Raw genomic sequence first — 57671 nt, forward strand, 5'->3', positions numbered from 1 at the left:
CGCCCCCACCGCCCCGCCCCCCCGCCCCGGCCCGGCCGGTCGGGCCGGTCGGGCCGGGTCGGCTCCGTCGGCGGGGGCACCTGCGGCACGTTCCGCCGCGTCGGGGTGTGGCGTGGCGTCGAGGACGACGGCCGCGACGGCTCCGGCGTGCGTCCCGTCTCCAGGAAGGCCCGCAGCATGCGCTCCGCCTCGGCCGCCCCCAGCCGCCGGTCCGGGTCCCGCTCCAGCAGTCCGCGTACGACGGGCAGGATCGGCCCGGCCTGGGCGGGCGGCCGGATCTCGTCCATGACGACGGCGTGCAGAATGCCGCCCAACGAGTCGCGCCGGAACGGCGACGCGCCGCTCAGCGCGGTGCAGAGCAGGGCGCCCAGCGACCACAGGTCGGCCTGCGGGCCCGTCCCGCTGCCGGCCATCCGCTCGGGCGCGGTGTACTCCGGCGAGCCGACGAAGGAGCCGGTCTCGGTGAGTGTGGTGGCGCCCGCCACCTGGGCGATGCCGAAGTCGGTGAGGACGACCCGGTCGGTGCCGGACTCCACCAGGACGTTCGCGGGCTTGATGTCCCGGTGCAGCACCCCGGCGGCGTGCGCGGCGCGCAGCGCGCTCAGCAGGGCGATGCCGATCCGGGCGGCCTCTGCGGCGTCCACCGGGCCGTGCGCGGCGATCCGGTCGGCGAGCGAGCCGCCCTCGATCAGCTCCATCACGATGTACGGGCGTTCGTCCTGCTCCGCGATGTCATGGACGACGATGACGTGCGGATGACGTAACTGGGCGACCGCGCGTGCCTCCCGCAGCGTACGGTCCCGCTGCTGCCGGGCCTCCTCGGCGGACAGTGTCTCGTCGAACGGAAGTTCCTTGACCGCGACCCGCCGGCCGAGCAGTTGGTCGGTCGCCCGCCACACGACGCCCATGCCGCCGCGCCCGATCCGCGCCTCCAGACGGTAACGGCCCGCGATCACACGGAGGTCGGCCCCCTCGGTCCCCATGCGCCCCATCATGCCGCATCGGCCGCCCGCGTCCTGGGCGTCGACCGGCCAAGCGTGCCGGCTCGCGGGTCGTCAGTCCGAACCGGGCCGCCAGCTCTGGAGGACCGTCCTGAACTGCTTCTGCATGGTCGGCCAGTCGTCGGCGGGACCGGACATGTAGACCGCGTACTCGACGCCGTCACGCGAGAAGTACGTCTCCTCGACGGCATGGCGGGGTCCGGGGAAGGAGGTGTCCTTGCCCAGCGCGGTCCATGTGTACTCCCACCGGGAGCCGGCGCGGTCGCGGAACGTGTCGGCCTGGAGGCTCACCCGCTTGTAGTCGACCAGCCGGTGCAACTGCTGCTCCAGATCCAGCTGATGATCGTGCGCCGTGGGGAAGTCCGGCGAGTCGTCGACGGCGATGCGGATGAGGTGTCTGCCGCCGTCGGGCGTGTAATCGACCTGGTGGAGTGCCTCGTTGGCGTTCGTCCGCCGCCAGCTCGCGTCGGGCACGGCGACGCTGAAGCCGTAGGGGTCGCTCTTGCGCACCCAGCCGGCCGGAAGGTTGCTCGCCGTACCGGCGTTGCCGGTCCCGGTCGGACTCGGGCTCGGGGAGGTGACGGACGGTGTGGTCACGGACGGACCGGCGTCGTGCCGTCGGCGGCCGGAGTCCCACTTCTGGAGCACCACCGCGGTGCCGCCGCCGATGAGCGCCGCGAGGACCGCCACCAGGACGACATTGCGCAGCCGGCGCCTGGGCTGCCCCGCCCCGCTCGCTCCACCGTGCACGGGCCCTACGGTCGTCGGCACCGGCACCGGGTGGTACGGGGTCGTGGCGCCCGCGCCGGCCGGGCCGGGGACGGGGGCGCCCAGGCCGGAGTGCGGGCCCGGCTGCGCGCCGGGATACGCGCCGGTGGCGGACCGCATGCCCGGATGGGCGCCGACACCGGTCTGCGCGCCGGGACTCGCACTCCCGGACCGCGTCCCCGGGTCCATGTGATGACCGACCTGCTGCGTGGGCACATACGCCTGCGCGTCGCGCGGCCGACGCCCCTCGGCGGCCTCGGCGAGCATCTGTTCGATCGTCGTGACGTCCGGTCGTGCGGCCGGATCCTTGCGCAGGAGTGCGGTGATGACGGGTGCGAGCGCACCGGCGTGCGCCGGCTCGCGCGGCTCCTCGTCGACGACCGCCTGCATGGTGCTCAGCGGCGAGGTGCGGCGGAACGGCGAAAGGCCCTCCACCGCCGTGTACAGCGTGGCACCGAGCGCCCACTGGTCGGAGGCCGGGCCGGGGTCGTGGCCGCGGACCCGCTCGGGCGCCAGGTAGTCGACCGAGCCGACGACCTCTCCGGTGCGGGTGATGGTGGTGTCGCCCTCGATCTGGGCGATGCCGAAGTCGGTGAGCAGGACGCGGCCGTCCCGGCCGAGCAGGACGTTGCCGGGCTTGACGTCGCGGTGCAGCACCCCGGCGGCGTGCGCGGCCCGCAGGGCGCGCAGCACCCACAGCCCGATCCGGGCCGCCTCCTGCGGTTCCAGGCGGCCCCGCTCCTTGACCGCGTCCGCCAGCGACTGGCCCTCGACCAACTCCATCACGATCCACGGGCGGCCGTCGTGCTCCAGCACGTCGTGCACGGTGACGACGGCGGAATGGTTGATCCGCGCGGCCGCGCGGGCCTCGGCCCTGGTACGTGCGAGGAGGACCGCCCGGTCGCTGTCGGACACGTAGAGGGCGGCGGTCAACTCCTTTATGGCGACCGTCCGGTGCAGCACCTCGTCGTGCGCGCGCCACACCCGGCCCATGCCGCCGCTGCCGATGGAGTCGGCGAGCCGGTAGCGGCCCGCGAGGAGCAGGCCCTGCATCTGATTCACGTTGCCCCGCAATGTTCTTGACAGGGTCAGAGTAGGGACCGGCCCTCCGACAGGGAACGGGCGGGGTCCCATGGAGACAGCACTGTGACGGTTGCCGCCTCCGGGCGCCTGCGAGGAACCTCCGTGAACTCCCGGCGGATTCGGGACGCGAGAGAAGTTCAGCCGGTGAACCGGTACGTCGCCGACGCCTGTTCGTACAGCCGGCTCACCTCGTCCCGCTGGGACTCCGGGCCGCGCACCTGCACCACGTGGTAACGGCCACCGAGGAGGATGGCGACGTTGCGCACGAACAACTGCCGCCCGCCCGCGTCGCTCCAGGTGAACTGCCCCTCGGCCATGGTTCTTCCGCCCACCTGAATGGTCCGCAGGCCGGAGGAGGTGGCCCAGCTGGAGTCGCGGTAGCCCGCGAGCTCGCTCTCCTTCTCCCGCTGATACGCCATCGGGTCGCCGCCCAACTCGGCCGCGCCGTCCCGGCCCGGCACCACGATCAGCTCGAAGTCGCCGTGGGAGTAGACGACCTGGCCCCGTTCGTTCTTCGGCGTACGGCTCCAGCCCTCGGGTACGGCGATCCGGAACCCGGCGGAGTCCTTGCGCAGGGTGAAGCCGTCGGCGACGTCCGCACCGGTGGTCTGCGTCTCGGTCGACCCGGACGAACCGGTCGAGCCGGAGGGGCCCGCCGTGCCGGTGGAGCCGGAGGGTTCGCCGGAACCGCTTTGCCGGCCGGCGCCGTCCTCCGCTGCCGAACCGGACGGGGCCGGGCTCACCTCGCCGGCGGCCCCTGTGCGGTCACCGCCCGTGGCGCCACTGTGCCCGGCCTTCGGCATGAACAGCATCGCGTACGCGATCGCGGCGGCCAGCACGAGCAGTATCAGCAGGAGCAGGGTGCGCCCCAGGCTGCGCGGCGAACGGGCCCGCTCCCGAGCCCGCTCCCGGGCCCGCTTGTGCCGCCCGTGGTGGGCGGGTAGCCCGGTGCGCCCCCTGCGGACCAGCTCGCCGCGACGGCGGACGACCGGCAGCCGGCTGGTGTCGGGGGGCGGCGCGGCCACGACGTGGGCCCCGGCCTCCGGTTCCGGCGCTGACCGCACGAGCGAACGCAACCAGCCGCCGAGCTCCTCGGCGTCCGGTCGCTCGGTGGGGTCCTGGCGCAGCAGCGACTCGACGACCGGGCGGAGCGGTCCGCACTCCTCGGCGAAGGCGGGCGGCTCCGCGCACACCATCTGCACCAGTTCGGCGGTCGACTCCTCCGGATAGGGCGCGTGTCCCTGTACGGCGCGGAAGAGCAGCGCGCCCAGTGCCCACAGGTCGGTGGCGGGACCGATGGGGGCGGCCAGCTGCCAGTTCTCGTGCACGGGCCCGGCCTGCTCCGGCGCCCAGCGCTCGGTCACCGGCCCCACCACGGTCATCCGGGCCTGCCGGGCCCGCTCGGCGGCCAGCGCCGTGGCGGGTCCGCGCCGTACGGGCGCACCGGCGGCGAGCTCGTCCCAGCGGGCGGGGGGCGCACTCGCCACGGACCGCCCGGGCAGCGCCGAGGCGGCAGCGCCGGCCCCCGTGACACCACGGGAGGCGTCGGGCAGGGCCCCGGCTCGAAGGGCGGGCACGTCCCGCCCCGAGCCCGGAGCCGGCCCGCCGATCCCTGACGGGGGTACGGGTCCGGCGGGTGTGTGGCCTGGTGCCATGGCGTTGCGCCAGGAGGGCGGGCGGACGCCGTACGGGTCGGCGATCTGCCCAGGGGGGCCGGTGCGGCCCTCACCGTCGGCGGGCGGCCGGGCGCCGGGCAGGGCGGCGCGGGCGCTCTGCTGCGCCTCCTGCACCCGGGCCGCCGCGCGCGCGCCCGCGCGATACGCGGCGATCGCCCCGGCGCGCGCGGCCCGTACGTCGTCGGCGCGCTGGGGCGAGCGCGGGGCGAGCGCGCCGGGCGCTCCCGCCGCGTTCGCCGGGCCGGCTCCGGGGAGCGGCGACGCGCCGGCGGTCCGCGCCTCGATCGCGGCCCGCCGCGCGGCCTCGGGATCCGTGGCGGGCGTACCCGAACCGCTCGGTGGGCCACCGGCACTCCCGCCGCCCAGATCGTCCTGGTCGCGCTCGCCGTCCTGGGACGGCACCGGGTCGTACCCGCACAGCGCCTCCTCCGCCGCGCCGACCGCGAGGCCGGTCAGCATGACCCGGCCGTCGTCGCAGATCAGGACGGTGCGGGCGGTGATGTTGCGATGCACCCAGCCGTGGCCGTGCAGCACCCGCAGCGCCATGAGGATGTCGGAGGCGACCTCGGCCGCCCGGTACGGCGTCAGCGTTCTGTCGGCCAGCAGTGCGGCCAACGGCCGCGCGGCGACCAGCTCACTGGCGATCCACAGCGAGCCGCCCTCCACGAACACGTCGAACACCTGGTCGAGCCGTGGGTGGTCGGGGATGCCCGCCGCGGCCTGTGCCGCCTCGACCGCCCGCCGTACGGCCGGATCGGTGGGCCGCCGCGTCGCCGGCCGGGCCGTTCGCGCCGACCCCGTGCGGCCCGCTCCCTCCGCCCTCCCCCGGCGCGCCGCGGGTCCGCGCAGGGCGCCGTCCCGCGCCGTGAAGCCCTCGGGCAGCCCGTCCGCGTCGAGCACCTCCGCCTCGACGACCTCCGGCAACGGCACCTGCCGGAGCAGGACCTCCTGACCGCTGTAGGTGTCGAAGGCCCGGGTCTCGGTGAGTTCGTACTCGTCGGACGGAGGCAGCGGCAGGCGGTAGCGGTCGGCGAGAACCCGGCCCGCATAGTCGTCCACGTTGCCTCCCCCGGCCGCACGGTCGGTCAAATCCGTTCGCCACGCGTCCCGTTCCCGATGCTTACGGTCCGCAACCACTCACGATACGTGCCGGAGCCAACCCGCAAAGTGCGGATCCCTTATCTCACTTGGGTTCGAAAGTCTTCGTCAGCGTCCGCCAGGTGTCCTTGCGCAGGTCGGTGCCCCAGTCGGCCGCCCTCGCGGTGTACATCAGGGCGTACCCGTGCGTGTCGTCGACGACGAACCCACGGTCGATCACGCGGTACTTGGTCCCGCCGTCGACGTAGGTGAACTCCCAGTCGGCCGTGTTCCAGCCGCGGTAGCCCACCTTCTCGATCCGGACGCGCTTGTACTCCGGCCGCACCATGCCGCCCTCCTGGCGCTTCCAGTCGGCCACGGGGTCGTCCTTGGGCTCCGAGGTCCAGGCGACCAGCAGCCTCTGCCCGTCCGGGCCGGTGAAACGGACCCCGTATCTGTCCGCGCTCAGGTACCTCCATCCCTTGGGCAGCCTGATCGAGAACTTCTGGCTGCCGTCGTACGCCGAGACCGGTGGCGCCGAACCGTAGTCGTCGGAGTCCGGGCCGGAACCGGAGCCGGAGTGGTCGTCGTCCGACGTGCCCGTGTCGGTGTTCGCGGCGGACGAACCGTTCGCGTCGCCCGAACCGGCCGCACCCGTGGCGGAGTCGGCCTGCTCGCCCTTCGCCGCGTCGTCGCCGCCCGTCTTGCCGGTGTCCTCCTTGACCGAGGCCTTCGCGTCCGCACTGGCCGACGCGTGGGAGCCGGTGCCCTTGCCGCCGTCCTCGGCTCCCTTGTCGTCGCCGCCTCCGAGCGTGAGGGCCAGCACGGTGCCGAGCACGGCGAGCACCACGACCACCGCGATGATCACCAGGGTGCGCTTGGGCACCACGTCGGTGAGCGGCGCCCGAGGCACCGGCCGCGGCGCCAGATCCAGGTCCGGCGGCGGCACGACAGGCCATCCGGAACCACCGCGACCGGCCTGCGCGCCGTTCCCCTTCCCGGTACCGCTCCCGGCTCGTGCTCCGATGCCGGTGCCTGCGCTCCCGGTGCCGGTCCCAGGGCCCGGACCCGACTTCGGGCCCGGAGCCGAAGGCGTCCCGGAACCCGGGGCCGCCTTCGAGGCGACGGCCGCCGGCCGATCCGCGGCCTTGCCGGCCGCCGCCGGCTTGGCGCGGGCCGTTGCCGCCACGGCGGCCTTGCGCACGGAACGCAGCGCGCCGCGCAGCCGGTCGGCCGCCTCCTCGCCCCGCTTGCCCGTGCCGCCGGAACCAGAATCGGAGCCGGACCGGTTGCCGGAGCCGGACCGGTTGCCGGGGCCGGAGGCCGCCGGGCCGTCGCCTCTGCCCGACCGCCGGTCCGGCTGCGCCGGCAGCGGCACGACCCTCGTGGCGTCTGCGGGCGGTTCCGGCTCGGACGCCTTCGGCTCGGGCGCGTTGACGACGGCGTCGAGCATCGCGCGGGCGCCCGCGTCGTCCAGGCGCTTGTCCGGGTCCTTGCTGAGCAGGCCGTAGATGACGTCCCGGAGCGGACCGGCGTTCTTGGGCTCCTCCAGCGGCTCGGTCATCACCGCGGTCAGCGTGGCGATCGCCGAGCCCTTGTCGTACGGCGGGGCGCCCTCGACCGAGGCGTAGAGCAGGCCGCCGAGCGACCACAGGTCGGCCGCGGGACCGGGCTTGTGGCCACGGGCCCTTTCGGGGGAGATGTAGGAGGGAGCGCCGACCAGCATGCCGGTCGAGGTGATGGACGGGTCCCCCTCGACCTGGGCGATGCCGAAGTCGGTGAGCACGACCCGGCCGTCCTCGGCGATGAGCACGTTGGACGGCTTCACGTCGCGGTGCAGGATGCCCTGACGGTGCGCGGAGCGCAGCACGTCGAGGACCGCGAGGCCGACCTCCGCGGCCCGCCGGGGCTCCAGCACGCCGTCCTCGCGGATGACCTCGGCCAGAGACTTGCCCTCGACCAGCTCCATCACGATCCACGGCCGGTCGTCCTCGTCGACCACGTCGAAGACGGTCACCGCGCTGGTGTTGCGGATCCGCGCGATCGCCTTGGCCTCCCGCAGCGTGCGCGTGATCAGCCGCCGCTTCTCGTCCTCGTCGATGTTCGACGGGAACCTCAGTTCCTTGACCGCGACCGTGCGGCCCAGGGTCTCGTCCTGGGCCCGCCACACCGTGCCCATGCCACCACGGCCGAGCACGTCCCCCAGCCGGTACCGCCCGGCGAGAAGACGCTCGCTGTTGTCCTGACGAGTGTCCTGACGGGATGCCCCCGCCCGCTCCGCCTCCGACATGCGTCCCCTCATGCAACCCGCCCTGACAGAGCCTCCATTGTCCCCTACCCGACAAGTGCCTGGCGCCCAGGGTGCCCCTGAAGACACCCGGACAGACCGCTGAACAGCGCTGCCGTGGCGACGGGATGACGGGCCGTGACAGAAGCGGGGCCAGGCGTGCGGGCGCTCCGGGACACTTCCGCTCTTATGGGGTCTCCCCCGGGCCGACGTGAGACCGGACACGGGTCGGACACGGACCGGCCGGATGCCGGGCCCCGCACCGGAATCGGGCCCTCCGCGGTCCCTACAGGGGCACGATGTCCGGCGCCCCCAGCCGAGCCGCGTCGGCCGTCAGGTCGTCGGGCTGGCGCTGCGACTCCCGTTCGGCCTCCACCCGCTTCTCGTAGTGCTCGACCTCTCGTTCGATCTGGTCCTTGTCCCAGCCCAGCACCGGTGCCATCAGTTCGGCGGCCTCCCGGGCGCTGCGGGTACCCCGGTCGAAGGTCTCTATGGATATCCGGGTGCGCCGGGTGAGCGCGTCGTCCAGGTGCCGTGCCCCCTCGTGCGACGCGGCGTAGACGATCTCGGCCCGCAGGTAGTCGTCGGCGGCCTGGAGCGGCGCGCCGAGCGCCGGGTCCTCGGCGATCAGGGCGAGGATCTCCTGTGCGGCCGAGCCGTAGCGGTGCAGCAGGTGTTCGACCCTCACCACATGGATGCCGGTCGCGGCGGCGATGCGCGCCCGTGCGTTCCACAGCGCGCGGTAGCCCTCGGCGCCGTACAGCGGGATCTCCTCGGTGACACAGTCGGCGACCCGCATGTCCAGGCCGTGCACCGCCTCGTCGACGGCGTCCTTGGCCATCACCCGGTACGTGGTGTACTTGCCGCCCGCGACGACGACCAGGCCCGGCACCGGATGGGCCACCGTGTGCTCGCGCGAGAGCTTGCTGGTGGCGTCGGACTCACCGGCCAGCAGGGGCCGCAGCCCCGCGTACACGCCTTCCACGTCGTCCCGGGTGAGCGGCACCGCCAGCACCGAGTTCACATGCTCCAGCAGGTAGTCGATGTCGGCGCTGGAGGCGGCCGGGTGCGCCTTGTCCAGGTCCCAGTCGGTGTCGGTGGTGCCGATGATCCAGTGCCGGCCCCAGGGGATGACGAAGAGCACGGACTTCTCGGTGCGCAGGATCAGCCCGGTGGTGGAGTTGACGCGGTCCCTGGGCACGACGAGGTGGATGCCCTTGGACGCCCGGACGTGGAACTGGCCGCGGGAGCCCACCATGGCCTGGGTGTCGTCGGTCCACACCCCGGTGGCGTTGACGACCTGCTGGGCGCGGACCTCGTACTCACCGCCGCCCTCCACGTCCTGCACCCGTGCGCCGACCACACGCTCGCCCTCGCGCAGGAACCCGGTGACCCGGGCGCGGTTGGCGGCCCGTGCGCCGTAGGACACGGCGGTGCGCACCAGGGTGGCCACGAAGCGGGCGTCGTCCACCTGGGCGTCGTAGTACTGCAACGCGCCGACCAGCGCGTCCTTCTTCAGACAGGGAGCCACGCGCAGGGCGTGACGACGGCTCAGATGGCGATGCACGGGCAGGCCCCGGCCGTGGCTTCGGGCCATCGACATGCCGTCGTAGAGCGCGACGCCCGTCCCGGCGTACCAGCGCTCCCAGCCCTTGTGCTGGAGCGGGTACAGGAACGGCACGGGCCTGACCAGATGCGGAGCGAGGCGTTCCAGCAGCAGGCCGCGCTCCTTGAGCGCCTCACGGACCAGGGCGAAGTCGAGCATCTCCAGGTAGCGCAGTCCGCCGTGTATCAGCTTGCTGGAGCGGCTGGAGGTGCCGGAGGCCCAGTCGCGGGCCTCGACCAGGCCGGTGGACAGGCCTCGGGTGACGGCGTCCAGGGCCGTGCCCGCGCCGACCACTCCGCCGCCCACGACCAGGATGTCCAGCTCGCGCTCGGCCATCTCGGCCAGTGACTCGGCGCGCTGCGCCGGCCCCAGTGTCGCTGTCCTCACTGTGCCTCCCGCTGTCCGTCGCGCCGGCCGCACCCGTCGGGCGAGCCCGTGTCCCGTCCGCCCCGCGTTCCCCGTCATCTCCCCTTGCCCAAATTCTGACCGGCTTGCCCCTCTTCAGCCACCAGTCACCCCCAGCCTGTGGACAACTTCCGGCGGTTCACCCAGAAACACGCTGGTCAATCCCGCAAAACGGTCATATTTACTCCTAGTCTGACATTGCACTCGCTCGTCCTGTCCACAGGACTTGCGTGCCCGCCACGCCTCGGTTATTGGGAAGGACGGCCCACGCCATGCCCGCAGATCTCGCCGTCATCGGACTCGGCCCTCTCGGCCTGCCCCTGGCCCAGGCAGCCGTGGCCGCCGGTATCCCCACCCTCGGATACCGCACCGGGGACGAGTCCAGCCCCCTCAGCGCCGCCGAACTGCGCCGGATGCTCTCGGGGGGCTTCCGGCCGGCCACCGACCCGGCGGAACTGGGCCGGGTCCGCACCGCGGTGATCTGCGCGCCCACCCCACGCGGCGCCGACGGCGGAATCGACCTGAGCCAGGTGGAGACCGCGGCCCACGCCCTCGCCGGGCACCTGCGCCCGCACACCACCGTCATCCTGGAGTCGCCCGTGCCGCCGGGGACGACGGAGGGGCTCCTGCGGTCGCTCCTGGAACAGGGGTCCGGGCTGCACGCGGGACGCGACTTCCACCTCGCCCACTCCCCCAGCCGAGTGGACCCCGGCAACCGCGCCTTCACCCCGGCCAACACGCCCAAGGTGATCGGTGGCCTCACCCCGGCCTGCACCGAGTCGGCCGCCACGTTCTACGGCCGTCTCACCGACAAGGTGGTCCGCGCACGCGGGCTGCGCGAGGCCGAGACGGTCCACCTCCTGGAGACCAACTACCGGCAGGTGAACATCGCCCTCGTCAACGAGATGGCGGTGCTCTGCCACGAACTGGGCGTCGACCTGTGGGATGTCGTGCGCTGCGCGGAGACCAAGCCGTTCGGCTTCCAGGCCTTCCGCCCCGGCCCCGGCGTCGGCGGCCACGGCGTCCCCCAGGACCTGGCCGGTCCTTCGGGCCGCGGCCTGCGCATGGTGGAACTCGCCCAGCAGGTCAACAGCCGCATGCCCCGCTACGTCATCCAGCGCGCCGCCACACTCCTGAACGAGCACGGCAAGTCGGCTCGAGGCGCCCGCGTACTCCTTCTGGGTGTCACCTACAAGCCCGACCTCGCCGACCTCCAGGGCACTCCGGCCGAGGAGATCGCCGTCCGCCTGACGGGCCTGGGCGCCTCGGTCAGCTACCACGACCCGTATGTGCCCGCCTGGAGCGTCCTGGACCGTCCGGTCCCGCGCGCGGACGCGCTGTACGAGGCGGTCGCGGAGGCGGACCTGACGATCCTGCTCCAGCACCACCGGACGTACGACCTTCAGGGGCTGTCGGTGAAGGCGCAACTGCTGCTGGACACGCGGGGGGCGGCGCCGCTGGGGGCGGCGCATCGGTTGTGAAGGGGGGCGCGTGGGTGCTTGGGGACTGGGGCTGGTGGCATGCGCGGCGCTGCGCGGGTAGCTTACGGAAACAGGTGGGGTCGGCCGCGGCGGCCACTGCGGTCGGCTCGTGGATGGATCAGGGAGCGTCTGCCCCTAGTTGTCATAGGGACAGCCGTTCACCATCACGCCGAGAAGGTGGAGCCCACCGCAGGGGGCACTGCAGCGGGCTCCTGGATGATTCACGGGTGTCCGCCCCTATTGTCCTTAGGGGCGGCCGCTCACCATCCGAAAAGCCGCAAGATCCACCTCCTCCGGAACTGAGCCAGCCGAAGCCGAATGCGGTCCCAGCGAGTGGGCTTGCGGTGACGGCCCATGGGCGCGCCCCCTTCCACGATGCCGCCCAGTAGCCCGGTGGACGGTCCGCTTGGAATTCGGGCCGGGCCCCGAGGGGCGGGGTCCGGTCCGTGTCCTTGGAAGGGGGCGCCCCGGACAACCGGGTCGCCGATCACGGACACTACCGCCCCACAACGCCCGTTCAGCCCGCATTCACCCCGAACGCAACCACGTGCCCCCTTCGCGCAACGCGCCCCCGACCAGGAGCATTTGGGCATGCGAAAGGGCCGGTCGCCCCACCCGGGGCGACCGGCCCTTCCCGGTCTCGCTCGGTCTCGCCAGATCTCGGCGCTTACCGCTTGTGCTGCGAGTCCGCCACCGTCACCTCGACGCGCTGGAACTCCTTCAGCTCGCTGTAGCCGGTGGTGGCCATGGCGCGGCGCAGCGCGCCGAAGAAGTTCATGGAGCCGTCCGGGGTGTGGGACGGACCCGTGAGGACCTCCTCGATCGTGCCGACCGTGCCCAGGTCGACCTTCTGGCCGCGCGGCAGCTCGGCGTTCACGGCCTCCATGCCCCAGTGGTGGCCCTTGCCCGGCGCGTCCGTGGCGCGCGCGAGCGGGGAGCCCATCATCACCGCGTCCGCGCCGCAGGCGATCGCCTTGGGCAGATCGCCGGACCAGCCGACGCCGCCGTCCGCGATCACGTGCACGTACCGGCCGCCGGACTCGTCCATGTAGTCGCGGCGGGCCGCCGCCACGTCCGCCACCGCCGTCGCCATCGGGACCTGGATGCCCAGCACGTTGCGCGTGGTGTGGGCGGCGCCGCCGCCGAAGCCGACGAGCACGCCGGCGGCACCGGTGCGCATCAGGTGCAGGGCCGCGGTGTAGGTGGCGCAGCCGCCGACGATCACCGGGACGTCGAGCTCGTAGATGAACTGCTTCAGGTTCAGCGGCTCGTGCGAGGACGACACGTGTTCGGCGGAGACCGTCGTGCCGCGGATGACGAAGATGTCCACGCCCGCGTCCACCACCGCCTTGGAGAACTGGGCGGTGCGCTGCGGGGAGAGCGCCGCGGCGGTGACCACGCCGGAGTCGCGCACCTCCTTGATGCGCGCGCCGATCAGCTCCTCCTTGATCGGCGCGGCGTAGATCTCCTGGAGGCGGCGGGTCGCGGCCTCGGCGGGCAGCTCGGCGATCTCGTCGAGGAGCGGCTGCGGGTTTTCGTGGCGCGTCCACAGGCCCTCGAGGTTCAGCACGCCCAGTCCGCCCAGCTCGCCGATGCGGATGGCGGTGGCCGGGGAGACGACCGAGTCCATGGGGGCGGCCAGGAAGGGCAGCTCGAAGCGGTAGGCGTCGATCTGCCAGGCGATCGAGACCTCCTTCGGGTCCCGCGTACGGCGGCTGGGGACGACGGCGATGTCGTCGAAGGCGTACGCCCGGCGGCCGCGCTTGCCGCGCCCGATCTCGATCTCAGTCACGTTGGTGGCCTTTCCCTGATGCGTTTCAGCGTCTTCCAGTATCGCCGACGCCCATGACGAAGGCGGCCCCGGAGGACTCCGGGACCGCCCACCCGAGGCCGGCCGCCTACTTGCTGCTGTAGTTCGGCGCCTCGACCGTCATCTGGATGTCGTGCGGGTGGCTCTCCTTGAGACCCGCCGAGGTGATGCGGACGAAGCGGCCCTTGGACTCCATCTCGGCGATGGTGGCGGCGCCCACGTAGCCCATGGTCTGCCGCAGACCGCCGACGAGCTGGTGCAGCACGTTGGCCAGCGGGCCGCGGTAGGGCACCTGGCCCTCGACGCCCTCGGGCACGAGCTTGTCGTCGGAGGCGACGTCCGCCTGGAAGTAGCGGTCCTTCGAGTACGACTTGGCCTGGCCGCGCGACTGCATGGCGCCGAGCGAGCCCATGCCGCGGTAGGACTTGAACTGCTTGCCGTTGATGAACAGCAGCTCGCCCGGCGACTCCTCGCAGCCCGCGAGCAGGCTGCCCAGCATCACCGTGTCGGCACCGGCGGCCAGGGCCTTGCCGATGTCGCCGGAGTACTGCAGGCCGCCGTCGCCGATCAGCGGAATGCCGGCCGGGCGGGCGGCGAGGGACGCCTCGTAGATGGCGGTGACCTGCGGGACACCGATGCCGGCGACCACGCGCGTGGTACAGATCGAACCGGGGCCGACGCCGACCTTGATGCCGTCGACACCGGCGTCGATCAGGGCCTGCGCGCCGTCGCGGGTGGCGACGTTGCCGCCGATCACGTCGACGGACACACTCGACTTGATCTTCGACATCCAGCTCAGCGCGTTGCTGTTGTGGCCGTGCGAGGTGTCGACGACCAGGAAGTCGACCCCGGCCTCGGCGAGGGCCTGGGCGCGCTCCAGCGCCTCGGGGCTGGCGCCGACGGCGGCGCCGACGAGCAGGCGGCCCTCGGCGTCCTTGGCTGCGTTCGGGTACTGCTCGGCCTTGACGAAGTCCTTGACTGTGATCAGGCCCTTGAGGACGCCCTCGTCGTCCACCAGCGGCAGCTTCTCGATCTTGTGCTTGCGCAGCAGCTCCATGGCCTCCGGGCCGGAGATGCCGACCTTGCCGGTGACCAGCGGCATCGGCGTCATGACCTCGCGCACCTGGCGGCTGCGGTCGGACTCGAAGGCCATGTCGCGGTTGGTGACGATGCCGAGCAGCTTGCCGGCCGGGTCGGTGACGGGGACACCGCTGATGCGGAACTTGGCGCAGAGCGCGTCGGCCTCGGCGAGCGTGGCCTCCGGGTGGATGGTGATCGGGTTGGCCACCATGCCGGACTCGGACCGCTTGACCAGGTCGACCTGGTTGACCTGGTCCTCGATGGAGAGGTTGCGGTGCAGCACGCCGACACCGCCGAGGCGGGCCATCGCGATCGCCATGCGGGACTCGGTCACCTTGTCCATGGCCGCCGACAGCATCGGGATGTTGACCCGGACATTGCGGGAGATGCGGGACGAGGTGTCGACCGCGCCCGGCAGCACCGCGGATGCGCCCGGCAGCAGCAGCACGTCGTCGTAGGTCAGCCCGAGTGTCGCGAATTTCTCGGGCACTCCGTCGACGTTTGCAGTCATGACACCTTCCCCAAATGGCCTTGATCGGTGCGGATGCCCATGCTAACGGGAAGCGGAGGCGTCTCATTCCACGATAAGGGGACGCCGTCGGCTTCGTACGTTCCTCCGAAACGGACGCACGGCCCATGGGACGGGCGCGACGGCGGCGCGTCTACTGCTCGGCGAGGGCGCGCAGCCGGCTGAGTGCCCGGTGCTGGGCCACCCGGACCGCGCCTGGTGACATTCCCAACATCTGTCCCGTTTCCTCCGCGGTCAAGCCCACGGCGATGCGCAGCAGGAGCAGCTCCCGCTGGTTCTCGGGGAGGCTGGCGAGCAGCTTCTTGGCCCACTCGGCATCGCTGCTGAGCAGGGCGCGCTCCTCCGGGCCGAGGGAGTCGTCCGGGCGCTCGGGCATCTCGTCGGAGGGCACCGCCGTCGAACCGGGGTGGCGCATCGCCGCGCGCTGGAGGTCTGCGACCTTGTGGGAGGCGATGGCGAAGACGAACGCCTCGAAGGGGCGCCCGGTGTCCCGGTAGCGCGGCAGGGCGAGGAGGACGGCGACGCAGACCTCCTGGGCCAGGTCCTCGACGAAGTGGCGCGCGTCGCCGGGCAGCCGGGACAGCCGGGTGCGGCAGTAGCGCAGCGCCAGGGGGTGGACTCGGGCGAGCAGATCGTGGGTGGCCTGCTCGTCGCCGTCGACGGCACGGTGGACGAGGGCACCGATCGCCCCTTGGGCAACTGCCGCCTCGTCGTCGCGCATCGGTCCATGGTGCCTTGGCGTCGTATGCTCCGCGGCACCGCCTTCGTGGTTGTGCACCGAAGCGTTATGAGCGGGTGCGCCGGAACCCATCCCCTGCGCCCTCCCATTCCGCTCGACCGACTCGTCCCCGAGGAACTCCACACCTCAAGGATGCGGCATCCGCCGCGAAACGAGCAGCGGCCGTCCGGCGGGCCTCGTTGCCACCGACCCCCGGAATGCGGTAGGCGGCGGCTCGTACGACCCCGGGACGGCCCTGTCCCGGCCCTGGACACGGCCCCCCGGGGTTGCCCCGCTCAAGCCGCGCCGCGGCGGAACGAGCCGTGCCCACCGGGCGTCCGGCCGCACGGAGGCCGTCCTCACCGGCGGTCCGCCCGACCGGGCGGACCCGCCCGCGCAGATACGTATCGGCAGCAGGAGCGAGGCGTGGCACGAGCGCTCTCATTCGTACGTCCGGTGTGGTGCCTTCGGGTGTTCGTCGTACGCCCGGGCACACGGCGTACGTCCGGACACGGCGGCACTCCACGGGACGCTCCCCACGCTCGATCCCGCGCGTGGGGGCGCCGTACGCGTCCACCGCTCCGGGCCGGACCTACCGGACCAGGCCCCACCGGAAGCCGAGCGCCACCGCGTGCGCGCGGTCGGAGGCGCCGAGCTTCTTGAACAGCCGGCGAGCGTGCGTCTTGACGGTGTCCTCGGAAAGGAACAGCTCGCGACCGATCTCCGCGTTGGAACGGCCGTGGCTCATGCCCTCCAGGACCTGGATCTCACGCGCGGTGAGCGTGGGCGCGGCGCCCATCTCGGCGGAGCGCAGCCGGCGCGGGGCGAGCCGCCAGGTCGGGTCGGCGAGAGCCTGGGTCACCGTGGCGCGCAGCTCCGCGCGGGAGGCGTCCTTGTGCAGATAGCCGCGGGCGCCGGCGGCGACGGCGAGTGCCACACCGTCGAGGTCCTCCGCGACCGTGAGCATGATGATGCGCGCACCCGGGTCGGCGGACAGCAGGCGCCGGACCGTCTCGACGCCGCCCAGGCCGGGCATGCGCACGTCCATGAGGATGAGGTCCGAGCGGTCGGCACCCCAGCGGCGGAGCACTTCCTCGCCGTTGGCCGCCGTCGTCACACGCTCGACGCCGGGCACGGTCGCGACCGCGCGGCGGAGCGCCTCTCGGGCAAGCGGGGAGTCGTCGCAGACGAGGACGGATGTCATGGCCGCCCTCCGCAGCTGATGCGCGTCACCTTGAGCCTCCAGGCTGGTACGAAATCGTCACCTGTGCGGTCGACCGTCTCGGACGCCCGCCCGAGCACTTGTGTTTTCAACCGCCTCCGCACTCTCAACGACGGTCACTCGAAAGAGTTACGGGGCCGTACGCCGTTTTCGGCACTCTACGTGAGGGAGCGGACACAGTGCAGACACAGACGTCATACCCTCAACTTTTCATCACAAGCTATGCCCCATTCAGCCCCTTTTCTTCCCGTTTCCAGGTGTCTAGGGCTAGATTCGCAATGAGTCATATTTTCATCTCCTTAGATCGGAGATGTACGGTCGTTGGCACCGTATCCGCCACCGAACGGCTACAAGGGGTCACGCAATGGCAGATTTCTCCCGCCTTCCCGGACCGAATGCGGACCTGTGGGACTGGCAGCTGCTGGCTGCCTGCCGCGGGGTGGACAGCTCGCTCTTCTTCCATCCGGAGGGCGAGCGCGGGGCGGCTCGGAGCGCTCGAGAGAACTCGGCCAAGGAGGTCTGCATGAGGTGCCCGGTCCGTGCGGAGTGCGCGGCGCACGCGTTGGCGGTGCGCGAACCGTACGGAGTGTGGGGTGGACTGACCGAGGACGAGCGCGAGGAGCTCATGGGGCGGGCACGCAACCGGCTGGTGCCGGCCACGTCCCCCGGCGGGGATACCGCGTCGGATCATTGAAGGAACGTTTCTTCGTACATATGAACGAGCAACTGACAAGGGCACGCGGTCGCGTGCCCTGCCCTTGCCGTCCCTCTGATGCCTGTTCGCCGTCTCAGCCGGCGCCTGCCCGGCGTCCCGTCCCGCCCCGTCTCACCTCGCCCCGGCGCGCACCAGCTCGTCCAGCGTGGCCGACACCGCGGGCACCTGGGCCAGGTCGGGCAGTGTGAGCGCCACGATCTCCCGCCGCACCGTCGGCTCCAGTTCGACGGTGCGCGCGCCCCGGGGACGTACGGACTCGACGGCGAGCTGAGGCAGTACGGCGACCCCGAGCCCGGCGCCCACCAGGCCGACCACCGCGGGATAGTCGTCGGTGGCGAAGTCGATGCGGGGCGTGAAGCCGGCGCCCTCGCACACCCGCACCAACTGGCCGCGGCAGCGCGGGCAGCCCGCGATCCACGGCTCGTCCGCGAGTTCCGCGATGCCGACCGACCCCGCGCGGGCCAGCGGATGCCGCTCGGGCACCAGGCCCACGAGCCGGTCGGTCAGCAGCGGCCGTACCACCAGGTCCGACCACTCCTCGCCGTCGGCCGTGCCCTCGCCGGCGGGGCCCTCGTAACGGAAGGCGAGCGCGACGTCGCAGTCGCCCTCACGCAGCAGTTCGACGGACCTGGGCGGCTCGGCCTCCGCCAGCGACACCCGGGTGCCGGGGTGCGCGGCGCGCAGCGCGGCCAGCGCGGTCGGGACCAGCGTGGAGCTGCCGCTCGGGAAGGAGACGAGCCGTACCCGTCCGGCCCGCAGACCGGCGATGGCGGCGACCTCCTCCTCGGCGGCGGTGAGCCCGGCCAGGATGCCGCCCGCGTGCCGCACGAGCGCCTCACCGGCCTCGGTCAGCCGCATCTCGCGGCCGGTGCGGACCAGCAGTGGGGTGCCGACATTGGTCTCCAGTGCCTTCATCTGCTGGCTGACGGCGGGCTGGGTGCAGCCCAGCTCGCGCGCCGCCGCCGAGAACGACCCGCTGGTGGCCACGGCGCGCAGCACGCGCAGATGACGAGCCTCGATCACCCCTTGATCATAAGTGATCCTTGGGTCGACGGCACAAAAAGGCGTCGACACTTTGAAGTGGGCTCCCGTACCGTGCTCGCATGAAGCTGCTCTCCGTCAATCTGGGCCGCCCGCAGGCCGTGCCGTACACCGACCAGCCCCAGGGCGTCACCGGGATCGACAAGCGGCCGGTGGACCACCCGGTGCTGGTGGCGGCGCCCGGCCCGAAGGGGGTCGGCGCGAGCGGGCTGGCCGGGGACGCGGTGTGCGACACGCGGCACCACGGCGGCGACGACCAGGCGGTGTACGCCATGGCGCGCGAGGACATGAACGAGTGGGAGCGCGAGTTGGGCCGGACGCTGGCGAACGGCGCGTTCGGCGAGAACCTCACCACGGCCGGCCTGGACGTGTCCGGCGCCCTGATCGGCGAGCGCTGGCGCATCGGCTCGCCGGCCGGCCCGTCGGTGCTGCTGGAGGTCACCAGCGGCCGGATCCCGTGCCGGACCTTCCAGGGCCACATGGGCGAGCGGGGATGGGTGAGGAGGTTCACGCAAAAGGGTGCGCCGGGGGCCTACCTGCGGGTGATCGAGCCGGGTGAGATCCGCTCCGGCGACCCGGTCGAGATCGTGCACCGCCCGGACCACGACGTGACGGTGGCCATGGAGTTCCGGGCCGGCACCACGGAGCGCTCCCTGCTGCCGCACCTGCTCGCGGCCGGGAACGCGCTGCACCCGGAAACCCTCGCGGCGGCCCGGAAGTACGGCGAGAAGTACGCGGATCGACGGGCCGTGGGCGACGGGACGACACCTGCTCCCCGCTGATCGGAAGGACCTGTGCACAGATCGGGAACCGGTCGCCCGGACCACTAACCTTTCGCCATGACAACGGCTCTGATTACGGGATCCACCGCGGGCATCGGTGCCGCGTTCGCGCGTCGGCTGGCGGCGGACGGGCACGACCTCGTCCTGGTGGCACGGGACACCGAGCGCCTGACGGACCAGGCGACCGAGCTGCACGACCGGCACGGCATCGAGGCGGAGGTGCTCACGGCCGATCTGTCGCAGGAGGCTGGCATCGAGGCGGTCGCCGCCCGGCTGGACGACCGCCGCAACCCGGTCGACCTGCTGATCAACAACGCGGGCTTCGGCAACAAGGGCCGCTTCCTCGAGGTGCCGATGGCCGACGAGCTGACGATGCTCAAGGTGCACGTCGAGGCGGTGCTGCGGCTGACGGCCGCGGCGACGGCGGCGATGCGTGAGCGCGGCCGGGGCGGGGTGGTGAACGTGGCGTCGGTGGCGGCGTTCGTGCCGCGCGGCACCTACGGGGCCTCGAAGGCGTGGGTCGTGCAGTTCACCCAGGGCGCCGCCCGCGACCTGGCCGGGACCGGGGTGCGCCTGATGGCCCTGTGCCCCGGCTTCGTGCGCACCGAGTTCCACCAGCGGGCCGGCATGGGCACGGACAACATCCCGAACTGGATGTGGCTGGACGCGGACAAGCTGGTCGCGGCGGCACTGGCGGACCTGGCGCGCGGCCGGACCGTCTCCGTTCCCGACCCGCGCTACAAGGCGCTGATGGGCCTGGTGAAGCTGGCCCCCCGGGGGCTGCTGGGCGGGGTAACGTCGAAGACGGGCCGCAAGTACGGCCCGCAGTAGTCCGAGGGCAGCGGTTCCGGTTCGGGCCGGGCCGCGGGCCTCCGGAGCGCGCTACGGAGGTGGCGTCGTCCCCCCGGTGGGAAAATGGCGGTGACGGAACCGGGCCAGGGGGGCCGGAGGGGCGCCATGACCTTCGTACAGCTCATCGAGTGCAGGACGAGCCGGTTCGACGAGATGAACCGGCTGATCGACACCTGGCTGGAACAGACCGGCGGAAAGCGGACCGCGACCCACGCGCTGGTCGGCACGGACCGCTCGGACAGAGCGCACATCGTGGAGATGGTGGAGTTCCCGTCGTACGAGGAGGCGATGCGGAACTCGAACCTCCCGGAGACCGACGAGATCTTCCGCGGCATGGCCGCCCTGTGCGACGAGATGCCCACCTTCATCGACCTGGAGGTCGTCCGGGACGAGCGGCTCTGTGACGACACCGTGCGGCGTTTCTTCGCCACGCTCGCCGGCGCGGGAGAACTGCCCCCGCTCAACGACCTGATCGACGAGGACTGCCACAGCCACGACCCGATCAACCCGCAGACCACCATCGGCCTGGACACGATCCGGCGCGAGTTCCGCATGTGGCGCGACGCCTTCGACTCCGCCTTCACCCTCGACGAGGTCCTCGCCCAGGACGACCGGGCCTGCGCCCGCTGGTCCTGGAAGGGCACCCACAAGGGCGAGTTCCTGGGCATCGCCCCCACCGGCAGGCAGGTCGGCATGACCGGCACGACCCTCTTCCACTTCGGCCCCGACGGCAAGATCACCGAACTGTGGTGGCAGCACGACCACCTGGGCCTGCTGCAACAGCTGGGCGCACTGGACGAGTTGGAGAACTAGAAGCCGCGGAGGAGAGCCACGGGAAGCCCCCGGCACGGGGGCTTTCGTATGCCCGGGCACTTCATTCCGCACGGCCGCCTTCCGCCCTTGCCGGGCCCGCACCGAATGTCAGAGGGCCGGACCCCGCGACGGCTGCAACCGTTCGCGAGGGCCTGAACCACCAGTGGAAGGCAAGTTCCACCGTGATGTACCGGCACTGTATCGCGCCCCAGCGCCCCTACACCCAGTTCTCGCACGACATCATCCGGCACCCGCGCCTGTCCTCGGACGCGGTTCGACTCCTGACCTGGCAGCTCTCTCCCACCGGGCGCCCGGGAATCCCTCTCCCGAACCGCCGAACGAGCCGACATCGGCGCCTGCGCCTTCACCCGCGCCAAGCGCCAGCTCAAGGACGAGGGATTCGTGCACGAAAGGCGCATCCAAGGACCGGGGGCAACTGGACGACCCAAGGAGTGGGGCGTCATGCCCCGCGTCGGTGCCCCCGGCAAGACCGTGTGGGCGGTCGTCGCGACCACAGGCGGCTGGCATCGACTCCTGACCGGACTGCGCCTCGGGCTGTATGGAGCGGCTCTGCGACGACCCGCCCGACTCTTCAGCTTGACGTTTAACCTCGACCGTTCACTTGACCCGCTGATCTTGGTTCATTCCCGGGACAGCAGGGCGGCCGTTCTTCACGCTTCGAGGTGTCGAGCAACGTCGCGTGAAGGAACGGCCGCTGGTGAAGAGTCTCGCCGCTGAACAGTCAGCTGACGCCGCGTTGGGCGTCCTGTCCCACTTTCGAGTCCAGTTCTACGACTGCCTCTATACCCGGGCGGATGCGCTCTTCGAGCTGACCGACGCGGTGCTGTGTGCCGATGGCCCGGTGACGTCGCTGGTCGAGTTGACGCTCACGGCCGAGCACCGGCGTGGGCACGGTGCGATGTACGACGCGGTCAATCACGGCTGGCTGGAGCCGCGCCGCCTGCGCAGGCTGCTGGCCTCCACGCCGCTGCCACGTGCGGCCGACGGGCGGATCGTCCTCGCGGTGGACGTGAGCAACTGGCTGCGTCCCGACGCCCCCACCAGCCCGGAGCTGCTGTTCTGCCACGTCTACGGACGGGGCCGCAGCGCGGATCAGTTCATCCCCGGCTGGCCGTATTCCTTCGTCGCCGCGCTGGAGACGGGACGCACGTCGTGGACGGCCGTGCTGGACGCGATCCGTCTGGGGCCAGCGGACGATGCCACCGCGGTGACCGCCGCCCAGCTGCGCGAGGTGGTCACCCGGCTGGTGTACGCCGGGCAGTGGCGGCCGGGCGACGCGGACATCCTCGTCGTCATGGACACCGGCTACGACGTCACCCGCCTCGCCTACGTCCTGGCCGACCTGCCCGTCGAGCTGGTCGGCCGGCTGCGCTCGGACCGCGTCATGCTGAGGGATGCCGGCCCGCGTCGTTCCACCCCGCGCGGCGGGCAGCCCCGAAAGCACGGCGGCGTCCTCACCTTCTCCAAACCGGATTCCTGGCATACCCCTGATCAGGCCACCACCTGCGACACCACCCGCTACGGCACGGCCGAAGCCCTCGCCTGGGACCGGATGCACCCCCGCCTGCAGGCCCGCGGCCCCTGGCTCGACCACTGCGGCGAACTTCCCTTGATCCACGGCACGTTGATCCGGCTGAAGGTCGAGCATCTGCCCGGTGACCGCGACCCCAAGCCGGTGTGGCTGTGGTCCTCGCGCACCGGGATGACCGGCGCTGACGTCGACCTGCGCTGGCAGGCATTCCTCCGCAGGTTCGACCTGGAGCACACCTTCCGGCTGTTCAAGCAGACCCTGGGCTGGACCGTCCCCAAGGTCCGCGATCCGCACACGGCCGACCTGTGGACCTGGCTGATCATCGCCGCCCACACCCAACTCCGCCTTGCCCGGCCCCTCGCCGAGGATCTTCGTCGGCCCTGGGAACGGCCCGCCGAGCCGCGTCGGCTCACCCCTGCCCGGGTCCGCCGAGGGTTCCGCCACCTCCGCGTGAAGACCGCCCGTCCCGCCAGCGTGCCCAGACCCTCCAAGCCCGGGCCCGGACGCCCACCCGGCTCGAAGAATCGCAGGCCAGCCCCACGTCATGAGCCTGGAAAGACCGTGAAACGAATCGAAACCCTCACCGAACACGTCCGCCAGAAACAGCAGCGAGGTTAATGATCAAGCTTCAGATGTTGCACTTATTTCGAATATTGCGGATACTGGGGAGCCGAGCGCGGGGAGATGAGGATGATGACAGCAAAGGTTTCCCGGTCTCCGGTACCGCACAAGCACAGTTCCGAGACCGCCAACCGGGCTATCGAGCCCTTGAGGGACGTACTGGTCCGCCATCCGGAGGACACCGAAGTCACGGTCTCTGTGCAGTTGCCGCGTGAGGCCGCGGAAATGCTCGCCACGATCCTGGGTCACATGGCCTCCGGGCGCGCGGTGTCGATCGTCCCGGACAACGCCGAGCTGACCACCCAGCAAGCCGCCGACATGCTGAACGTCTCCCGCCCGTTTCTCATCGGCCTGCTGGAAGCCGGTGAGATCGAATACCGCAAGGTCGGCACGCACCGCCGGATCAAGGCTGCCTCCCTGATGGCGTACCAACGAGAGGACGATCGACGCCGGCGGGCGGCAGCCGATGAGCTCACCGCACTGAACCAGGACATGGGGCTGATCTGACAGATGGCGTTCACGGTCGTGTACGACGCGTGTGTTCTCTACCCCAACACGCTGCGCGACCTGCTGATCCGCATAGCTGCGGCCGGACTGGTCCAGGCGAAGTGGTCGGAGCGGATTCTCGACGAGGTGTTCGAGAACCTCGCCAAGAACCGTCCCGATCTTCGGCAGGAAAGGCTCGATCGAACGCGCGAGCTCATGAAGCGGGCAGTGCGTGACTGCCTGGTCGTGGGTCACGAGCCACTCGAACCGGTACTCAGCCTTCCCGACCCGGACGATCGGCATGTGCTTGCGGCCGCGATCAAGGCCCGGGCGCAGCTCATCGTGACACGCAACACCAAGGATTTCCCGTTGGCGGCCACGGCCCCCTGGGACGTCGAGGCCGTCCATCCGGACGACTTCGTTCTTGCCCAGCTGGACCTCGACCGGGGCCGGATCTTCGCCTGTGTCCAGCAGATCGCCGACAGTTGGCAAAACCCACCGGGCGTGCCCGCCGACGTCCTGGACCGGCTGGAACGAGACGGCCTGGTAAAAACGGCCGCGGCGCTCCGTGTTGGCTTCTGAGTCCCAGTCCAGGCCGCTAGGCCGATCGGTGCAACGGCTGGGCCGCCCCGGACGCCACTCTGGCACCACCCGCAACTGCTGTTCCTCGCCCTGATCCACGCCGGCTTCCTGTCCGCGGCGGCCCTGTTGCCGGCGTGGTCACGCCGCTGGGTGGAACCGGTGACCGCGCCTGCCGAGGCACGGCACCTCATCGCGCAGCAACTCCTCGTGCTGTGTCTCCAGGAGCACCGGGTCGGGAGGCACCTGTGGCAGGAGTGGTGGGGCGAGCTTCGTGCCCTTCAGGTCGGGCGCCGAACCTGTCGTACGGCACCTCGTCGAGCAGCCATACCTGGAGCGCGTGACGGCGGCACCCTGTTCATCGGACCAGAGATCGAGCGCCGCTTCGGGCACCGGCACTTCATGAACCTGACGGCGTCGCTCACCGCACCGCCGGAGTCAACCGTCCTCAGTGGACGGACGGAGATCGGCCACACGGACCCCGACTTGCTCACCGAGGAGGTCGAGGGGCCGCAAACTGCTCTTGGCAGGCCGCAGCCGGCTGGGCACGTACATCGACTGGCAGGTGCGGCAGCCGCCACGTCCGGCGTGAACGGCCACGACGAAGCCGCACCCGGCGACGACCCGTCACGGCAGAGGCTGAACCGCCGTACAACGCGACGGTGCCCAGCCCCCCGCAGGGGAACTGGGCACCGTCGGTCAACGCTCAGCGCGGCGCTCAGTGGGCGTGGCCGTGGCCGTGGCCCGCGGCGGCCGGCTCTTCCTCTTCCTTCTTCTCGACGACCAGGGTCTCGGTCGTCAGCAGGAGGGAGGCGATGGAGGCGGCGTTCTCCAGGGCGGAGCGGGTGACCTTGACCGGGTCGATGACGCCGGCCTTGACCAGGTCGCCGTACTCGCCGGTGGCGGCGTTGTAGCCGCTCATCTTCTCCAGCTCGGCGACCTTGGAGACGATGACGTAGCCCTCCAGGCCGGCGTTCTCGGCGATCCAGCGCAGCGGCTCGACGGCGGCGCGGCGGACGACCGCGACACCCGTGGCCTCGTCGCCGGTCTTGCCGAGGTTGTCCTGAAGGATCTTCACGGCGTGGACCAGAGCCGAGCCACCACCGGAGACGATGCCCTCCTCGACCGCGGCGCGGGTCGCGGAGATGGCGTCCTCCAGACGGTGCTTCTTCTCCTTCAGCTCCACCTCGGTGGCGGCGCCGACCTTGATGACGCACACGCCGCCGGCCAGCTTCGCGAGGCGCTCCTGGAGCTTCTCGCGGTCCCAGTCGGAGTCGGTGTTCTCGATCTCGGCCTTGATCTGGGCGACGCGGCCGTCGACGTCCGACTTGTTGCCGGCGCCGTCGACGATCGTGGTGTCGTCCTTGGTGACGGTGACACGGCGGGCGGAGCCGAGGACGTCCAGACCGACCTGGTCGAGCTTGAGGCCGACCTCCTCGGAGATGACGGTGGCGCCGGTGAGGATCGCCATGTCCTGGAGCATCGCCTTGCGGCGGTCGCCGAAGCCGGGGGCCTTGACGGCGGTGGCGTTGAAGGTGCCGCGGATCTTGTTGACGACCAGGGTCGACAGGGCCTCGCCCTCGACGTCCTCGGCGATGATCAGCAGTGGCTTGGAGGCGTTCGCCTGGATGATCTTCTCGAGCAGCGGCAGCAGGTCCGCGATGGAGGAGATCTTGCCCTGGTGGATCAGGATGTACGGGTCGTCGAGGACGGCCTCCATGCGCTCCTGGTCCGTGACGAAGTACGGCGACAGGTAGCCCTTGTCGAAGGCCATGCCCTCGGTGAAGTCCAGCTCCAGACCGAAGGTGTTGGACTCCTCGACGGTGATGACGCCGTCCTTGCCGACCTTGTCCATCGCCTCGGCGATCAGCTCGCCGACCTGCTGGTCCTGGGCGGACAGCGCGGCCACGGCGGCGATGTCGGACTTCTCGTCGATCGGGCGGGCCGAGGAAAGCAGGTCCTCGGCGACCGCGGCGACGGCGGCGTCGATGCCCTTCTTCAGCAGCGCCGGGGAGGCGCCGGCGGCGACGTTCTTCAGGCCCTCGCGCACCAGCGCCTGGGCGAGCACGGTGGCGGTGGTGGTGCCGTCACCAGCGATGTCGTTGGTCTTGGTCGCCACCTCCTTCACCAGCTGGGCGCCGAGGTTCTCGTACGGGTCCTCGACCTCGACCTCGCGGGCGATGGTGACACCGTCGTTGGTGATGGTGGGGGCACCGAACTTCTTGTCGATGACGACGTTGCGGCCCTTGGGGCCGATCGTCACCTTGACCGTGTCGGCGAGCTTGTTGACGCCGCGCTCGAGGGCGCGACGGGCGTCCTCGTCGAACTTCAGGATCTTCGCCATGGCAGCGGGAGCCCTCTCGGAAATCTGGGTGGAAAAGGCGCTGCGCCCCGGGCGCCCGGCTTCTTATCGGTCGCGGGGGCCAGGGGCGCAGCTCAAAGCAGGGATCGAGGTGATTACTTCTCGATGATCGCGAGGACGTCGCGAGCCGAGAGAACGAGGTACTCCTCGTTGTTGTACTTCACCTCGGTGCCGCCGTACTTGCTGTAGAGCACGACGTCGCCGACCTTGACGTCGAGCGGAAGGCGGTTGCCGTCCTCGAAGCGGCCCGGGCCCACGGCCAGGACGACGCCCTCCTGGGGCTTCTCCTTGGCGGTGTCCGGGATGACCAGGCCCGAGGCCGTGGTCTGCTCGGCGTCCAGCGGCTGGACCACGATGCGGTCCTCGAGCGGCTTGATGGCAACCTTGGAGCTGGCGGTCGTCACGATCCGACCTCCCCCTTCGGAGATCTCACGGGGTTAACTGTCTGAGGTGGCGACCAGGTCGATCCGTCGTCGCGGGTGCCGGACCTGCCCGTCGCTGTGTTGGCACTCTCCGGTGGGGAGTGCCAGAGCCGAGACTATGACCGTCGTTAGCACTCGGTCAAGCGGAGTGCCAATTGCCTCGTGGCGCGTCGCCGGTCGGGGCCTTCGGCGACACCTGGGCTCCCTCCCTTACGGCCGCGTCCTCGAACTCCCTCGGGACGCCCGGACGGCTCTTGTCACAGGTACTCCTCCAGCCTCCCCACCGCCAGGCCCGCCTGCTGGATCTTTCGCAGGAGGCGGATCGTGCGGGTGCGCAAGGGCGGGCCGTCGAGGTCGTCGTCGCCGGCGGCGACCAGAACGATGTCGCCGGGGCGCAGGGAGTGGGAGCCGTGGGTGAAGCGCAGGTCGGTCTCCTTCATCGACGCGCGCCACAGGACGACCGCGGAGACCTGGCAGTCGGCGGCGGCGCGCAGGGTCGTGGTGTCGTACGCGCCGTACGGCGGGCGGAACAGGCGGGCGCGGACACCGAAGCGGGCGTGGAGCTTGTCGCGCTGGCCGCAGATCTCCGCGCGTTGGGCCCGGTACGGCAGGCCGCGCAGCAGAGGGTGGTCCAGGGTGTGGTTCTCCAGGTCCGCACCGGCCGCCAGCAGTCGCCCGAAGTGCCCTTGACCCGGCCCGACGACGCTGTCGGTGAGGAACATGCCGACCGGCAGCCGCAGTTCGCGGACCATGTCGACGAACCGCGGGTCCCGCTCGGCGCCGTCGTCGTAGGTGAGGAAGACGACCCGGTCGTCGGTGCGGACGTGGTCCAGGACCGGGGGCGGGGCGGAGTCCCGCGCGGTGCGGCGCAGCGGGCGGGCGGAGGGGGGCGGGGACAGCGGGGCAGCGAGGCCCCAGCGGCGGTACGGCTGCCCGGGGGCCGGTGTCCCGGGCCGCACCCGCTGGGCCGCCTTGCGGCCCAGCCGTTCGATCGGGTCGACGGAGGGCGCACAGCCGGCCAGGAGCAGCAGTGCGGCCGCGAGCAGCAGCGCGGCCGTGCGCCGGGGCCACGGCCGCAGCGTCACAGGTAGTCCTCCAGCCGCGCCACCGCGAACCCCTCGGCCGTGACGTGGTCCAGGAACCGGCGCATGACGTCGGCCATCGTGCCGTTCCACTCCTTGCGGCCCCGGAAGTGGGTGAGGACGATGTCGCCGGGGCGCAGCCGCTGGTCCTTCTCGCGGAACTCCCAGTGGTCGGCGAAGACCTCCTCGTTCCAGATCGGCGCGTACTCGATGCCGCAGGACTTGGCGGCGGCCAGGGTGTCCTGGTTGTAGCTGCCGTAGGGCGGGCGCATGAGTTTCGGGCGCTCGCCGAACTGCTCGTCCATGATGTCCTGCATGTCGCAGATCTCGCGCCGCTGCTGCTCGAAGGACAGTTTCCGCAGGTCGGGGTGGTGCAGGGTGTGGTTGTTGAGGGTGACCCCCGAGGCCTGCATCTTCCGGAAGTAGGCGTAGTCGTCCTTGATGAGGTAGTCGGTGAGGAACGCCGTGTAGGGGATCTTCAGTTCGCTCATCATGCGCAGGAAGGCGGGGTCCTTCTCCGCTCCGTCGTCGATGGTGAGGAAGACGACCTTGTCCTCGGTGGGGACCGTGGTGAAGACCGGGGGGAGGTACCAGTCCTTCTGGCGGCTCACCTCGAAGCCCGGGCGGGGGGTGATCCGCGGTCTCACGGCGGAGGGCTTCGAGGGTGTGAGGGGAACCTGCTTCAGGCCCCAGCGCTTGGTTGCGGCGACCCTGGCCGCGTGGGAGGCGCGCAGGCGGTTGGCGTAGGAGTCCAGGGCGCGCGCCGCGGGCGCCTGGCCGAGCTGCTGGCCCGGGGCGGGCGGTGCCGGCGTGTCGGTCTCGGAGCAGCCGGAGGCGAGGGCGGTGAGGGCGAGGGCGGCGAGCCCGGCACGCAGACCCGCTCCGCGCCTCGGAGAACAGACCAGTGTGGGACGCTTCTTATCGTTTTGTACGACTGCTCTCATGGTGCCGGATCCTCGCAGGCCACCGGCCCGAACCCGCGCCGACACCGCGGCCGCCGGGCACACCGTCCACCGACTGGCCGACAATGAGCCCGTGAACGACCCACAGGCCCCGCTCGACGCCTTCGCCGCCCTGCTCACCCCCGAGGGCCGTGCCCTCCTGGACGAGGTGCGCGACACCGACCCCGCCGACGAGCTCGCCGTCGCCACCCGACTGCGCCGCGGCCACCCGGCCGGACTGGTGTCGGCCGCGCTCGGCCAGGCCCGGCTGCGGCAGCGGGCGGCGGCGAAGTTCGGGGCCGAGGACGCGCGGCGGATGTTCTTCACGCCGAACGGGGTCGAGCAGTCGACGCGCGCGAGCGTGGCCGCGCACCGGGCCGCACGCCTCGCCGAACTCGGCGTGACCTCACTCGCCGACCTGTGCTGCGGCATCGGCGGCGACGCGATCGCCCTCGCCCGCGCCGGGATCCGGGTCCTCGCCGTCGACCGCGACCCGGTGACGGCCGCCGCCGCCCGCGCGAACGCCGAGGCCCTGGGCCTCTCCGACCTGATCGAGGTGCGTGAGGCGGACGTGACGGACGTCGACACCTCCGCGTACGACGCGGTGTTCGTCGACCCGGCCCGCAGGGGCGGCCGGGGCCGGATCTTCGACCCGGAGGCCTACTCGCCACCGCTCTCCTGGGCCGTCGAGACCGCCCTCGAGGCCCCGCACGCCGCCCTGAAGATCGCCCCCGGTGTCCCCCACGAGGCGGTGCCGCCGCAGGCCGAGGCCGAGTGGATCTCCGACTGCGGGGACGTGAAGGAGGCGGTGCTGTGGTTCGCCACCGAGCCGGGCCTGGTGCGGGCGACACTGCTCCCCGGCCCGCACAGCCTGCGCGGCCGGGGCCTTGCGAACCCCCCGGTCCGACCGCTGGGCCGCTACCTGTACGAGCCCGACGGCGCCGTCATCCGTGCCCACCTCGTCGCCGAGGTCGCCGCGGACCTCGACGGCGGCCTGCTCGACGAGACGATCGCGTACGTCACCGCCGACGAACTGCGGCCCACCCCGTACGCCACCCCCTACGAGATCACGGACCAACTCCCCTTCAACGTGAAGAAGCTGAAGGCGCTGCTGCGGGAACGGCAGGTCGGCACCCTGACCGTGAAGAAGCGCGGCTCGGCGGTCGAGCCGGAGGAACTGCGCCGCAAGGTGTTGCCGAAGGCGCAGGGGCGGAACACGGTGACGGTGTTCCTCACCCGGGTCGCGGGGGCGCCGACGATGCTGGTCGGCCACCCGGCGGGCTGACACGGCCTACCGGGGCGGCGCCCGGCGGCACCGTCGCGCGTGGCCCGCGGAGCTCCACTCGAGCACGCGGACCGCGGAACTTTGGCGGGAGCGGCGGGTCGCCGACCGGGACGGATCCCCGTTCACCCAGGACTTCACGAAGCACATCCCGGTGCGGCGCGAGCCCTCGCGCGGCGGCACCGTCACGGGGTACGAAAACGCGACGGCCGGACCCCGCGAACGAGGTCCGGCCGTCGTGTCGTGCCCTAGGCCCGGGGCAGGAGTCCCCGTGTCCCGGACCACTCGGCCGCGCGGGACCAGAGGCCCGTTCCGCCGGTGGAACCGGAGCCGAGGCCCCCGAGATCCCGGCCGCCGGGGTCCCAGCCGCCGGTGCCCGCGGCGGAGCCGTCACCGCCGGCCCACAACGGCCGGTGGCCGTTGTCCGTGCGCTGGATGCCGACCGTGTAGGTCCGGGTGAACGCCCCGTTCGCCGAGGTCACCGTGATGGTGTAGGCGGTGAGCCGGGAGCCGGTCGACGAGAGCAGGGAGCTGCCGTCGGTGACCTTCACCCGCGCCCCGGGCTCGGCCGCCACGGCGGAGACGGCCGGAGGCCTTCCGCCCTTCGGCCAGTCGACGACGTACGTGGACCCCTCGGGGTCGAACCCGTCGACAGCGAGGCCGCCCACGGTGATCGACCTGGCGTCGGCGACACTGGCCTTCGTGGCGTCCGGGTGGTTCTTCACCGTGACCGACCCGTCGGCGTGGACGACCACGTCCGCCGCCATCGCGGCGGCCAGGTTGATCCGCTGCCAGCCGGCCTCCCCGTCCGCGGTGCGGTCGAGCGGGTAGCCCGAGTCCGTCGCGGTCTGCTCCAGGATCTGCGTGCGCTGGGCGGTGGTGAGATCCGGGAAGGCGGTGATCAGCAGCGCCGCCGCGTCGGACGGCGTCCTCAGGGGCTGCCCGGCCTTGCCGACCTGGGAGAACTCGTAGGTGAGGCGCTGCGTGTACAGGTCGACGTCCTGGGCGGTGCTCAGGCCGTCGTAGGCGTCGCCCTCGCAGGCCGCGAGCGTGTCGCCGTACCCCTCCTCCCGGCACTGCGCGAGCAGTACGTTCTCGATCTCGACGTGGGCCTGCATGAGCAGCTTCTGGAACTCGGGGTCGGCCCACCGGTGCGCGACGGTGGCCTGACCGGTGATGCGGCCGCCCATGACGTCGAGCGGGTAGTGGAATCCGAGGACGATGCGGTTGTTCCCGTACTCCGAGGTGCGGGCGAGGATCGAGGGTGCCAGCTCCGGAAGGAGCGTGGCGAGGACGGTCCCCGCTTCGTAGCCGGCGTAGGTGTGGCCGCTGGGGTAGGAGCCGCTGGTGGTGAGGCCGCCGTAGGAGCCGTCCTGCGACTCGTAGACGGCGCCCCCGTCACCGACGAACCCGAGCCGCACGTACGGGCGCTGGTAGCCGTAGTGGTCCTTCGCCGCTCCGCCCTTGTCGAGGCCCTGCGAAACGCGGGAGAACAGCGCGCTGGTCTTCGGCAGCAGGCCGCCCTTCAGGGCGTCGCTGTAGATCTGACCCAGCCGGGAGCCGAGGCCGTCCGCCATCGTGACGGTGGCGCTGTTGGTCGCGTCGACCTCGGCCCGGTCCACCTCCTTCTGCGTCGCGGCGTTGTTGATGCTCACGGCGATCTTGTCGTTCTCGGCGGTGAGTGCGGTGCCGGCGGGCACCTTGGAGTCGGCGGCGAGGATGTCGGGCCCGAGGTCCTTGAAGCCGTCGAGCAGGCCGTAGACGTATTCGCTCCCGTCGCCGCCGCCCGGCCAGTTGTCGGAGGCGTAGTGCGCCTCGAGCGTCTCGTCCGGGAAGGGCGAGGGCGCGTACGCCGGGTCGGCGGCGTCCGCCGCGGCGGCGGTGCCGGACGCGGAGGCCGCTGTGGTCGTGTCGGGCGCGTCGGAGGTTCCGGCGAGGGTGACCGCGGTGACGGTCGCCGTGTGCGCCTTCGCCCCGCCCGTGGTGGTGAGCAGCGCGGTGCCCGTGGTGGCGGGGACATGGGCGGTGGTGCCGTCGTTCAGGGTCACGGTGTAGCCGATGACCGGGAATCCGCCGTCGCCGGCCGGCCGCCAGGTCACGCGGACCTGCTTGCCGTCGGTGACGACGCCCGTCACGTTCGGCTGCTGCGGCGTGCCGCCGCCGGTCACCACGGGTGCCGTCGCGGGGCTCTGGCGCGAGGCGCCGAACTCGTTCACCGCCTGGACGCGCGCGGTGTACGACCGGCCGGCCCGCAGCCGGCTGAACGTGATGCTGCGGCTGTGCGGGTCGTCGACCCGGATCTGGTGGCCGTCGCTGAGTGCGATCCGGTAGCCGGTGACCGCGGAACCGCCGTCGTCGGCGGACGCGGACCAGGCGACGGTCACGCTCGTGCCGGACGAGGTGGCCGAGACCGCGTCGGGCGGCGCCGGTGCGGTCCTGGGCTTCGTCGTCAGCGCGGACATGGCGTGGCGGAGGGCTTCGTACCGTGCGGTGAGCGTGGAGTCCGCCGCCGTGTCGTCGGCGATGGTGGCTTTGGCCGCGGTGAGTGCCGCGGTGAACGCCTGCCACGACGCGTCCGTGTAACGGTCGTCGGCGAGGGCCGACGCGGTGGTGACCAGGTCCTCCAGTCGCAGTCTCGGCAGCGGGACCAGTTGGCCCGCGGCGAGGGTGAGGCTGCGGGTCTGGGTGTCGACCTCGGTCTGCGTCACGTCGTCGGCGTCGGCGAGGGCACGGGCGGCGGCGAGTTCGCGCAGGTAGACGCCGAAGTCGATGGCGTCGTAGCGCTCCGCGTCGCCGGAGAGCCCCTCGTACCGGTCGATCGCCTTGCGCAGGGCGGTCTTGTCCGTGACGGCGGGCGCCTCGACGTGGTCGAAGGTGATCCGGCCGAGGTTCGCGACGTACGGGTGCGAGGAATCCGGGGTCGTGGTCAGCCGCAGGTGGACGGCGTGCTTGCCGGTGATCGCCTTGGGCAGCGTCAGGCTGGTCGTCCCGCCGGACGACCACGCGGCCCCGGTGACCGGCAGCGGCACGGTCGCGTACGGCGTGCCCGGGTTCGCCGCGTCGAAGGAGTCCAGGTAGAGCTGGACGGCGGAGCCGGTGCCGCAGCGGGCGGAGTTGTTGACGTAGGTGATGGTGACGGTGGTCTTCGGCGAGGTGCCGAAGTCGATGTCGCCGTAGTCGAGCCAGGCGCCGTCGTAGGTGCCGCCGAGGTCGGTGGTGGTACCGGCGACGCTCCAGCCGACCGGCTCGCTCTTGAGGCCGCCGCCGCTGTTCGAGCGGAACGCGGTGGCGTCGAAGCCCGCGGGGGCGTCGGCCTGCTGCGTCAGGGTCAGCGAGTAGACGTTGCCCACATAGGGCTGGGTGGACGTCTGCGTGCTGGAGACGAAGTCCGCGTACACGTCCTGGACGCCGGCGAAGACGTTCGGGTCGAGCTGCACGGATGTGGTGGCGACGGTTCCCCAGCCCGAACCGGTGTAGTCGAGGGGGATGTCGACCTTCGCGGTGCCGTCCTTCGAACCGAGGTGCAGCTCGATGTGCGAGTCCGACGCGGCCCGCGACCGGGGCTTGTCATAGCTGACGGTGACGGTGTCGGCGCCGGCCTCGAGGTCGGTGTCCTTCCACTCGGCCCACGCCCCGTCGGTCACGTTCTCGAAGATGCCGTTTCCGAGGTTGAGCGGGAGCGTGCCGTCGCCGGTGGTGGTGCTGTTGGCCGCGGTCAGTGTGGCGAGCGTGGTCGTGGGGGACGTGGAGACGTCGTCTGGGGAGAACCGGTACCAGTCGAAGTTCGACACCCACTGCTGACCGGACGGGGCGTGGAAGACGAACGTCGCGCTCTTGGCGGCCAGCAGGGCGTCCGGGTCGGTGACGGTCGCCTGCACCGTGGTGTAGTACTGCCACCCGCCGGTTCCGGGGAGCGACACGGTCGCCACGACCGGGCCGTCGGCGGTGCCGGCGTGGACGTCGACGCTGCTCGGCTTCGCGTCGGGCGCTTGGGAGTTGGCGTAGCGGACCGAGATGCTCCGCGGGGCGACGCCGCCGAAGTCGAGCTTGCCGTAGCGCTCCCAGGCTCCCTCGGTGACGCCGCCGAGGTCGCCGTCCGAGTAGTACGCCTCCTTCACCAGGCTGGGGCCCTCCATCTGGTCGGCGGCCTCGGCCTGGAGGACGGCGTAACCGCCCTCGTCGATGGTGAGCGCGTCGACGGCGGAGTGCAGCGCGTCGTCCGCGGCCATGAGGGTGCCGGTCGGGGACGCGGGGTCCGCGAGGACGGTCCGGGCGCGGTCGAGCGCCGAGCGGAAGACGGTCCAGGAGCCGTCGGAGTAGTTGCCGCTGCGTACCAGCGACGCCTGGTCGACGAGGGCGCTCAGGGCCTTGCGGTGCACCGCGGCGGCCGAGATGAGCAGCGGGTCGGTCGGGGAGATTCCGGTGCCGGTCACCGTGGCGGCCCGGACGCCGTGGGCGAAGGCCGCGTCCCGGAAGGTGATGCCGAGGCGGGCGTCCGTCCGCGTGGTGCCCGACAGCGAGAGCGTCGCCGTGCGGGAACCGCTGACGCGGAGGTCTGCGGTGACCCCGTCCGGCAGACCGGTCACGCTCGCCGCGCCGGACTCGGTGAGGCTGGTGCCCTTCCGGGCCTTGAACGAGGCCGGTCCGGACAGGGTGAGCCGCACGCTGTCGTCGAGGGAGCCGTCGGCGGTGGTGGCGACGGTGCCGGGGCGGGCGGAGACGACGGTGTCGCCCTTGTCCGTCCCGTCGCCGTCACCCGTGTCGCCCGAGTCGGTGTTCAGGGAGTACGCGGGCTCCGTGTGCGCGCCCCACCGGGAGGGCTCGGAGCCCATGGTGAGGTCCAGCGTGCCGCCGGAGATGATGCGGGAGTAGTCGAGCCACGTGTTGTCGAACCGCTTGCCGTCGAGGGTCGCGCTCTGCACGTAGTAGTTGCTCGGCGAGACGCCGTCGGCCTTCACCGTGAACCTGGCGCCGTTGGCGTAGCTGATCGTGGTGGAGTCGAAGAACGGGCTGCCGATCTGGAACTGGCTGGAGCCGGCGGTCACCGGGAACAGGCCGAGGGCGGCGCCGACGAACATGGTGGACATGGTGCCGGCGTCGTTGTCCATGGTCGGCAGGAAGCCGTTCGGGGCGAGCTTGTAGACCTGCGTCCTGACCGGCGGGGTGAACTCGCCGTGAGAGCTGGGTGCTTCGTTCGTGGAACCGGTCGCGATGTAGCGGTTCCAGGTGGCGCCGGTGTAGATGGCGCGCACCCACTTCTGCGTCAGGCTCGGCTCACCGACGTAGTTGAAGAGGTAGGGAGCCTGGAGGTCGATCTCGTTGGCGTTGGAGTGCAGCATGGTCGAGCCGTCGTCGACGCTGGAGTCCTCGCCGAACATGTGCTCCACCGCGGCCTTGCCGGCCTTGACGCCGCCCATGGCCTGGATGAGGCCGCCCATGTCGTAGGCGTCGTACCAGTGGTACTGCCAGAGCGTGCCCTGGTAGAGGCCGGCCGCCTCGAACTTCTCGTAGTCGGCGCTCTGCCAGTCGCCGTTCGCCGCGCGCGGGGTGAGCAGACCGACCTTGGTGCCGTCAGCGGCGGTCCAGGCGCCGGACTTCACGAGGTTGTCGATCGCCATGGTCGACTGGGTGCGCAGCTTCTTCGCGTCGTCCTTCTTGCCGAGCGCGTCGGCGATGACGGAGAGCGCCCACTGGTCGTATCCGCGCTGCACGGTCGTGCCGGGGTCACCGGAGATGTAGCCCTGCCGCAGCTGGGCCCCCGTGTAGTAGCCCGAGTACGACAGCAGCGCGGGGTAGGCCTCGTCGAGCCGGTCGAAGTCCTTGAAGCCCTTCGACAGCGCGTCGGCGACCAGCACGGCCGAGCGCTCCCAGCGCACGGTCGGCACGGAGTGCGTGAGGCTGCCGAGGCTCTTGCCGGAGGCGCGCTGGTCGGCGAACAGCTCGATCAGCGACTGGATCATGTCCCGGTACGTGGCCGGGTCGATGTAGGACTCCACGGAGTACTTTCGGAAGTCGTCCCAGGTCGACCAGCCGTCGTAGTACGTGAAGCCGTTCGCCTGGTGCACCGCGCCGTCCGCGCCGCGGTAGGTCCCGCTGGTGCTGGTGGCGTTCACCGGCAGCGCGTACATGCGGTACAGGTGCGTGTAGAACTCCTTGGTGAGCGTCGACCCGGGGTCGGACTTCGCCGTGGAGCGCACGTCCACCGCGCCGAGCGCGCTGTTCCACTCCGCCTTGGTCCGGGCGCGCGCCTGGTCGAAGGTCAGCTTGCCGACCTCGTTCCGCTGGTCGGTCGCGGCCTGTTCGGCGCTGATCGGGGAGAGCGTGACGCGCAGTTCGATGTCGTCGCCGGCCGACGTGTCGAAGCCGAGGACGGCGCCGGTGTCGGACCCGTCCTGGCTGGTGGCGTCGGTCAGCTTCCCGTCGTCGCCCCAGCTCTTGAGGGAGGTCACGGGGACGTTGGTGGTGGCGTCGTAATACAGCTTGTACGAGGCGCCGTTGAACGAACCGGCGATGAGCCCGCTGATCGAGGTGGTGTCGTCGGGGAGCGTAGTCGCCTTCATCGTCGCGCGGGTGCGGCTGGTGAAGTTGTTGGCGAGGTCGAGGACCAGCTCGGGGTCGGACCCGGCGGGGAAGCTGTACCGCTGCAGCGACGTGCGGGTCGTCGCGGTCGCCTCGGCTTTGACGGTGCCGGGGCTCTGCGTCACCGCGGAGGCGGTGCCCGATATCGCGCCCAGACCCACCTGGTAGTAACCGGGCGTCGCGGTCTCGTCGTCGTGACTGAACGTGTGGGCGTACGTGCCGGGGGCGGGCCGCTTGTCGTAGTGCACGGACGTCGGGACGACGAGCAGGTCGCCGCCGCCTCCCGAGCCGCCGACGCCGTCGAGGTTCGTCGAGGTGAACCCGGCGATGTGGTCCTCGTTGTAGTCGTACCCGGTGTGGTTGCGGTTCGGCGTGGTCAGCGGGTTGACCTTGGCCAGACCGTGCGGTGCCTGGGCGCCCGGCATGTCGTTGCCGTCGTCGCCGGCGGTCGACACGAAGGGGTCGACGAGCTTGGTGTAGTCGGTGCCGGACGTCCCCGCCGAGGTGCCGGAGGCGGGGACGGCCACGGCCGTACCCCCTCCCGCCAGTGCGGCGGCGCCGAGGGCGCCGGCGAGAAGCGCGGCGACCGTGGCGCGCCAGGGTCTTCCTCGTCGGCGGGCGGTTCTCGGTGGGATCGAGGGGGGCACGGAGGCGTCGGGTCTGACGGGCACGGGACCTCTCCATCGTCGCAATAACTCATGCAGCCCCCGGCCTCTCGGATGACAACGTTGTCAGGCCGCAGGACCAGGAGTGCGCACACTCACGGCGAGTCGGCAGCATACGCGCGGAATCTCCCGTCGCCTACACTCCCGCCCGCCATTGGACACGGAGTTGGCGTACAACAGGCGAACAGAACACGTACTCATGAGGTCCACGGGGACGAGACGGGACCGACACGGCGCCGCGCACCGGCTCGAGTTCGGCCGCCGCACCACCTCGGCCGGCCGGGCCGCGTACCCGAGCGCGACCGCCACGGCCATCCCGACCGCGGCCGGTCAGGAAGCGACGATCGCCTTGCCCACGGCGAAGCCCTTGGCCGGCCCCTCCGGGATCACCGCGTCCGTGCCGTAGGGGACCCGGTGCTCATCGGCGTACTTCGCCTTCTTCGGGTCGGGGGAGGTCAGCACGACCACCGCGCCCTCGTCGTCGAAGTCGTCGACGATCACGTAGACCGGGATCCCCGCCCGGGCGTACTCCCGGCGCATGCGGACGCGGTCACGCTGAAGGTTCCGATGCCCCGGCGAGGTGACCTCGACGACCATCTTGACCCCGGAGGCGTCGACGCCGAGTCCCTCCTCGTCGGGGATCTCGTCGAGGTCGGCAGGAGCCACGAAGAGGTCGGGGATCCAGGATTTGTGACGGTGGATGACGTTGACGTCCTGGTGAGCCGCGTACCCGCTGCCCGACAGATGGGCGTCGAGCACCCGTCGGAAGCGGTTGACGAGCACCCCGTGACGACGGCGACCGGTGGGCGACACCTCGATGGCCCCCTCGATGATCTCGGCGCGGTAGCCCTCGGGGAGATCCATGGCCTTCCACGCCTGCCACAGGACCTCGTCCAGGTCGGAACCCGGCTCGGTAACCGGCTCGTCTGCCACCACCGGGGCCACCTCTTCTGCGAGAGCGGTCATCGTGAAGCACCTCCTCCTTCAAGTGTGGGCGGGAGCGCCACTACGGCACAAGCGACAGCGGTGACGCTACGGAACCGCGGACCCGTGCACGTCCGCACGCCGAATGATCATCCCAACGGGTGAGCGCGTCCCGATCCGCCCGTTCGAAACTTTCGAGCCGCCCGTGCGTGCCGCTCTCACGCCCCCGGTGCCGCCGTGCTGCTGCGCACGACCAGGGTCGTCGCCAGCTCCACCCGGGTCGCCGCCTGCGTCTCCTCCTCGCGCCCGAGGTCCAGGACCAGCCGCGCCGCCGCCTCGGCCATCTCCGTCAGCGGCTGACGCACGGTCGTCAGCGGCGGGCCCACCCAGCGGGCCACGGGCAGGTCGTCGAAGCCGACCACGCTCAGGTCCTCCGGAATGCGCAGCCCCAGCTCCCGCGCCGCCTCGTACAGGCCGAGCGCCTGGAGGTCGTTGCCCGCGAAGATCGCGGTCGGCCGGTCCTCCCGGCGCAGCAGCTTCAGACCGAGCCGGTAGCCGGCCTCGTGGTGGAAGTCGCCGGTCACTATCAGCGTGGGGTCCACCGGCAGCCCCGCCGTCTCCAGCGCGGCCCGGTAGCCGTCGACCCGGGCACGACTGCACATCATCCGCGACGGCCCGCTGAGCGCCCCGACGCGGGTGTGGCCGAGCTCGATCAGGTGCCGGGTGGCGGCGAGGCCGCCCTGCCAGTTGGTCGCGCCGATCGAGGGCACGTCGGTGCCGGGGTCGCCGGCCGGGTCCATCACCACGAACGGGATCGACCGGCTGGTCAGCAGCGCCCGCTGGGACTCGTCGAGCCCGGACAGCACGAGCACCACTCCGTGCGGGCGGCGGGCGGCGACCTGGTCGGCCCAGGTCCGTCCGGGGGTGAGCCGGCCCGCGCTCTCGGAGAGCACCACGCTCAGGCCCGCGTCCCGGGCGACGTTCTCCACGCCCCGGATGACCTCCATCGCCCAGGCGCTCTCCAGCTCGTGGAAGACCAGGTCGATCAGGGGTGACCGGGTGGCCTCGGCCCGTCTGCGCCGGTAGCCGTGGGCACGAAGCAGGTCCTCGACCCGGCTGCGCGTGCTCGGGGCGACATCGGCCCGACCGTTGAGGACCTTCGAAACAGTCGGAGCCGACACACCTGCCTCCCGCGCGATCTCGGCGAGTGTGGCCGTGCGGGTTTCGGGGGTCTTCATCGGCTTCATGGTCCGAGATCGTAACTCCGCGGTCCCTCTTGACGAACCCCCTGGAACGTCTTACGTTCCCGGAACATTCGAAGTAACATCCGAAACATTCGGGTACCGGCGAGCAGCGCTTGCCCGGATGATCTCTTTGAAAGGTGCCGCCTTATGGAGTCCTACAGCAGACGCTGGTTCCTCGGTGCGGGCGCGGGCGTCGTCGCCGCCGCCGGACTGACCGCCTGCGGTACCGGCACCGGCTCGGGCGGCTCGGGCGGCACCGTCAACGCGATGGTGTACGGCGACGACGCTGTCAAGGTACAGGAGAAGGCTGTCAGCCGGTTCAACGCCTCGACGGCGGCCGAGACCGCGAAGGGCAGGGTCAAGCTCCAGAAGGTGCCCGGCTCGGAATACCCGGCCAAGCTGCGCACCGCGATGGGCTCGCCCAACGCCCCCGACGTGTTCTTCAACTGGGGCGGCGGCTCGATCAAGGCGTACAAGGAAGCCGACCAGCTGATCGACCTCACCGACACCATCCAGTCCGACTCGGTCCTCAAGAACGGCTTCCTGCCCTCCGTCCTGGCCTCCGGGGCGCTGGAGGGCAAGATGTACGGCATCCCGATGCGCGGCATGCAGCCCGTGCTGGTCTTCTACAACAAGTCCATGTTCGCCGAGCACAAGCTGCGGGAGCCGAAGACCTGGGACCAGTTGCTCGACCTCAACGCCAAGCTGAAGAAGGTGAAGATCACACCCTTCGCGCTCGGCGGCGCCGATGTCTGGCCGGAGCTGATGTGGCTGGAGTACCTGGTCGACCGCATCGGCGGCCCGCAGGTCTTCGCCAAGATCAAGGACGGCGACGCCTCCGCCTGGGGCGACCCGGCCGTGCTCAAGGCCGCCGAGGCGGTCAAGCAGCTCATCGACGACGGCGCCTTCGGCAAGGGCTTCAGCTCGGTGTCGTACACCAACGGCAGCGCGCCCGCGCTGCTCGCCAAGGGCAAGGCGGCGATGCACCTGATGGGCTCGTGGGAGTACTCCACGCAGCTCGGCAAGTTCCCCGCCTTCGCCAAGCAGGACCTGGGCTGGTTCGCGTTCCCGAGCTACGACGGCGGCGCCGGCGACATCCGCAACGTCGTCGGCAACCCCACCAACTACTGGTCGGTCAACGTCCGCGTCTCCAACAAGGACGCGGCAACAGCCTTCCTGCGCGACTGTGCCTCCGAGGAGTACACCAAGGACCTGATAGCCAACGGTGACGTCCCGACCACGACCGTCGCGGAGAAGCTGCTGGACGCCTCCCCGAACCCGGAGTTCGCCAAGTACCAGTACCAGATGGTTCAGGAGGCCCCGGCGTTCACCCTCAGCTGGGACCAGGCGGTCGACCCGAACTGGTCGCAGCCGATGCTGACCGAGATCAACAAGTTGTTCGTGGGCAAGTCGTCGCCGAGCCGGTTCGTCTCGGCGCTCAAGGAGCTGAAGTGAGCTCGTCCGTCACCACCCGGGCGAAGGGCGGGCCCGGCAGGGGGGTGCGGGCGGGCCGCCCGCACTCCGTCTGGGCCCTGCCCGCCGTCCTGTTCTTCACCTTCTTCGCCGTCGCCCCCATGGCGCTGGCGTTCTACCTGTCCTTCACCAAGTGGAACGGCCTCGGCGACCCCGAGCCGGTGGGCTTCGCCAACTGGCAGAAGCTGTTCGACGACCCGCGGCTGACCCAGTCGCTGACGGTGACCGTCCTGCTGACCGTCGTCAGCTGGGCCTTCCAGAGCGTGGTGTCGCTGCTGCTCGGCGTCTGGGCGGCGGGCCGCCAGCGCAACCGCGCATTCCTGTCCGCGGTCTTCTTCGTGCCGTTCCTGCTGTCCTCGACGGCGATCTCGCTGCTGTTCTACGCCCTGCTCGACCCGAACTTCGGCATCGTCCACGGGGACACGCTCGGCACCACCTCCGGCGCCTTCCTGGCGATCGTGTTCGTCGGCGGCTGGCAGTTCATCCCCTTCCACACGCTGATCTACCAGGGCGGGGCGCGCCAGATCCCCGAGGTGCTCTACCAGGCGGCGGCGATGGACGGGGCGGGCCGCTACCGGCAGTTCTTCTCCATCACCCTCCCCCAGCTACGCAACACGGCGACCACGTCCGGCGTGCTGATGATCGTCGGCTCGCTGACGTACTTCGAGACCGTGCTGATCCTGACGCAGGGCGGGCCGGGCACGGACACCGCGATCCTGCCGTACCTGATGTACCAGGCGGGCTTCAAGAACTACGACTTCGGCTATGCGAGCGCCGTCGCGTCCTTCCTGGTCGTGGCCGCCACCGCGCTGTCGCTGCTGCTGGTGCGGCTCTCCGGCTTCGGGAACATGCGCAGCACCAGGGAAGGAATGTGACGAGATGTCACACGACACGTTGCGACGTCCGCGTCCGGTGAAGACCCCCGTCCCACCGCCCGCCGCCGACCCCGGCCGCCGCCGCCGACACTGGACCAGACGCCCCAACCCGCTCGCCGGTGCGGGCTCGGTGCTGTGGCTGATCGTGGTGATCATCCCGATCTACGCGATGATCTCGGTCTCGCTGACCCGGCAGGACCAGGCGCTGGGCCACAACGCCCTCAAGCCGCCCAGCCACCCCACGCTGGAGAACTACAACACCGTCCTGCACAACGGCTTCGGCCACTTCCTGCTCAACACGCTCCTCGTGGCGGCCGCGGTCGTGGCGATCGTGCTCACGCTGTGCGTCCCGCTGTCCTACGTGGCCGTGCGTGCCCGCACCTTCTGGTCGGGCGCGACCTTCCGGCTGTTCCTGCTGGGCGTGGCCATTCCCGCGCAGGCAGTCGTGGTCCCCCTCTACCTGATGATCGCCAAGCTGAACCTCTACGACAGCCTGCTCGCGATCATCCTGCCGACCGCCGCCTTCGCCATGCCCGTGTCGACGCTGATCCTCACCGGCACCATGCGGGACATCTCCGAGGAGATGTACGAGGCGATGGCCCTGGACGGCGCCTCGACCTCCCGCATGCTCTTCCGGCTGGTCATCCCGATGACCAAGGGCGGCATCAGCACCGTCGTCATCTACTCCGCGCTCCAGGCCTGGAACGGCTTCCTCTTCCCGCTGATCTTCACCCAGTCCGACGGCCCGCGCGTGCTGACCCTCGGCCTGTTCAACTACGTCAGCCAGTTCGGGGTGAACATTCCCGCCCTGCTCGCCTCGGTCGTCCTTTCGGGTATCCCGATCTTCGCCGTCTATCTGGTGGCCCGGCGTGCCCTCGTCGGCGGACTGATGGGCGTGGGCGGCAAGTGAACGCACTTTTCCCCGACGACTCTGACAGGAGTTCCATGACCACCGCCCCCTGGCGTGACGCAGCTCTGCCCGCCGCCACCCGCGTCGACGACCTGCTTTCCCGGATGACTCTCGAGGAGAAGATCGCCCAGCTGTACGGCGTGTGGGTGGGCGCCGACACGGACGGCGACGGAGTCGCCCCGCACCAGCAGCACATGAACACCGACTACGACTGGGACGAGCTGATCACCCAGGGCCTCGGCCAGCTCACCCGCTCCTTCGGCACCTCCCCCGTGGACCCGGCGCTGGGTGCGCAGGCGCTGGCCCGCGCCCAGCGCCGGATCGCGGAAGCCGGCCGCTTCGGCATCCCCGCCGTCGCCCACGAGGAGTGCCTGGCCGGCTTCACCACCTGGCGCGCCACCGCCTACCCGGTCCCGCTGGCCTGGGGCGCGACCTTCGACCCCGCCCTGGTGGAGGCGATGGCCGCGCGGATAGGCCGGGACATGCGTTCCGTGGGCGTGCACCAGGGCCTGGCGCCCGTCCTGGACGTGGTCCGCGACCTGCGCTGGGGCCGGGTCGAGGAGACCATCGGCGAGGACCCCTACCTGGTCGGCACCATCGGCACGGCGTATGTGCGGGGCCTGGAGTCCGCCGGGATCGTCGCCACCCTCAAGCACTTCGCCGGGTACGCCTCCTCCGCGGGCGCCCGCAACCTGGCCCCCGTCCGGGCCGGCACCCGCGAGTTCGCGGACGTCACGCTGCCGCCGTTCGAGATGGCGCTGCGTGAGGGCGGGGCCCGCTCGGTGATGGCGGCGTACACGGAGACGGACGGCGTCCCGGCCTCCGCGGACCCGCAGCTGCTCACCGAACTCCTGCGCGACCGGTGGGGCTTCACGGGCACGGTGGTCGCCGACTACTTCGCCATCGACTTCCTCCAGACCCTGCACCGGGTCGCCGGCAGCCCCACCGAGTCCGCGCACCTGGCCCTGGCCGCCGGCATCGATGTCGAACTGCCCACCCTGAAGTGCTACGGCAAGGATCTGGCCGCGGCGGTGCGGGCCGGGACGGTCCCGGAGGACCTGATCGACCGCGCGGCCCGCCGCGTCCTGGCGCAGAAGTGCGAACTGGGCCTGCTCGACGAGGACTGGAACCCGGACCTGCCCACGGAGTCCATCGACCTGGACTCGGCCGAGAACCGGGCCGTGGCCCGCCGCCTGGCCGAGGAGTCGGTGGTCCTGCTGGCCAACCCCGACGGCGTGCTCCCCCTCTCCCCCGACACCAGGATCGCCGTGGTCGGCCCCCGTGCCGCGGACGCCCTGGCGATGCTCGGCTGCTACTCCTTCCCCTCCCACGTGGGCACCCAGCACCCCGAGACCCCCATGGGCATCGAGATCCCCACCGTGCTGGACGCCCTGCGGGCCGAACTCCCCGACACGAAGGTGACGTACACCGAGGGCTGCGGCGTCTCGGACCCGGACACCTCCGGCTTCGAGGAGGCGGTCGCCCGGACCCGCGAGGCGGACGTGTGCGTGGCGGTGCTCGGCGACCGCTCCGGACTGTTCGGCCGGGGCACGTCCGGCGAGGGCTGCGACGTGGCGGACCTGGCGCTGCCCGGCGTGCAGGGCGCGCTGCTGGACGCGCTGGTGGGCACCGGCGTGCCCGTCGTCCTGGTCCTCCTCACCGGCCGTCCCTACGCGCTCGGCCGGTGGGACGGCCGCCTGGCCGCGGCGGTGCAGGCGTTCTTCCCCGGCGAGGAGGGCGGCCCCGCGGTGGCCGGCGTCCTCTCCGGCCGCGTGAACCCCTCCGGCCGCCTCCCGGTCAGCGTGCCGCGGGTCCCCGGCGGCCAGCCGTGGACGTATCTCCAGCCGCCGCTGGGCCTGGCGGGCGAGGTCAGCAGCCTGGACCCGACGCCGCTGTACGCGTTCGGGCACGGCCGCTCCTACACGACCTTCGCCTGGGAGGACTTCGAGAACGGCGAGCGCACGGAGATCGGCACGGACGGCTCCTACGACCTCTCGCTGACGGTCCGCAACACCGGTGACCGGGCGGGCGCGGAGGTCGTCCAGCTCTACCTGCACGACCCGGTGGCGGCGGTGACCCGGCCGGACGTGCGCCTGATCGGCTACCAGCGGGTGGAGCTCGCCCCGGGCGAGTCGAGCCGGGTGAGGTTCCGCTTCCACGCGGACCTGTCGGGGTTCACCGACCGGTCGGGCCGCCGGGTGGTCGAGCCCGGCGACCTGGAACTGCGGCTGGCGGCCTCCACTGCGGACGTCCGCCACACCGCCCGCCTGACCCTGACCGGGCCGGTGCGTGAGGTGGGCCTGGAGCGGCGGCTGCACTGCGAGACGGAGATCTCGCAGGACGGCTGAGCCGCGGAACGGCCGGACACCGGACGGAGAAGGCCCGTCTCCCTCGGGGAGGCGGGCCTTCGCAGCGTACGGAGACGGCGTACGAAGAACGCCTTCGGGAGAACGCCGCGTCGAGAACACCGTGTGCGGAACACGGAGAACCCCGCCCCGGCAGAGCCGGAACGGGGTTTCGTCGAGCGCCGGGCAGGCCTTGCACCTGCATCTCCCCGCAGGAAGCGGGACGTCTTTCCTTGGACCACCAACGCACTGCTCACGGGCCTTCGTTCGCCCGTTCGCGTGTGATGATCATAGCGCATCGGCGGCCCGGTGCACCATTCGGTGATCCGCGTCCTCGCCCAGCGACTCGAAACGCCACCGGTGCACGGGCCGGGAGACCGACTCGGCGTCGGGCTCGGGTAGTTCGGGCAGTTCGGCGTCGTAGGAGGCGTCCCACCAGGTGATGACCAGCACCCGGTCCCCGCCGGCGCGGAAGGTCTCCCGGCGCAACGGCTTCCGGGCCAGCGGCTGCTCGCGCACCCAGGCGAGCAGCTCGGCGCCCCGGCCCTCGGCCGCCTTGGCCTCCCACATCAGCGCGACGGTCACGAGTACAGGTTCTCCTTGCTGATCTCGTGCACATGGTCGTGCGCCTGGTCATGGTCGCCGGGAACGTGCGTGTCCGTGACCGGCAGGGAGGAGTCGGCCGACAGGTCCCAGCCGGAGGCGGACCGGCCCCGGGCGACCATCTCGGCGCCCAGCGCGGCGACCATCGCCCCGTTGTCCGTGCACAGCTTGGGGCGCGGGACGCGCAGCCGGATGCCGGCCGCCTCGCAGCGCTCCTGGGCCAGGGCGCGCAGTCGGGAGTTGGCGGCCACGCCACCGCCGATCATCAGATGGTCCACGCCCTGGTCCCTGCAGGCGCGTACGGCCTTGCGGGTCAGGACGTCCACCACCGCCTCCTGGAAGGAGGCCGCGACGTCCCGCACCGCGACCTCCTCCCCGGCCGCCCGCCTGGCCTCGATCCAGCGGGCCACCGCCGTCTTCAGGCCGGAGAAGGAGAAGTCGTAGGCCGGGTCGCGGGGGCCGGTCAGCCCGCGCGGGAAGGCGATCGCCGCCGGGTCGCCCTCACGGGCGTACCGGTCGATGACCGGGCCGCCGGGGAAGCCCAGGTTCAGCACGCGCGCGATCTTGTCGAAGGCCTCGCCGGCGGCGTCGTCGATCGTCGCGCCCATCGGGCGGACGTCGGAGGTGATGTCCGAGGACAGCAGGAGCGAGGAGTGGCCCCCGGACACCAGCAGGGCCATCGTCGGCTCGGGCAGTGGTCCGTGCTCCAGCTGGTCCACGCAGATGTGCGAGGCGAGGTGGTTGACGCCGTACAGCGGCTTGCCGAGGGCGTAGGCGTACGCCTTCGCCGCCGAGACACCGACCAGCAGCGCACCCGCCAGACCGGGGCCCGCGGTGACCGCGACGCCGTCCAGGTCCTTCGCGCTCACCCCGGCCTCCTTCAGCGCGCGGTCGATGGTGGGGACCATCGCCTCCAGGTGCGCCCTGGACGCCACCTCCGGGACGACTCCGCCGAAACGGGCGTGTTCGTCGACGCTGGAGGCGACCGCGTCGGCCAGCAGTGTGGTGCCGCGGACGATGCCGACGCCGGTCTCGTCGCAGGAGGTCTCGATGCCGAGGACGAGCGGCTCGTCCCGGGTGTCAGCCATGGGTCTCAGGTTCCTTGTACGCCGTTGACGGGGTTACGGGGGGTCGCGGGATCGGACAGGCGCATCACCAGGGCGTCCACGTTCCCCGGCTGGTAGTAGCCACGCCTGACGCCGATGGGTTCGAAGCCGAAGCGCTCGTAGAGCCGCTGGGCGCGGACGTTGTCCACCCGGCACTCGAGCATCACCTCGGAGCACTCGAAGGCGGTCGCGGCCCGCAGCAGCTCGGTCAGCAGCCGGGCGCCGAGGCCGGTGCCCCAGTGGTCGCGGGCGGCCGCGATGGTCTGGACGTCGGCCTGCTCACCGGAGGCGACGAGACCCGCGTAGCCGACGATCCGGCCGTTCTCCTCCGCCACCACGTAGCACCGGTTCGCCTGCGCGCCGCGGGAGTGCGCCAGCTCGGACCAGAACATGCCCCGCGACCAGGTGTCCTCGGGGAACAGGTCCTTCTCCAGTGCCAGTACCGGGTCGATGTCCCACCAGCGCATCTCCCGCAGGACGCAGCCCTCGGTCCCGTTCCCGGTCGTCGTACGGTCCGTCACTTGGGGGTGACCACCTTGTAGTTCTTGGGCACCTGGGCGTCCGGCCGGCGCAGGTACAGCGGCCGGGGCGCGGGCAGTTCCTGGCCGGCGGCCAGTCGCTCGGCGGCCAGCGAGGCGAGGGCGGCGGCCGACACGTGCTCGGGCTCGTGCACCTGCGGGAAGGTGTCCGGGTAGAGCAGCGCGCCCGCGCCGACCGCGGGCAGCCCCCTGACCTCGTCGGCGATGTCGGCGGGCCGGTCGACCGCCGGATCGGTCAGACGGGTGCGGGAGTCGGTGTAGCGGGCCCAGTAGACCTCCTTGCGGCGGGCGTCGGTGGCCACGACGAAGGGTCCGGGGACGTCGGCGGCGTAGGCGAGCGCGTCGAGCGTGCACACGCCGTGCACGGGGACGCCGAGCGCGAGCCCGAAGGTGTCGGCGGTCATCAGGCCGACACGCAGCCCGGTGTACGGGCCGGGGCCGATGCCGACCACGATGCCCGTGACGGCGTCCAGTCCCAGCCCGGCCTCGGCGAGGACCCGGTCGACGGCCGGCAGCAGCAGCTCTCCGTGCCGTCGGGCGTCGACCTGGCTGGACGAGGCGATGACGGCCGTGCCGTCGTGCAGGGCGACGGTGACGGCGGGGGTGGCGGTATCCAGAGCGAGCAAGAGCACGCAAACAGCCTACGGCTCCGGCGGCGTCGGCACGGCCGTCCGGGTCCGGGGCGCCGCGGCTGCTACGGTCGCGAACGTGCCGTACGGCGGCACGGGTACAGCGACTGGCGCAGAGGTGGACGACCGTGGCAAGGAGCAGCTCCGGATTCGTGGCCGGGCTCACCGCGGCCGCCCTCGGCACGGTCGGCTTCCTCGCGTACCAGGCGCAGGCGAGCGTGCCCCCGAGCCTGCGGGGCGGGCACGACTCCACGGTCTCGCCCACGAAGGCGCCGACGAAGGCGCCCCGCGACCGGCGGAATCCGGCCGCGCTGCCCGTCGGCTCGGGCACGGGCGAGCGGGTGGTGTACTCGGTGGACGACGACCGGGTGTGGCTGGTCAGCGCGAGCGGCCGGGTGGAGAACACCTTCACGGTCAGCCCGGGAAGCGTCGACCCGCGCCCGGGCACCTACGCGGTCACCTCGCGTTCCAAGGCGGTGACCGGCACCGACGGCATCCCGGTCGAACACGTCGTGCGCTTCACCAGCGTCGACGGCGTGGTGATCGGCTTCAGCGCCGCGGTGCCCCCGAGCTCGGGCACCACCCCCACCCCGGACACCACGGTGAGGACCGGCGGCATCCGCGAGTCCCGCGCGGACGGCGAGGCCATGTGGATGTTCGCGACGATCGGCCAGAAGGTCGTCGTCATCCGATAGACACTCGGCCCGGCGGGACTACGCGATCCCCCAGGCTCACGCCGCACGACAGGACCACGCCGTCCGACAGGACTACGCCGCTCGCCGCCGCCGCTCCCCGGCGCGGCCGGCCGGGCGGGTCCCGCGGGCATCCGCGGGGGCCGGAGGCTGTGGCGGGCGGGACACGGCGGCCGCCGCCGCACAGGAGGCCAGAAGGTCGGCCATGGACACCGCCGCGTCCGAGTGCGGGCCGGGGCGGCGGTCGGTGGGCGGCTCGTTCGGCTCGGTGGGCTGGTCGGTCGGCATGATCGCCTCCTGGGGCCGGGCGCGGCGAAGTTAGGTAGACCTAACTTGCGGCTGCCACCATGTGACCACGTCCGGGCACGCGGCGCAAGGCATGCCGGCGCCCCGGTCGGCGACCCGCCACCGTGTCCTCAGGCGGTCAGGACGTCCAGGTCGACGGCCGCCCACCGGTCGCCGATACCGGCCACCGTCACCTGGCGCACCTCGTCCGTGGTGTCCCCGACGGCCCGGTGGATCAGGACCTGGAGCCGCTCGTCGGTCAGTTCCTCGACCTTGCCCTCGCCCCACTCCACGACGACCACGGAGTCCGGCAGCGAGACGTCGAGGTCCAGGTCCTCCATCTCGTCGAGGCCGCCGGACAGCCGGTAGGCGTCTACGTGCACCAGGGGCGGGCCGTCACCGAGGGAGGGGTGCACGCGCGCGATCACGAACGTCGGGGAGGTGACGGCGCCGCGCACGTCGAGGCCCTCGCCGAGCCCCCGGGTCAGGGTGGTCTTGCCCGCGCCCAGCTCCCCGCTGAGCATCACCAGGTCACCGGCGCGCAGCAGCTTGGCGAGACGCCGGCCCAGCTCCCGCATCTGCTCGGGAGAGGTGACCGTGATCTCGACGGGCTCGGGGTCAGCCGGGTTGTGCGGTGCCGCTGGTGCTTCCATAGCCACCCACGGTAACGCCTGCCGGGACCGCGCCCACGCGGGTGAGCAGGTCGGCGAGCCGGTCGGTGACGACCTCGGGATGCTCCAGCATCACCAGGTGCCCGGCGTCCGGGACCAGCACCAGTTCCGCCTCGGGCAGCAGGTCGGCGATCGCCTCGCTGTGCCCGCTGGGCGTGACCAGGTCGTCCACTCCGGCCAGGACGAGCACCGGTATGTCCGTGAAGAGGGCCAGCGCCTCCGTCTTGTCGTGGTCGGTGAAGGCCGGGTAGAACTCGGCGACCACGTCGATCGGCGTGCTCTCGATCATCCGCTCGGCGAACCGGGCGACCGCCGGGTCGATGTCGCGCCCGGCGAACGAGTACCGCTCGATGATCCCGGCGAACAGGTCGGCGGTGGCCCGCCGCCCCTTCTCCACCAGCTCGGCCCGTTGCCCGAGCGCCTTCAGCACTCCCGGCAGCACCCGCCGCACCGCGTTGACGCCGGCCACCGGTAGCCCGAAGTTCACCTCGCCGAGCCGTCCCGAGGACGTCCCCACGAAGGCGGTGGCGACGACCCGCTCCCGGATCAGCTCGGGGTACTGGGCAGCCAGGGCCATCACCGTCATACCGCCCATGGAGTGCCCGACCAGCACGAGCGGCCCCTCGGGGGCGGCGGCGTCGATCACGGCCTTCAGATCCCGCCCGAGCTGGTCGATCGTGAGCGGCACGCCGTCGCGTATCTGGCCCACGCCCCGCCCGGACCGGCCGTGGCTGCGCTGGTCCCAGTGCACGGTCCGTACGACGCCGCGCAGCGCCGCGCGCTGGAAGTGCCAGGAGTCCTGGCTGAGGCAGTAGCCGTGGCTGAAGACGACGGTGACGGGTGCGGGTGTCCGGCGTCCGAAGAGCCGACGGCGGCGGGGGCCGAGGTCCTCGGCGGTCTCGGGGGCGACGTCGTCGACCTCGTAGTGGAGTTCGGTGCCGTCGTCGGCGTACGCCCTGCCCGGGGTGCCGCGCAGGGTGCCGTAGGGACCGGCCGAGTCCAGGGCCAGCCGGGCCCTCCTGCGCATGTCGCGGCCGACGGTCATCCGCTCGACGGCGACGGTGGCCGCCGCCCCCGCCGCCACCACGCCCAGCGCCACGCCCGCCACACCGGTGGCCCGGCGCCAGCCGCCGGACGCCATCGCGGCGGAGGCGGCCGCCACCACACCCCTCTCGCTCACGTACCGCTCCTCCTCGTGCTGCCGTGCCGACGCCTCGCGCCATGCTGACGTCGTGCGTCGCTCCGGTGTCCCGCGCCTGTCCGCGCCGTACCGGCGCCCCGCGCGCCTTGTGCCGTGCCGCTGCTCTCGCGACGGCCACGTCTGCACCGTACTGGCGTTCGGGTACACGGCGGGGCCGGATCACCGCCTCGCCCAGTGCCCTTGGGACTGTCCCCCTACGCGCCGCGCTCCACTTCCGCTTCCCGCCCCCGCTCCGGTTCTTCTTCCTCGTTCACATGGACGCGGGGAACGCGCGTTCCGATGCGCGTGACGATCTCGTACGCGATCGTGCCTGCGGCCTGCGCCCAGTCCTCGGCGGTGGGTTCACCGCGGTCGCCGGGGCCGAAGAGCACGGCTTCCGTTCCCACCTCGGGTTCGTCGCCGCCCAGGTCGACCACGAACTGGTCCATGGCGACCCGGCCCGCCACCGTACGCCACTTGCCGCCGACCAGGACCGGCCCGGTGCCGGAGGCATGGCGCGGGATGCCGTCCGCGTAGCCGACGGGCACGAGCCCGAGGGTGGTCTCCCCCGGAGTCACGTAGTGGTGGCCGTAGCTGACGCCGTGCCCTCCCGGTACATGCTTCACCAGGGCCAGCGAGGCGGACAGTGTCATCACCGGGCGCAGCCCGAAGTCGGCCGGGGAGCCGAGTTCCGGGCTGGGCGAGATGCCGTACAGGGCGATCCCCGCCCGGACGAGGTCGAAGTGGGCCTCGGGCAGAGTGAGCGCGGCCGGCGAGTTGGCGATGTGCCGCACCTCGGGGCGCGCGCCCTGCCGCTCGGCGTGCGCGACCATCTCGCGGAAGCGGTCGAGCTGGGCGGTGATGGAGGGGTGGCCCGGCTCGTCGGCGCAGGCGAAGTGGGACCAGAGTCCGGCGACGCGGACCAGCCCGTCGGCCTCGGCACGCAGGGCCTCGGCGACCAGTTCGGTCCAGTCGTCGGGCTGGCAGCCGCCGCGCCCGAGCCCGGTGTCGGCCTTCAGGTGCACGCGGGCGGGCCGGCCGGCGGCCCGAGCCGCCTCCCGGACCTCCGCCAGGGCCCACATCCCGCTCACGGACACGTCCACATCCGCCTCGACGGCCTCCCGCCAGGGCCCGCCGGGCGTCCACAGCCAGCACAGGATCCTCACCCGGTCGGGTGACAGTCCGGCCGCGCGCAGGGCCAGGGCCTCCCCGGGCGTGGCGGTGCCGAGCCAGGTCGCCCCGGCGGAGACGGCGGCACGGGCGCACGGCACCGCACCGTGGCCGTAGGCGTCGGACTTGACCACGGCCATCAGGGCCGCGCCGGGCGCCCGCTCGCGCAGCGCCCGGACGTTGGCCCGCACGGCGGCCAGGTCGATCTCGGCGCGGGCGCGCAGCGCTGCCGTCCGCGGGTGTGCTGTCTCGTTCATCGCGCCCCAGTGTCTCAGAGGGCCCGGACGGCCCCACAGCACCGGCGCTGCCGGAAGGCCCCGCCGCTACCGCCGCCCTGCCGCCGGGCGTGTCCGCCGCACGTCGCGCCAGGCCCGAGGCAGGGTGTCGGACACGTCGTGGGCGCCGATCGGCGCGCCCTTCGCGGCCAGACGGCCGGCCAGGCCGTGCAGGTAGGCCGCCACACTGCCCGCGTCGCGGGCGGACAGGCCGGCCGCGAGCAGGGACCCGCCGAGCCCGGACAGGACGTCGCCGCTGCCGGCCGTGGCCAGCCACGGGGTGCCGGTCGGGTTGACCCGTACCGGACCGCCGCCCGGGTCGACGACCAGCGTGGTCGAACCCTTGAGCAGGACGGTCGCGCTGTAGCGGGCGGCGAGTTCCCGGGCGGCGGCCAGCCGGGCCCCCTCCACCTCCTCCCGCGCCACACCGAGCAGCGCGGCGGCCTCGCCCGCGTGCGGGGTCATCAGGGTCGGCGCGGTACGGGCCCGTACGGCCTCCCGGTCCGCCAGGCGCAGGCCGTCCGCGTCCAGCAGGACCGGGACGGCCGCGTCCAGCACCTCCGAGACGGTCGCCACGTCGTCCCCCGCGCCCGGCCCCACCACCCAGGCCTGCACCCGCCCGGCCTTGTGCGGCCCCTGGTCGGACACCAGGGTCTCGGGAAAGCGGGCGATCACCGCGGGCCCGGCGGGCCCGACGTACCGCACGGCCCCCGCGCCGCCGCGCAGCGCGCCCGACACCGCGAGCACGGCGGCACCGGGGTAGCGGGCCGAGCCGGCCGCGATGCCGACGACGCCCCGGCGGTACTTGTCGCTCTCGGCGGACGGCCGGGGCAGCAGGGCGGCCACGTCCGCGTGCTGGAGGGCCTCCAGTTCCGGCTCGGCGGGCAGTTCGGGGCCCAGGCCGATGTCGACGAGACGGACCGTGCCGGCGTGCTCGCGGGCCGGGTCGACCAGCAGTCCCGGCTTGTGGGTGCCGAAGGTGACGGTCAGGTCGGCACGGACCGCGGCTCCCCGGACCTCACCGCTGTCCGCCTCCACCCCGCTGGGCAGGTCCACGGCGACGACGACGGCGCCGGAGCGCGCCGCGCGCTCGGCCAGCGGTGCGGCGTCGGGACGCAGGCCGCCCTTGCCGCCGATGCCGACGATCCCGTCGATCACCAGGTCGGCCCGGTCGATCAGCCGGTCGGCCGCGTCCGGCCGGGCGACCGTGCCGCCCGCGCGGCGCAGCGCCGAGAGGCCTCCCGGGTGGGTGCGGTCGGGGGCGAGCAGCACGGCGGCGACCCCGGCGCCGCGGCGGGCCAGCCGGGCCCCGGCGTACAGGGCGTCACCCCCGTTGTCGCCGCTGCCGACGAGGAGGACCACCCGGCGGCCGTAGACGCCTGCGAGCAGGTCCGCCGAGGCGGCGGCGAGTCCGGCGGCGGCACGCTGCATGAGGGCGCCGTCCGGGAGCCGCGCCATGAGCGCACGCTCGGCTGTCCTGACCGTCTCGACGCTGTACGCGGTACGCATGTGACCGAGTCTGCCCCGCGTAGGCCCGACATCGCACGGGAACCGGAAGCCCGTCACCCCTCGGCGATCACCATCGCCGAGGCGACACCCGCGTCATGGCTGAGCGAGAGGTGCCATGCACGCACCCCGAGTTCCGCCGCGCGGGCCGCGACCGAGCCCTTCACCCGCAGCCGCGGGCGTCCGCTGTCCTCGACGTAGACCTCCGCGTCCGTCCACAGCAGCCCGGCCGGCGCGCCGAGGGCCTTGGCCAGCGCCTCCTTCGCGGCGAACCGCGCGGCCAGCGAGGCCATGCCCCGGCGCTCGCCGTTCGGCAGCAGCAACTCGTCCGCCACGAACAGTCGCTTGGCCAGGTTGGGCGTCCGCTCCAGCGACTCCGCGAACCGGTCGATCTCGGCGACATCGATGCCGACCCCGATGATGCTCATGCCGAGCACCCTACGGTCGCGTCGTAGGCTGCCGAGAGGTGGCTCCGGCTGAAGAGGGGGATGCGAAGTCATGGGCGCGACAGTGACCGCGGTCAGCAGCAACGCCGAGTACTCGTTCACCAAGCCGAACCGGGACAGCATCACGCTGCTCGCCGGCCTCGGTGTCGAGGGGGACGTCCACGCCGGTGTGACGGTCAAGCACCGCTCGCGGGTCGTGCAGGACCCCACCCAGCCGAACCTGCGCCAGGTCCACCTCATCCACGAGGAGCTCTTCGCCGAGGTCGCGGGAGCCGGATTCCAGGTGGCCCCCGGCCGGCTGGGCGAGAACATCACCACCCGCGGCATCGACCTGCTCGGCCTGCCCGTCGGCACCCTGCTGCGCATCGGCGCCGAAGCGGTGCTGGAGGTGACCGGCCTGCGCAACCCCTGCGTGCAGATCGACCGCTTCCAGGACGGGCTGCTGAAGCAGGTCGTCGGCCGCGACGCGGACGGGAACCTCGTGCGCAAGGCCGGGATCATGAGCATCGTCCGGGAGGGCGGCGTGGTGCGCCCCGGTGACGCGATCGAGGCGGAACTGCCGGCGGGGCCGCACCGTCCGCTGGACCGGGTATGACCCCTCCGGCCGCCCCGGCGCTCACTCCACCGTGACCGACTTCGCCAGGTTGCGGGGCTGGTCGACCTCGTTGCCGCGGGCCGTGGCCAGTTCGCAGGCGAACACCTGCAAGGGCACCGTGGCGACGAGGGGCTGAAGGAGGGTCGGGGTCACCGGGATGCGGATCAGATGGTCCGCGTACGGGACGACGGCCTCGTCACCCTCCTCCGCGATCACGATCGTGCGGGCGCCACGGGCGCGGATCTCCTGGATGTTGGAGACGATCTTGTCGTGCAGCACGGACCGGCCACGCGGCGACGGCACCACCACGACCACCGGCAGATCCTGGTCGATGAGGGCGATCGGCCCGTGCTTCAGCTCGCCCGCCGCGAAGCCCTCGGCGTGCATGTACGCCAACTCCTTGAGCTTCAGGGCGCCTTCGAGAGCGACCGGATACCCGACGTGCCGGCCCAGGAACAGCACCGTGTTCTTGCCGGCGAGGGAGCGGGCCAGTTCCCGCACCGGCTCCATCGTCTCCAGGACCCGCTCGACCGCCCCGCCGATCTGCGACAGGTCGCGGATCACGGCCCGGATCTCGTCGCCCCACTTGGTGCCCCGCACCTGACCCAGGTACAGCGCCACCAGGTAGCACGCCACCAACTGGGTCAGGAACGCCTTGGTGGAGGCGACCGCGACCTCCGGGCCCGCGTGCGTGTACAGCACCGCGTCCGACTCGCGCGGGATCGTCGAACCGTTGGTGTTGCAGATGGCCAGCACCTTCGATCCCTGCTCGCGGGCGTGGCGCAGCGCCATCAGGGTGTCCATCGTCTCGCCCGACTGGGAAATGGCGATCACCAGCGTCTGCGCGTCCAGGATCGGGTCCCGGTAGCGGAACTCGCTGGCCAGCTCCACCTCGCAGGGGATCCGGGTCCAGTGCTCGATGGCGTACTTGGCGATCAGGCCGGCGTGGAAGGCCGTACCGCAGGCGACGATGACGACCTTGTCCATCTCGCGCAGTTCGGAGGCGGAGATGCGCACCTCGTCCAGCGTCAGGTTCCCGGCCCCGTCGATACGGCCCAGCAGCGTGTCGGCGACCGCCTTGGGCTGCTCGGCGATCTCCTTGAGCATGAAGTAGTCGTAGCCGCCCTTCTCGGCGGCCGCGGCGTCCCAGTCGACGTTGTAGGAGCGGACCTCGGCGGGCTGCCCGTCGAACCCGGTGACGGTGACCCCGTCCCGGCGCAGCTCCACCACCTGGTCCTGCCCCAGCTCGATCGCGGAGCGGGTGTGCGCGATGAACGCGGCGACGTCCGAGGCGAGGAAGGCCTCGCCTTCCCCGACCCCCACCACCAGCGGCGAGTTGCGGCGGGCGCCGACGACCACGTCGGGCGCGTCGGCGTGCACCGCGACCAGGGTGAACGCGCCCTCCAGCCGTCGGCACACCAGCCGCATGGCCTCGGCGAGGTCGGCGGTCGCGGAGAACTCCTCGGCGAGCAGATGGGCGACGACCTCGGTGTCGGTCTCGGAGGACAGCTCGTGCCCGCGCTCCTGGAGCTCCGCCCGCAGGGCCGCGAAGTTCTCGATGATCCCGTTGTGGACGACGGCGACGCGACCGGCGTTGTCGAGATGCGGATGGGCGTTCACGTCCGTCGGAGCCCCGTGGGTGGCCCACCGGGTGTGCCCGATGCCGGTCGACCCGCTCGGCAGCGGCCGTTCGACCAGCTCCTTCTCCAGGTTGACCAGCTTCCCGGCCCGCTTCGCCGCCGCCAGCCCGCCGTCCGCGAGCACGGCGACACCGGCCGAGTCGTAACCCCGGTACTCCAGCCGCTTCAGCCCGGCCATCACGACCTCGAGCGCCGACTGCGACCCCACGTATCCCACGATTCCGCACATGCGCCGCAGCCTACGGCCCGTCAGCCGCCGAAACCCGCCTCTTCATGCCCGAAATCGGAAATTCCCACCGGGGTACGAACGCCCCGGCGGGAATCACGGCCGATGTCACATCACTTCAGCTTGGCGAGCTGCGCATCGACGATCTCGGTGGGAAAGACGAAGTCCTTGCCGGCGGCGGCCGCGCCGAGGTTGAGTGCGGGGAAGTAGGCGAGGGTGGCACCCTTGCGGACGACGACACCCTTCACGGGGGCCGTGAGGTCCTTGTCGATCTGCCCCATCGTGGTCACGGCCAGCGCCTCGTCGCCACCCTGCGGCGCGGTGGTCTTCTCCACCTTCAGGTTCTCGTTCTTCTCGCCGCCCACGGTGAAGGTGAAGCCGCCGGCGCAGGACGTGGCCGCCGTGTTCAGGTCCTTCATCGCCTGCTCGGCGCCACCGTTCTCGTAGGAGGCCAGCGTCACAAGAACCTGCGGCGCGTCCATGCCGGCGAGGAACTTCTCCTCGTCGGTGGCACCCGCGGCGGGCTTCTTCGGGTCGCCCCTCCACTCCCGCTTCACCGTGGCCGCCGGCTTGCCGACGTAGGAACCGGCCTGGAGGTAGGCGAGCGGTGCGCAGGCCGCCTTGTCCGTCGTCACCTTCTCCTGAACGACGTTGTCCGCCGCCGGCACCTTCTCGACGACCTTCCCGCTCTTGACGTCCGCCTGCGTGAGCGCGGCCTTCTCCAGCTCGGCGGCGGTCAGCGGCTTGGCAACAGCGGGCGCGGCGGAGGCCGTCTTGTCGGCCTGCGCGGTCGCGCTGCTGGCCCCCTTGTCCCCGTCAT

The 57671-nt window shown here is 71.9% G+C and carries 44 protein-coding genes and 1 pseudogene (1 of these 45 running past the window's edge); 16 read left to right on the plus strand and 29 right to left on the minus strand.

Annotated features, from left to right (window positions below):
- The 5 genes from ACWDUZ_RS31575 to ACWDUZ_RS31595 all read right to left on the minus strand — a co-directional run.
- The coding region (locus ACWDUZ_RS31575) for a serine/threonine-protein kinase (protein WP_451635224.1) at window positions 1–983 on the minus strand (983 nt) is incomplete at its 3' end.
- Between the two features lie 72 nt (window positions 984–1055).
- On the minus strand, window positions 1056–2822 hold the full coding sequence (locus tag ACWDUZ_RS31580; protein WP_451635225.1) for a protein kinase domain-containing protein: 1767 nt from the start codon (window positions 2820–2822) through the stop codon (window positions 1056–1058).
- A gap of 167 nt (window positions 2823–2989) precedes the next feature.
- Window positions 2990–5587, minus strand: a complete 2598-nt coding sequence (locus tag ACWDUZ_RS31585) for a protein kinase (RefSeq protein WP_451635226.1) — start codon at window positions 5585–5587, stop codon at window positions 2990–2992.
- A 124-nt stretch (window positions 5588–5711) separates the two neighbouring features.
- On the minus strand, window positions 5712–7895 hold the full coding sequence (locus ACWDUZ_RS31590) for a serine/threonine-protein kinase (protein ID WP_451635227.1): 2184 nt from the start codon (window positions 7893–7895) through the stop codon (window positions 5712–5714).
- A gap of 283 nt (window positions 7896–8178) precedes the next feature.
- On the minus strand, window positions 8179–9885 hold the full coding sequence (locus tag ACWDUZ_RS31595; protein ID WP_451635228.1) for a glycerol-3-phosphate dehydrogenase/oxidase: 1707 nt from the start codon (window positions 9883–9885) through the stop codon (window positions 8179–8181).
- Window positions 9886–10175: 290 nt separating this feature from the next.
- Between ACWDUZ_RS31595 and ACWDUZ_RS31600 the strand changes: the two genes are divergently transcribed.
- The gene (locus ACWDUZ_RS31600; RefSeq protein WP_451635229.1) at window positions 10176–11384 is read left to right on the plus strand and encodes a nucleotide sugar dehydrogenase; all 1209 of its coding nucleotides are present in this window, start codon (window positions 10176–10178) and stop codon (window positions 11382–11384) included.
- A gap of 667 nt (window positions 11385–12051) precedes the next feature.
- Here the strand turns inward: ACWDUZ_RS31600 and ACWDUZ_RS31605 are convergent.
- From ACWDUZ_RS31605 to ACWDUZ_RS31620, 4 genes are all read right to left on the minus strand, one after another.
- The gene (locus ACWDUZ_RS31605) at window positions 12052–13176 is read right to left on the minus strand and encodes a GuaB3 family IMP dehydrogenase-related protein (RefSeq protein WP_451635230.1); all 1125 of its coding nucleotides are present in this window, start codon (window positions 13174–13176) and stop codon (window positions 12052–12054) included.
- A gap of 106 nt (window positions 13177–13282) precedes the next feature.
- Window positions 13283–14785: an IMP dehydrogenase gene (gene guaB, locus ACWDUZ_RS31610; protein WP_451635231.1), complete on the minus strand. Its 1503-nt coding sequence runs from the start codon at window positions 14783–14785 to the stop codon at window positions 13283–13285.
- 151 nt (window positions 14786–14936) lie between these two features.
- Window positions 14937–15524 (minus strand): sigma-70 family RNA polymerase sigma factor, encoded by a 588-nt coding sequence (locus ACWDUZ_RS31615; RefSeq protein ID WP_030174033.1) that lies wholly within the window; start codon window positions 15522–15524, stop codon window positions 14937–14939.
- A 589-nt stretch (window positions 15525–16113) separates the two neighbouring features.
- Complete coding sequence (locus ACWDUZ_RS31620; RefSeq protein WP_003948568.1) at window positions 16114–16725, minus strand: response regulator transcription factor; 612 nt, start codon at window positions 16723–16725, stop codon at window positions 16114–16116.
- 382 nt (window positions 16726–17107) lie between these two features.
- On the opposite strand from ACWDUZ_RS31620, the gene ACWDUZ_RS31625 reads away from it, so the two are divergent.
- Window positions 17108–17437 (plus strand): WhiB family transcriptional regulator, encoded by a 330-nt coding sequence (locus tag ACWDUZ_RS31625; RefSeq protein ID WP_451635232.1) that lies wholly within the window; start codon window positions 17108–17110, stop codon window positions 17435–17437.
- A 132-nt stretch (window positions 17438–17569) separates the two neighbouring features.
- On the opposite strand, the gene ACWDUZ_RS31630 is transcribed toward ACWDUZ_RS31625, so the two are convergent.
- On the minus strand, window positions 17570–18481 hold the full coding sequence (locus ACWDUZ_RS31630; protein ID WP_451635233.1) for a LysR family transcriptional regulator: 912 nt from the start codon (window positions 18479–18481) through the stop codon (window positions 17570–17572).
- An 80-nt stretch (window positions 18482–18561) separates the two neighbouring features.
- On the opposite strand from ACWDUZ_RS31630, the gene ACWDUZ_RS31635 reads away from it, so the two are divergent.
- The 7 genes and pseudogenes from ACWDUZ_RS31635 to ACWDUZ_RS31665 all read left to right on the plus strand — a co-directional run.
- Window positions 18562–19281, plus strand: a complete 720-nt coding sequence (locus tag ACWDUZ_RS31635) for an MOSC domain-containing protein (RefSeq protein ID WP_451635234.1) — start codon at window positions 18562–18564, stop codon at window positions 19279–19281.
- 57 nt (window positions 19282–19338) lie between these two features.
- Window positions 19339–20112 carry an SDR family NAD(P)-dependent oxidoreductase gene (locus ACWDUZ_RS31640; protein WP_451635235.1) on the plus strand — a complete coding sequence of 258 codons (774 nt, stop codon included), beginning with the start codon at window positions 19339–19341 and terminating at the stop codon, window positions 20110–20112.
- Window positions 20113–20238: 126 nt separating this feature from the next.
- Window positions 20239–20946, plus strand: coding sequence for an ester cyclase (locus tag ACWDUZ_RS31645; protein ID WP_451635236.1), 708 nt, complete (start codon window positions 20239–20241; stop codon window positions 20944–20946).
- A gap of 718 nt (window positions 20947–21664) precedes the next feature.
- Window positions 21665–23116 carry an NF041680 family putative transposase gene (locus tag ACWDUZ_RS31650; RefSeq protein WP_451635237.1) on the plus strand — a complete coding sequence of 484 codons (1452 nt, stop codon included), beginning with the start codon at window positions 21665–21667 and terminating at the stop codon, window positions 23114–23116.
- Between the two features lie 72 nt (window positions 23117–23188).
- Entirely contained in the window at window positions 23189–23626 is a 438-nt protein-coding gene (locus tag ACWDUZ_RS31655; RefSeq protein WP_451635238.1) for a helix-turn-helix domain-containing protein, read from the plus strand.
- Between the two features lie 3 nt (window positions 23627–23629).
- A complete protein-coding gene (locus tag ACWDUZ_RS31660) occupies window positions 23630–24187 on the plus strand; it encodes a PIN domain-containing protein (protein WP_451635239.1) in 558 nt (185 codons plus the stop codon).
- A 28-nt stretch (window positions 24188–24215) separates the two neighbouring features.
- Window positions 24216–24749 (plus strand): annotated as a pseudogene (locus ACWDUZ_RS31665) (DEAD/DEAH box helicase); the annotation flags it as partial.
- A gap of 153 nt (window positions 24750–24902) precedes the next feature.
- Here the strand turns inward: ACWDUZ_RS31665 and groL are convergent.
- From groL to ACWDUZ_RS31685, 4 genes are all read right to left on the minus strand, one after another.
- Window positions 24903–26528: a chaperonin GroEL gene (groL, locus tag ACWDUZ_RS31670; protein ID WP_451635240.1), complete on the minus strand. Its 1626-nt coding sequence runs from the start codon at window positions 26526–26528 to the stop codon at window positions 24903–24905.
- A gap of 113 nt (window positions 26529–26641) precedes the next feature.
- Complete coding sequence (groES, locus tag ACWDUZ_RS31675) at window positions 26642–26950, minus strand: co-chaperone GroES (RefSeq protein WP_009190181.1); 309 nt, start codon at window positions 26948–26950, stop codon at window positions 26642–26644.
- Window positions 26951–27225: 275 nt separating this feature from the next.
- Window positions 27226–28053 carry a polysaccharide deacetylase family protein gene (locus ACWDUZ_RS31680; protein WP_451635241.1) on the minus strand — a complete coding sequence of 276 codons (828 nt, stop codon included), beginning with the start codon at window positions 28051–28053 and terminating at the stop codon, window positions 27226–27228.
- Entirely contained in the window at window positions 28050–28994 is a 945-nt protein-coding gene (locus ACWDUZ_RS31685; protein WP_451635242.1) for a polysaccharide deacetylase family protein, read from the minus strand. Before ACWDUZ_RS31685 ends, ACWDUZ_RS31680 begins: the two co-directional genes overlap by 4 nt.
- Before the next feature lie 91 nt (window positions 28995–29085).
- On the opposite strand from ACWDUZ_RS31685, the gene ACWDUZ_RS31690 reads away from it, so the two are divergent.
- On the plus strand, window positions 29086–30276 hold the full coding sequence (locus ACWDUZ_RS31690; RefSeq protein WP_451635243.1) for a class I SAM-dependent methyltransferase: 1191 nt from the start codon (window positions 29086–29088) through the stop codon (window positions 30274–30276).
- 245 nt (window positions 30277–30521) lie between these two features.
- Here the strand turns inward: ACWDUZ_RS31690 and ACWDUZ_RS31695 are convergent, their stop codons facing one another.
- From ACWDUZ_RS31695 to ACWDUZ_RS31705, 3 genes are all read right to left on the minus strand, one after another.
- Window positions 30522–37523 carry a glycoside hydrolase domain-containing protein gene (locus tag ACWDUZ_RS31695; protein WP_451635244.1) on the minus strand — a complete coding sequence of 2334 codons (7002 nt, stop codon included), beginning with the start codon at window positions 37521–37523 and terminating at the stop codon, window positions 30522–30524.
- A 324-nt stretch (window positions 37524–37847) separates the two neighbouring features.
- Entirely contained in the window at window positions 37848–38483 is a 636-nt protein-coding gene (locus ACWDUZ_RS31700) for a Uma2 family endonuclease (protein WP_451635245.1), read from the minus strand.
- 176 nt (window positions 38484–38659) lie between these two features.
- Window positions 38660–39688, minus strand: a complete 1029-nt coding sequence (locus tag ACWDUZ_RS31705; protein WP_451635246.1) for a LacI family DNA-binding transcriptional regulator — start codon at window positions 39686–39688, stop codon at window positions 38660–38662.
- A gap of 144 nt (window positions 39689–39832) precedes the next feature.
- Here ACWDUZ_RS31705 and ACWDUZ_RS31710 point away from each other — a divergent pair, with 144 nt between their 5' ends.
- From ACWDUZ_RS31710 to ACWDUZ_RS31725, 4 genes are read left to right on the plus strand one after another with little or no spacing between them, the layout of a single operon-like run.
- On the plus strand, window positions 39833–41140 hold the full coding sequence (locus tag ACWDUZ_RS31710; protein ID WP_451635247.1) for an ABC transporter substrate-binding protein: 1308 nt from the start codon (window positions 39833–39835) through the stop codon (window positions 41138–41140).
- A complete protein-coding gene (locus ACWDUZ_RS31715) occupies window positions 41137–42033 on the plus strand; it encodes a carbohydrate ABC transporter permease (RefSeq protein WP_451635248.1) in 897 nt (298 codons plus the stop codon). The genes ACWDUZ_RS31710 and ACWDUZ_RS31715 overlap by 4 nt, the downstream gene beginning before the upstream one ends.
- A 4-nt stretch (window positions 42034–42037) precedes the next feature.
- Entirely contained in the window at window positions 42038–42943 is a 906-nt protein-coding gene (locus ACWDUZ_RS31720; RefSeq protein ID WP_451635249.1) for a carbohydrate ABC transporter permease, read from the plus strand.
- A gap of 35 nt (window positions 42944–42978) precedes the next feature.
- Window positions 42979–45291, plus strand: coding sequence for a beta-xylosidase/alpha-l-arabinosidase (locus tag ACWDUZ_RS31725; protein WP_451635250.1), 2313 nt, complete (start codon window positions 42979–42981; stop codon window positions 45289–45291).
- Between the two features lie 285 nt (window positions 45292–45576).
- Here the strand turns inward: ACWDUZ_RS31725 and ACWDUZ_RS31730 are convergent, their stop codons facing one another.
- From ACWDUZ_RS31730 to tsaB, 4 genes are read right to left on the minus strand one after another with little or no spacing between them, the layout of a single operon-like run.
- Window positions 45577–45873, minus strand: a complete 297-nt coding sequence (locus ACWDUZ_RS31730; protein WP_451635251.1) for a hypothetical protein — start codon at window positions 45871–45873, stop codon at window positions 45577–45579.
- On the minus strand, window positions 45870–46979 hold the full coding sequence (gene tsaD, locus ACWDUZ_RS31735) for a tRNA (adenosine(37)-N6)-threonylcarbamoyltransferase complex transferase subunit TsaD (RefSeq protein WP_451635252.1): 1110 nt from the start codon (window positions 46977–46979) through the stop codon (window positions 45870–45872). The genes ACWDUZ_RS31730 and tsaD overlap by 4 nt, the downstream gene beginning before the upstream one ends.
- A gap of 5 nt (window positions 46980–46984) precedes the next feature.
- Entirely contained in the window at window positions 46985–47464 is a 480-nt protein-coding gene (gene rimI, locus ACWDUZ_RS31740; RefSeq protein ID WP_451635273.1) for a ribosomal protein S18-alanine N-acetyltransferase, read from the minus strand.
- Between the two features lie 50 nt (window positions 47465–47514).
- On the minus strand, window positions 47515–48168 hold the full coding sequence (gene tsaB / locus ACWDUZ_RS31745) for a tRNA (adenosine(37)-N6)-threonylcarbamoyltransferase complex dimerization subunit type 1 TsaB (protein ID WP_451635253.1): 654 nt from the start codon (window positions 48166–48168) through the stop codon (window positions 47515–47517).
- Between the two features lie 125 nt (window positions 48169–48293).
- On the opposite strand from tsaB, the gene ACWDUZ_RS31750 reads away from it, so the two are divergent.
- Window positions 48294–48860: a hypothetical protein gene (locus ACWDUZ_RS31750; protein WP_451635254.1), complete on the plus strand. Its 567-nt coding sequence runs from the start codon at window positions 48294–48296 to the stop codon at window positions 48858–48860.
- Window positions 48861–48932: 72 nt separating this feature from the next.
- Here ACWDUZ_RS31750 and ACWDUZ_RS31755 read toward each other — a convergent pair whose 3' ends face one another.
- From ACWDUZ_RS31755 to ACWDUZ_RS31780, 6 genes are all read right to left on the minus strand, one after another.
- Window positions 48933–49145: a hypothetical protein gene (locus ACWDUZ_RS31755; RefSeq protein ID WP_451635255.1), complete on the minus strand. Its 213-nt coding sequence runs from the start codon at window positions 49143–49145 to the stop codon at window positions 48933–48935.
- A gap of 128 nt (window positions 49146–49273) precedes the next feature.
- Entirely contained in the window at window positions 49274–49795 is a 522-nt protein-coding gene (tsaE, locus tag ACWDUZ_RS31760) for a tRNA (adenosine(37)-N6)-threonylcarbamoyltransferase complex ATPase subunit type 1 TsaE (RefSeq protein WP_451635256.1), read from the minus strand.
- Entirely contained in the window at window positions 49761–50954 is a 1194-nt protein-coding gene (locus tag ACWDUZ_RS31765; protein WP_451635274.1) for an alpha/beta fold hydrolase, read from the minus strand. The genes tsaE and ACWDUZ_RS31765 overlap by 35 nt, the downstream gene beginning before the upstream one ends.
- A 254-nt stretch (window positions 50955–51208) precedes the next feature.
- Window positions 51209–52420: an alanine racemase gene (gene alr / locus ACWDUZ_RS31770; protein ID WP_451635257.1), complete on the minus strand. Its 1212-nt coding sequence runs from the start codon at window positions 52418–52420 to the stop codon at window positions 51209–51211.
- A 66-nt stretch (window positions 52421–52486) separates the two neighbouring features.
- Window positions 52487–53947, minus strand: coding sequence for an NAD(P)H-hydrate dehydratase (locus ACWDUZ_RS31775; protein WP_451635258.1), 1461 nt, complete (start codon window positions 53945–53947; stop codon window positions 52487–52489).
- Window positions 53948–54000: 53 nt separating this feature from the next.
- Complete coding sequence (locus tag ACWDUZ_RS31780; RefSeq protein WP_451635259.1) at window positions 54001–54372, minus strand: holo-ACP synthase; 372 nt, start codon at window positions 54370–54372, stop codon at window positions 54001–54003.
- 70 nt (window positions 54373–54442) lie between these two features.
- On the opposite strand from ACWDUZ_RS31780, the gene ACWDUZ_RS31785 reads away from it, so the two are divergent.
- Complete coding sequence (locus ACWDUZ_RS31785) at window positions 54443–54985, plus strand: MOSC domain-containing protein (protein WP_451635260.1); 543 nt, start codon at window positions 54443–54445, stop codon at window positions 54983–54985.
- 21 nt (window positions 54986–55006) lie between these two features.
- On the opposite strand, the gene glmS is transcribed toward ACWDUZ_RS31785, so the two are convergent.
- Complete coding sequence (gene glmS, locus ACWDUZ_RS31790) at window positions 55007–56854, minus strand: glutamine--fructose-6-phosphate transaminase (isomerizing) (RefSeq protein ID WP_451635261.1); 1848 nt, start codon at window positions 56852–56854, stop codon at window positions 55007–55009.
- A gap of 110 nt (window positions 56855–56964) precedes the next feature.
- A protein-coding gene (locus ACWDUZ_RS31795) for a hypothetical protein (protein WP_451635262.1) crosses the window boundary here: on the minus strand, window positions 56965–57671 show its 3' portion. The gene runs 88 nt beyond the window's last position; the window shows 707 of its 795 coding nt (coding positions 89–795); the start codon falls outside the window, past its right edge — the gene reads right to left on this strand; it ends in the stop codon at window positions 56965–56967.

It is taken from the genome of Streptomyces sp. NPDC003393 (assembly GCF_053589015.1).

What these genes read in the sequence shown, in the direction of transcription:
- ACWDUZ_RS31580 (WP_451635225.1), bottom strand. Translation starts at nt 2,822, where the DNA reads ATGCAGGGCCTGCTCCTCGCGGGCCGCTACCGGCTCGCCGACTCCATC.
- ACWDUZ_RS31590 (WP_451635227.1), bottom strand. Translation starts at nt 7,895, where the DNA reads ATGTCGGAGGCGGAGCGGGCGGGGGCATCCCGTCAGGACACTCGTCAG.
- ACWDUZ_RS31600 (WP_451635229.1), top strand. Translation starts at nt 10,176, where the DNA reads ATGCCCGCAGATCTCGCCGTCATCGGACTCGGCCCTCTCGGCCTGCCC.
- guaB (WP_451635231.1), bottom strand. Translation starts at nt 14,785, where the DNA reads ATGACTGCAAACGTCGACGGAGTGCCCGAGAAATTCGCGACACTCGGG.
- ACWDUZ_RS31615 (WP_030174033.1), bottom strand. Translation starts at nt 15,524, where the DNA reads ATGCGCGACGACGAGGCGGCAGTTGCCCAAGGGGCGATCGGTGCCCTC.
- ACWDUZ_RS31620 (WP_003948568.1), bottom strand. Translation starts at nt 16,725, where the DNA reads ATGACATCCGTCCTCGTCTGCGACGACTCCCCGCTTGCCCGAGAGGCG.
- ACWDUZ_RS31625 (WP_451635232.1), top strand. Translation starts at nt 17,108, where the DNA reads ATGGCAGATTTCTCCCGCCTTCCCGGACCGAATGCGGACCTGTGGGAC.
- ACWDUZ_RS31635 (WP_451635234.1), top strand. Translation starts at nt 18,562, where the DNA reads ATGAAGCTGCTCTCCGTCAATCTGGGCCGCCCGCAGGCCGTGCCGTAC.
- ACWDUZ_RS31640 (WP_451635235.1), top strand. Translation starts at nt 19,339, where the DNA reads ATGACAACGGCTCTGATTACGGGATCCACCGCGGGCATCGGTGCCGCG.
- ACWDUZ_RS31645 (WP_451635236.1), top strand. Translation starts at nt 20,239, where the DNA reads ATGACCTTCGTACAGCTCATCGAGTGCAGGACGAGCCGGTTCGACGAG.
- ACWDUZ_RS31655 (WP_451635238.1), top strand. Translation starts at nt 23,189, where the DNA reads ATGATGACAGCAAAGGTTTCCCGGTCTCCGGTACCGCACAAGCACAGT.
- ACWDUZ_RS31660 (WP_451635239.1), top strand. Translation starts at nt 23,630, where the DNA reads ATGGCGTTCACGGTCGTGTACGACGCGTGTGTTCTCTACCCCAACACG.
- groL (WP_451635240.1), bottom strand. Translation starts at nt 26,528, where the DNA reads ATGGCGAAGATCCTGAAGTTCGACGAGGACGCCCGTCGCGCCCTCGAG.
- ACWDUZ_RS31685 (WP_451635242.1), bottom strand. Translation starts at nt 28,994, where the DNA reads ATGAGAGCAGTCGTACAAAACGATAAGAAGCGTCCCACACTGGTCTGT.
- ACWDUZ_RS31700 (WP_451635245.1), bottom strand. Translation starts at nt 38,483, where the DNA reads ATGACCGCTCTCGCAGAAGAGGTGGCCCCGGTGGTGGCAGACGAGCCG.
- ACWDUZ_RS31705 (WP_451635246.1), bottom strand. Translation starts at nt 39,688, where the DNA reads ATGAAGCCGATGAAGACCCCCGAAACCCGCACGGCCACACTCGCCGAG.
- ACWDUZ_RS31710 (WP_451635247.1), top strand. Translation starts at nt 39,833, where the DNA reads ATGGAGTCCTACAGCAGACGCTGGTTCCTCGGTGCGGGCGCGGGCGTC.
- ACWDUZ_RS31720 (WP_451635249.1), top strand. Translation starts at nt 42,038, where the DNA reads ATGTCACACGACACGTTGCGACGTCCGCGTCCGGTGAAGACCCCCGTC.
- ACWDUZ_RS31725 (WP_451635250.1), top strand. Translation starts at nt 42,979, where the DNA reads ATGACCACCGCCCCCTGGCGTGACGCAGCTCTGCCCGCCGCCACCCGC.
- tsaD (WP_451635252.1), bottom strand. Translation starts at nt 46,979, where the DNA reads ATGGCTGACACCCGGGACGAGCCGCTCGTCCTCGGCATCGAGACCTCC.
- rimI (WP_451635273.1), bottom strand. Translation starts at nt 47,464, where the DNA reads ATGCGCTGGTGGGACATCGACCCGGTACTGGCACTGGAGAAGGACCTG.
- ACWDUZ_RS31755 (WP_451635255.1), bottom strand. Translation starts at nt 49,145, where the DNA reads ATGCCGACCGACCAGCCCACCGAGCCGAACGAGCCGCCCACCGACCGC.
- tsaE (WP_451635256.1), bottom strand. Translation starts at nt 49,795, where the DNA reads ATGGAAGCACCAGCGGCACCGCACAACCCGGCTGACCCCGAGCCCGTC.
- ACWDUZ_RS31765 (WP_451635274.1), bottom strand. Translation starts at nt 50,954, where the DNA reads ATGGCGTCCGGCGGCTGGCGCCGGGCCACCGGTGTGGCGGGCGTGGCG.
- alr (WP_451635257.1), bottom strand. Translation starts at nt 52,420, where the DNA reads ATGAACGAGACAGCACACCCGCGGACGGCAGCGCTGCGCGCCCGCGCC.
- ACWDUZ_RS31775 (WP_451635258.1), bottom strand. Translation starts at nt 53,947, where the DNA reads ATGCGTACCGCGTACAGCGTCGAGACGGTCAGGACAGCCGAGCGTGCG.
- ACWDUZ_RS31780 (WP_451635259.1), bottom strand. Translation starts at nt 54,372, where the DNA reads ATGAGCATCATCGGGGTCGGCATCGATGTCGCCGAGATCGACCGGTTC.
- ACWDUZ_RS31785 (WP_451635260.1), top strand. Translation starts at nt 54,443, where the DNA reads ATGGGCGCGACAGTGACCGCGGTCAGCAGCAACGCCGAGTACTCGTTC.
- glmS (WP_451635261.1), bottom strand. Translation starts at nt 56,854, where the DNA reads ATGTGCGGAATCGTGGGATACGTGGGGTCGCAGTCGGCGCTCGAGGTC.